We start from the raw sequence: 56106 nt of genomic DNA, 5'->3' as shown, positions 1-56106 counted from the left end.
CGGCAAGATCGGCATTCTGCTGCAGCAGCGCGGCCCGGCGGCAGCCCTTGCCGAAGTCGATGTAATAGCCATGCACATACAGCGCCGGCCCCCGCCCGCCGGCCGTCTGCTGCAACCTGTCGAGGATTTCAGCCGGCGCAGCCTCCTGCACCTCCACGACCTGCAACAGCTCTTCACGCAGGAAATTCGGCGCCACATCGGCCAGGGGCGCGAGCACCCCGAGGTCAAGCTCCTCGACGCGACAGCGGCCCGCTTTCAGATCGCTGCGCGCCCCGCCGTAGTATTCCGCAGGGTCGTCCGAGCCGGTCCGGTTGCGCAAGGTCACAAAGGGAAATTCCACGGTCTTGACCTCCGTCTGCGCCGAGGACGGCACGGGGGCCGCGCAGATCACGGCAGAGACGCCGAGGAGCGCGACGGCGAGCCGCATCACGACGGTTCCGGGACTGCGCATCCTCTTCCTCTCCACACTCGGCCATCCACAAGGCACGGAACCACACCGCCCTTCAAACGAGTGCAGCACGGACAGCGGTTTCCACGCAACCGACAAGAAAGTGAAAGCCCCGCGGCGTTCGCGACTTGGCCAACCCGCTGCCGCCATGACAGGCTTTGCCGGCGTATCGCGCAGCCTCATTGACCGGAGGAGACATGGAATTTCGGCGCCTTGCCAGACTGATCGGACCCGTGTCCGTCCCCTGCCTGTTGCTGGGCCTTCTGTTCTTCGCGGCCTCGCTGACGCCCTCGCTCATCCCCCGCGGGCCGTCGGTGCAGGGCATCCTCGGCGGGCTGGTGATGGCGATCGGCTACCTGATCGGCCAGATCGTGGCGCTGCTCTGGCGGGCCGCCGACCTGCCGCGCCTCTCTGGACGGCCAGCGCACGTGCTGACAGGCGTGGTCGCCGTGCCGCTGGTCGCGGTGTTTCTCTGGGTTCTCGCCTCAAGCCTGACATGGCAGAACGACATCCGCGCCAAGATGGGCATGGCAGAGGCCGATGCGCTGGGGCTGGCCACGATCCTGCTGCTCGCCTTTGCGACCTTTGCCATCGCCTATGCGCTGGGGCGCCTCGTGGCGGCGCTGTTCCGGTTGATCCGGGCGCGGTTCTACCGGATCATGCCGCCGCGCCGCGCCAATGTGCTGGGGGTCGTCGCGGTCGCGCTGATCCTGTTCGTGACGACGCGCGACGGGATCGTCGACCGGGTGGTGACGGGGCTCGACGAAAGCTACGAGGCGGCGCAGGAGCTGTTCGAGAACGCCCCGCCCCCGCCCGAGGATCCGCGCATGACCGGCAGCGCGGCCTCGCTGATCGACTGGGCCTCGATGGGCAAGCCGGGGCGCGACTTCGTCACCTCCGGCCCGACGGCGCAGGACATCGCGGCCTTCACCGGGCGCCCGGCGCGAGACCCCATTCGCGTCTATGTCGGGCGCGCAAACGGCCCGACCCCCGAGGCGCGGGCCGAGCTGGCGCTGGCCGAGCTGATCCGGCAGGGCGCGTTCGAGCGCGAGGTGCTGATCCTGGCCAGCCCCACGGGCACCGGGTGGATGGATCCCGGCTCTCACGACCCGGTCGAGTACATGCATGGCGGCGATATCGCCACGGTGGCCGCCCAGTATTCCTACCTGCAATCGCCGCTGGCCCTGATCCTAGAGACCTCGACCGGGCTGGAGCAGGCGACCGCGCTGCAGGACGTGGTACATGGCTACTGGAAGACGCTGCCCGCCGATGCGCGCCCGCGCCTTTATGTCCACGGGCTGAGCCTTGGCGCCTGGTCCTCGATGTATGCCACGAACCTGTTCCGATTGCTCGACGATCCGATCGACGGCGCCTTCTGGGCCGGGCCGCCCTTCCCCTCGGCCTTCTGGAACTACGTGCAGGAGCATCGCAACCCCGGCTCTCCCTGGGTCTTGCCCGAGGTCGGGGACGGGTCGCTGATCCGCTATGCCTCGCACACGGCCGATGCCTCCGAAGGCGCACCCTGGGGCGAGATGCGCATCGTCTTCCTCCAATACGCAAGCGACCCGGTGGTGTTCTACGACCCCCGCTCGCTCTGGCGCGCGCCGCCTTGGATGCAGGACCCGCCGGCTGCGGACATGACCGAGCATTTCGTCTTCGTGCCCGTCGTCACCCAGTTCCAGCTGGCGCTCGACATGGCGCTGTCCTTCGGCGCGCCGCCGGGCTTCGGGCACGCCTATTATGCGCGGGACTATATCGGGCCCTGGGTCGAGGTCACGGCCCCCCGGGACTGGTCGCCCGCGGACACGGCGCGGCTGAAAGCGCATTGCGACACCGGGTTCCAGCAGGGCTGTTCCAACGCGCCGCGCTGATCCTGTGGCTCCCCTGCCCGACCATGCGAAGGTCCTGACCGGGCGGGGCGACAGGCAGACCGGTGGGGGCGGACCGCGCCTACTGCCATACCTCCTCGCCCGGCGGCGAGACGATGAGGTGGCGGGCGTTGCGGGTGCGGACCGTGCTCTCGATATGGAAGTCGAGAAGCGTGCCCAGCAAGGCCTGTTTCACGCCTGCCTGCTCGGGATCGTCCCAGAGGTTCACCCGCTCGCCGGGATCGGCCACGAGGTCGAAGAGCTGGCCTTCCTCGGAGCCGCGGAAATGCACCAGCTTGTGGGTCGCCGAGCGCACCATGGTCAGGTAGCTGGCCCCGGTCATGTTCACGTCCCCCGCCTGCTCGCAGAACACGTGGTCGCGGCCGGCGAAGGGCGCGCCCTCCAGCGCGGGGTTGAGCGAGATCGCCTCGAAGCTGGGATCGGGCGCCACGCCCGCCCATTCCAGGATGGTGGGCCCGAGGTCGAACAGCTGGACCATCTCGGAAACCGTGCGCCCCCCGGCAAAGCGACCCGGCGCCGAGACGATCATCGGCACGCGCGTGACCTCTTCGTAAGGCGCCCATTTCTGGCTCAGCCCGTGATCGCCCAGGTTGTCGCCATGGTCCGAGGTGAAGATGACGATGGTGTTCTCCATGTTCCCGCGCGCCTCGAGCGCGTCGAGAATCCGGCCCACCTGCGTGTCGATCATCTCCATGTTGGCGTAGTAATAGGCCCGCATCCGCCTGAGCTCTTCCGGCGTCGGGTCCAGCTTCCATGCCACGCTGTCATGATCGACCTCGACATCATGTTCCCGCTTGGCGATCCACGGCCCGGCCAGCGCGGCCAGTTCCTCGTCCGAGACATCGGGCACCGGCACATCGCGGGCCATGTATTTCTCGGCCATCTCCGGCGTCGGATCATAGGGCGGGTGCGGCCCGGGAAAGCCGATCGTCAGAAAGAGCGGCTTCTCGACCGGCTTGGTCTCAAGCCACCATTTCGCCGTCTCGCCGATGAAATTGTCCGATTGCAGGGCGGCCGGCAGATCCCAAGTAAAGGCGCCCAGCCGGTCCTTGTAATCCGGGCGCGCGCGATAGGTCTCGCGTTGCTGCTTCTTCAGCCCGTGCGAGGCCAGCGCCTTGTCCCATTCATCGAAGAACCAGCGCCCTTCAAGGTAGCGGTCCTTGTTCTCGACCACATAACGCTCATGGAAGCCCGCCTTCGCGTCATAGGGGATGGTGTGCATCTTGCCGATATTGACGCAGTGATAACCAGCCCTGGCCAGATCGCTGACCCAAGTGCGGCTCCAGGGTTGGCCGTTGGCCAGCACCCCGTTGGTGTGCGGGTAGTAGCCGGTAAACAGCGAGGCGCGGCAGGGCACGCAGGAGGGCGCGGTGACGTGGCACTGCTCGAAGCTGACACCGGTCTTCACCAGACGGTCGATATTGGGCGTGTCCATGTGCGACGCCCCCAGCGCGGCAATCGTGTCATAGCGCTGCTGGTCGGTGATGATGAAGACGATATCGGGCTTCTGTGCGGTCATGACGGGCCTTCAAAGCTTGAGTGTGTAGAAACGGTCCGCCAGCACGTCGAGATGGCTCTGCATCGCGGTGCGGGCAATATCGGGGGCGCCGCGTTCGATCGCACGCAGGATCGCGCGGTGATCCTCGGCCGAGCGGCGGCGGTTGTCGGGATGCCGGGTCTGATCGTACCAGAATGTCCACATCTCGCTTTCGCGCATCCGCCAGAGCGTGCCCACGAACCCCGCGAGCACGTCGTTGCCGGCCGCCTGGGCGATCAGGTCGTGGAAGCGGGCATCCGCGGCATCGAAAGCGGCCACGTTGTCGATATTGGCGGCAAGCTCGTCATTGGTGCGCGCCATCAGGGCGATCTGCTCGGGCGTCGCGTGGGCGGCGGCCAGTGACGCGGTCTCGCCCTCGATCAGCCGGCGCGCGGCCAGCACCGCCGAGGGGGGCGCGGCATCGGGTTCATAGAGCGGCGCCGGCCCGCGCGAGGCCTCGTCGCGCACGAAGACGCCCGAGCCGACGCGGATGTCGATCATCTGCATGATCTCCAGCGCCAGCAGCGCCTCGCGCACCGTGGTCCGGCTGACATCCAGAAGCTGCGCCAGCTCGCGCTCGGGTGGCAGGCGTTCACCGGCGGCATAGACGCCCCGCTCGATCTCGGCGGCGAGGCGGCGGGCGATCTCGAGATAGCGCCGGCTGCCCGTGGGCAGGTTGAGAAAGTTCATGAGGGATCCTCCGCCTTGTCCGCCCGCGCCCGGGCGCCCAGGCGCACGGCGATGGCGGGCCAGGCCACGGTTGCCACGGCGAGCACAAGGAAGACCAGCGCATAGGGCCGACCGAAGATCTCCAGCAGGTTGCCGTCAGACATCATCAGCGCGGCGCGCAGCTGCTCTTCGGCGATCGGCGACAGCACGAAGCCGATGACGAAGGGGCCCAGCGGCACGCGGCAATATTCCAGCCCCAGGCCGACCACCCCGAAGGCGATCATCACCCAGACATCGGTGAAGCTGGAATTGATCGCGTAAGAGCCGGTGACGCAGAAGACGAGGATCACCGCCATCAGCCCCGAGCGCGGCAGCTGGACGATCCGCGCGATGTAGCGCACCGCGCCCCACATCAGCATCAGCATCAGCACGTTGGCCACCAGGTAGGCGGCGATGATGCCATAGGCGATCTCGGGGGCGTTCTGGAACAGCAGCGGTCCGGGCTGCAGGTTGTGGATGGTCAGCGCGCCGATCAGGATCGCCTCGGTGACCGAGCCGGGAATGCCCATGGTGATCAGCGGGATCAGCGCGCCGCCGATCGAGGCATTGTTGGCGCTCTCGGCGGCGACCACGCCCGGCTCGTGCCCGGTGCCGAATTTCTCGGGCTCGGATGAGAGCTGCTTTTCGGTCGAGTAGCTGACCAGCGCCGCGATATTGGCGCCGATCCCGGGCAGCAGCCCGATCCACGTGCCGATGACCGAGCCGCGCAGCAGCTTGGGCGCGTAGCGCATGTCGCGCGCGTAGATGGGCAGCTTGCTTGTCGGCATGTCCAGCCGCGCCTCCTGCCGGGGCGTGGCCGCATCGCGCAGGATCTGGCTGATGGCAAAGGCGCCGATCAGCACCGGCAGCAGTCCGAACCCCGCCAGCAGGGCGCTGGAGCCGAAGGTGAGCCGCGCCTGCCCGATCGAGCTGTCGATCCCCGGCAGGGCAAAGGCCATCCCCAGCGCCGCGGCCAGCAACCCCTTGATCATCGAACCCTGACTGAGCACCGCCAGCATCACCAGCGCCATCAGGACCAGCGTGAAATATTCCCACGGGCCGAATTGCAGGGCAAAGCGCGCAAGGGTCGGCGACATGCCGGCCAGGAACCCCCACGAGATGATGCCGCCGACGACCGAGGCCATGATGCCAAGCGCCAGCGCCCGCTCGGCCAGGCCCTGCCGGGCCATCGGGTAGCCATCGAAGGTGGTCACGATCGAGGCCGGCGTGCCCGGCATGCGCAGCAGGATCGCCGTGATCAGCCCGCCCGAGATCCCGCCCACATATTCGCCGATGAGCAGGGTCACCGCGCTGACCGGGTCCATGTGGAAGGTCAGCGGCAGGGTCAGCGCGATCAGCATCGAGGCGGTCAGCCCCGGGATCGCGCCCACCACGATGCCAAGCGCCGTGCCGATGAACAGGAACAGCAGGTTCTGCCACTCGAAAAGAAGGGAAAAGGCGTCCAGCATCGCTCAGCCGATCGAGATGTAGAGAAAACGTTCGAGGATCAGCGAGATCGCCAGCGACAGCACCAGCCCGAGCCCGGCAAAGACCAGCGCGTTGATCCATGTGCGCGCCCCGATGGCCAGCCCGGTCAGCGTGACGAAGACGGTGGTCGCCGGCACGAAGGGCACCCGCCCGAAATCGAGCGCGGCGACATAGAGCACGAGGCTGGCGAAGACCAGCGCGCTTCGGCGCGGATCGGCACCCGAGGCCGCCTCGTCGCGCCGGTGGCCGGCCCGGATCCGGAGCGCCGCGCGGATCAGCAGGAGCACGGCAAAGAAGATCAGCAGCGCACCCAGGATGCGCGGCAGCGCCGCAGAGCCCAGCGGCTCGAACCGCGGCGGCGGCAGGTCGGCCGCCCCGATGAAGAGCAGCGCCGCCCCGCCGGCCACCAGCGCGGCCAGGACGATATCTGCGATGTTCTGCCGGATGACGTCGCGCATGGCGGCTGCCCCCCTCGTGGATGGTCGGACCGGCGGGCCGCAAAGACCCGCCGACACGGGGATCAGTTGATCGTCGCGGCCACGGCCTGCAGGGCCTCGAGTTGCTTCTGCGCATCGGCCATCGCCTCGTCCCCCGGCGTCCAGTAGGGCTGAAGCGTGTTGTTGCGGAAATACTCGACGATGTCGGGATCACCGATCGCCGCTTCCAGCGCCGCGCCAAGGGCGGCCACGGTCTCATCCGGCGTCGAGGCCGGCGCCAGCCACCAGTTCGGATTGGCCCAGCTGACGTCGTAGCCCAGCTCCATCGCGGTGGGCACGTCGGGCAGGTCGGGCAGGCGGTCGCGCCCGAAATAGACCAGCGCCTTCAGCCCTTCGCCCTGGGCGATGTATTCCGAGGCCGCGAAGAGCGCGATATCGGCATTGCCGCCCAGGACCAGCCGCAGCCGGTCGGCGCCCGAGTTGGCGGTGACGTAGCGGGTCTCGAAACCGGCCTCGTTGGCCAGCATCGACCCGACGAAATGCGGGATCGTGCCGATCCCCACGGCCTCGACCAGCCCGCGCGGGTTCTGTTTGAGATGGGCGATCAGGTCATCGAGCGTGTCGAACTCGCTGTCCTCGCGCACCACCCAAACCGGGCTGCCACCGCCGGTATAGCCGATGGACTTGAAGTCCTCGAGGTCGAAATCCCCCAGCTCCATCGCCATGGCGATCAGGGCCTGGTGGTGCCAATGCATGATCGTATGGCCGTCCTCGTCCCCGCGGCGCATCCGGTTGACGGCATTGGCCCCCGCCCCGCCATCCGCATTGACCACGGCCATGGGCTGGTTCAGCAGACCCTCGCTCTGGATCTTCTCGCCGATCAGACGGGCCACCGTATCGGTCCGACCGCCGGGCTTGAACGGCACGATCACCTCGATGGGCTTTTCCGGGAAGTCCTGCGCCGCGGCTTTCTGCACCCCGATTGGTCCAACCGGCATGGCCAGCACCAAGGCGCCAAGCGCGCCAATGGCCGCAATTTTTCTGGAAATCTGCAACATTCTGGATCCTCCCTGGGTGTGTGCGTTCAATCGCGCATTATTGGACCAACCAATAGGCACGAAGGGCGAAATTGTCCAGACCAATCTGAAGACCGGCATCCCAGTGCCTGCTTGGTCCATGACGGATCCACCTCCGCGCTTGCCCGGCTCGATGTGATGCAATATGTGTAGCTCAGCCACGACGCCGGGAGCCCGAGACATGCCAGCTGCCCTCAACATCCGCGATATCGGCGAGGATCGGAAATCCGCGATCGAGGCCGAGGCGCGTCTGCGCGGCGTGTCGGCGGCCGAGTTCGTGCGGACCTGCATCGACGAAGGGCTTGCCCGTGCGCAGGCCGAGCGTGAGCGCGCCGAATGGATCAACGCCGCCCGGGCCGGGCTCGATGCCGAGGCGCGGCACCTGCAGGAGAACGGCCCGACCCTCGCCCGTTTCCGCCGCCCCGGCGCCGCGGGGTGAGCCAGGGCGCCATCCACCGGACCCGGGACGGGATGGACCTTGTCTGCCGCGTACAGACCGATCTCGGAATCGAGACACCCTACATCCTCTGCGCCCCCGTCCTGCCGCAGGCCGCGTGGGGCCCGCAGGTGCCGAGGCTGCACCTGCCCGTTACGGTGGACGGCACGCCCCATGTCATCCTGATGTCGCAGCTGGTCGCCCTGCCGGGCAGTGGACTCGGCCCCGTGGTGGGCTCGGCCGAGACGTTGCGCGACCGCATCGTGGCCGCGGTGGACCTGCTCGTGACCGGGTTCTGAAACACCGGCCTCGCCCGTTCCTCGATTCGCCCAAACGGCACGCCCCCTCCCCTGCAATGTCGTTACGAGGCAGCGTAACGCCCTGACACGGCACACGTCGGAAAACCCGTACCGACCCCTGTGGATATCTCGGCCCGAGTTTTCTTCATCCATTTCAGACACCTGAACGGCCAAAGGGCACCGTGGCCCCATCGGGCTGGTGACGCCGGGCCGTCCCTGCCACAACATCTGTTGTGGAAAATTCTTGTAAGCAGAACGCTTTATCGTTTATTCGTAACGCAAAGAATGCCGGAACCCCTGAGGCAGCGTTACGACCATCGGCGCAGATGGAACGCGGGGACCGGTGCAAGATAACGCAAGAACGAAGCAGGCACCATGAACAAGGCGTTACATGACACGCTGACCCGGAACGCGGATGATCTGACATTTGCGCTGACCGAGATGTCCAAATCCTTCTTCGCGCCCGAGGACACGAAGACCCTGCGCGATTTCAGCTCTACCGAGGTGACCGAGTTGCTGGGCGTCTCGGAAAGCTACCTGCGCAAGGCGCGGCACGAAGGGCGCATTCCCGACACGCCGCCCGGGCCCGGCAACCGCCGGCGCTATACCGCGGCCCAGATCTGGGATCTGCGGCAGCGTCTGGCCAAGGGTTCCAAGAACCCGCATCACATGCTGCCGGGGCGCAAGCCGGGCGACAAGCTGCAGGTCTGGTCCACGGTCAACTTCAAGGGCGGCAGCGCGAAAACCACCACCACGATCACGCTGGCGCAACGGCTGGCGCTGCGCGGCTACCGGGTGCTGTGCATCGATGCCGACCCGCAGGCCTCGCTGACCACCTTCTTCGGCTACCAGCCCGAGATCGACTTCTTCGAGGGCGGCACGCTCTATGATGCGATCCGCTACCGCAACGCCGAGACCGGCGAGGGCCCGCGGCGCCTGTCAGAGGTCGTGCGCAAGAGCTATTTCCACAATCTCGACATCGTGCCGGGCGGCATCATGCTCTCGGAGTTCGAGCACGAGACGCCGACAGCGCTCAGCCGGGTCGAACAGCCCGTGTTCTTCCAGCGCATCGCCAGCGCGATCGACGATGTCGAGGCAGATTACGATATCGTCCTGATCGACTGCCCGCCGCAGCTTGGCTATGTCACGCTTTCGGCGGTCTGCGCCTCGACCTCACTGCTGATGACGGTGATCCCGGACCGGATCGACATCGCCAGCGCGGCCCAGTTCCTGCGCATGGCCGCCGGGCTGGTCGAGGTGCTGTCGGACAGCGGCGGCATCACGGATTACGACAATTTCCTGTTCCTGCTGACCCGGTTCGACACGGCGATCAGCGCCCAGCAGGACCTGGCCGAGTATCTGCGCGAGTTGTTCAAGGAGCAGGTGCTGGAAACGCCCTTCCTGAAATCCTCGGCAATCTCGGATGCCGGGCTGGGCCAGCGCACCGTCTTCGAGGCCGAGATCACGCCCGGCACGCGCCGCACCTACGAACGGGCGATCCAGTCCGCGATCGGGGTCTGCAACGATGTCGAACGCCGCATCCAGGCCGCATGGGGGAGGACGCCATGAGACGCGACAAGCTCGCCGGAAGTCTCCGGGCGCTGGAGGAACGCCGCGCCGCGCAGGACGCGCATCCGCCCGAGCCCCCTGCCCCGGCCAGCGCGGCCCCCGCGGTCTCGGCCGTGGCCGAAAGCATCCGAAAACTCGGCGCCTCGGCCCCGCGCGAGATCCTGCCGGACGAAATCATGGACTCACGCTTCGCCGACCGGCTGAACGTTCGGGAAGGGCTGGCCGACCTGATCGCCTCGATCCGGCGGTCGGGCCAGCAATTGCCGGTCCTGCTGCGCAAGGCCCCCGCGGACGCACCCGTGGGCAAGCAGTTCGAGGTGATCTACGGCCGCCGCAGGATCGCCGCCTGCCGCGAACTCGGCATTGCCGTGCGTGCCCATGTGGCCGATTTCGACGACCGGCAAGCGCTGGTCGCGCAAGGGCTGGAGAATGCCGCCCGTCTCGAGAACAGCTTCATCGAGCGGGCCCGTTTCGCGGCGCAACTGGAGGCGGCCGGCTATGACACGGGCGACATCTGCGAGACGCTGAATGTCGACACCTCGGCGCTCAGCCGGATGCGCGCGGTGATCCGCGACGTGCCCGAGGACGTGATCCAGACGATCGGGCCGGCGCACAAGTCGGGGCGCCGGCCGTGGCTGAAGCTGGGCGGGCTGCTCTCGAGCCCGCATGCGCCGCACCCCTCCGAGGTGGGCGCGATGGTCGACCTCGACCAGGACAGCGACACCCGCCTGGCCCGCCTCGTGGAGGTGCTGGACGGCACACGCCCGCGGGCCAAGCCGCCAAAGACACCGGCCCGCACCCAACGCGAGATCGGCAGCAAACGCGTGGCGCTGGCCGTCGATGAGAGGCGCCTGACCGTGCAGGTCCGTGATCGCCGCGCGCGTGGGTTTCTGCCGTGGCTCGATGAGCGGATCGAGGCACTTTACGAGGAATGGGCAGGCAACGCGGGCAAGCCCGATGAGTGACCCCCGCAAGTTATTGAAATTATTGAATTTGCCCGCTGGGCAAATGGTAGGATCAGAGCAACAAGAACCATAAAGCCCTGATTTTGCAGCACTTGTCCGGTGGGCAAGACGACGGAACCGAGGAACAGTAGAAGGAGGCAGCACCAGGCAAAAAGAAACCCTCCGAAACCGGTGGTCCCGAAGGGTCTCCAAGTCGTGTAGCAACTTCTGGATACCCCAAAAGAGAATCAGGAACAACACCGAACTTCGGTGAACGGGTATCTTGTGCCGGTCTGAAACGGACATGGAACACACCAGAACTGCGGCACTGCGTGTCGCGGCACAGTCGAGCTGTGCCGAAGAGCGCCCCGGGGAGGCCCCCTGCCCCACCGAACGCATCGCCTTTGCGCCGATCGATCGCTGGGCCTTCCTCGACCTCGTGGTCGAGCTGCGGCGGATCCTGAAGCTGACCACCAACGACATCGCCGTGTTGCGCGCGCTGCTGTCGTTCCTGCCCGTGCGGTCAGCTTCGGGTCGCGAGGGGCCGGTCACGCCCGACACGCTGACAATCATCTTTGCCTCGAACGCGGCCATTGCGAAACGTGCCGGCGGGATGGATGACAGGGTGCTGCGCCACGCCTTCCGCCGGCTTGTTTCGGCCGGGCTGATCGCACGGCGAGACAGTGCCACGGGCAAGCGGTTTCCGGTTCGGCAGGGCGGGCGCATCGTCTCGGCCTACGGGCTCGACCTCGCACCCGGGCTGGCCATGGCCCCTGCCCTGCAGCGTCGCGCCGAGACAGAACGCGACGCCGCAGATCGTGTGCGCGCCGCCCGCGCCGAGCTTTTCGCCCGTCGCCGCCAGCTTCTCGACCGGGCCCAGTCTCTCTGCGCGACCGCTAAGGACTGGCTTGACACCCTGTCCAAGGTTCTGCGTCGCAAGCTGAGCCCCGAGGATCTTGATGGTCTACGCGCGGAACTGTCGAGGATCGAGGAAGACGTCGCGCCCAGTGCTGACGCGCACGCGGGCAGCCTGACCTCGGACAAGATTGTGGATGAACCATGCGACTCGCCCGGCAGAGACGGTCAGATTTACCGGCACAGTGAGTCGAAAAAAATTGATAAGAAAAAGAAAGGACCGACCCTCAACGTCGCTTGGCAGGCCTGGTCCGAGATCCAGAGCATGTTTCCAATCCCACCGCAGACCATGGCTGATCTGCGGGACATCGTCTGCACTCTCGCAGAAATGCTGAGAATACGACCGGAAGCACTTGGTGAGGCCGCCGCGCATCTTGGATGGGTCGGTGTGGGAGATGTCCTGAACGCGATCACCGAACGCGTTACCGAGATCCGGAACCCGACAGCCTACCTCCTGTCGATCGTTCGGGATTGGAGTGAGTCCGGGACAGCGACTGAGCCCCGGATCTCGTGAGATGCGTGGTGCACCGCGGGCAAAGGCAGACCCTCTTCCGACCAAGCACCGAGGCCGAAAGGCCCTTCACGACGGTGCGTCCTCGCCCGTCCCAAGAACCCCTGTCTCGATCAACCTGTCGATCTCGGCCTCGCTCAGCCCCGCTGTGCGCAGAACCGCCTTGCTGTCCGCGCCAAGTTCCGGCGTCGGATGACGGACCTGCAAGGGCGTCTCGGACAGCTTGATGGGAAAGCCCGTCATCGCCACCGTCCCCCGACCTTCGTGCGGGACCTGCAAGACCATCTGCTGCGCGGCGACCTGCGGGTCGGCCAGAGCCTCGGTCATCGATTGCACGCGGCCCGACGGCACGCCCGCTTGGTTCAGACGCGCGATCCAGTTATCCTGAGTATCACTCGCCAACGCCTCGTTGATCAGATGGTTCAGGACCTCGCGATGCCTCAGCCGCATTTCGTTGGTCTCGAACCGCGGGTCCGACAGAAGATGATCCAGCCCGAGTTCGCCCAGGAAACGCCGCACGATGATCTCGGTCGAGGGGGCCACCGCGATGTCGCCATCGGCGGCGCGGAACAAGCCGTAGGGCGACGCGATCGGATGGTCATTGCCCGTGGGCACGGGATCGCGCCTGGTGGCCAGCGCGTTGGACGACAGGTAGGCCATCATGGACAGCATCGACATCATCATCGAGCTTTCAACCCGCTGCGCCCCGCAACCTGCGTCGCGTCCCCGCAAGGCCGCGACAGCGCCGAGCGCGGCGTAGAGCCCCGCCACGAGATCGGTGATCGGCGGCGCGGTGCGCAGCGGACCGGTCGCCGGGGTGCCATTCGTCGCCATGAAACCGGACATGGCCTGGGCGATGAAGTCGAAGGCCGGGCGGTCGACATAGGGGCCAGTGCTGCCATAGCCGTTGACGCTGACCACGATCAGGTCGGGATTGATCTCGCGCAGGCGCGCCTCGGTCAGGCCCATCTTGTCGAGCACGCCGGGGCGGAAGTTTTCGGTCAGGATATCGGCATCGGCCAGCAGGCGTTCCAGCACCGCGACGCCCTCGGGGTTGCGCAGGTTCAGCTCCACCGATTTCTTGTTGCGATTGAAGACGGCGAAATACCAGGACAGGCCGTTGACCTTGTGGCCTTGCTGGCGCACCGGATCGCCGCCGGGCGACTCGATCTTGATGACATCGGCGCCGAGATCACCCAGCAGCATGGAACAGAACGGCCCCGACAGGATCCGCGTCAGGTCGACGACCCGGATACCGGAGAGGGGCAAGGGGGGAGAGGATTGGTCCGTCATCCGGCTGCCGTCAGCGTCTGGTCGGGGTCATGGCGCTTCAACCGCGGGCCGGCCTTGATGACCTGGCCGGGCAGGGCGTGGCCGATCGTGTCCTGTGTCAGAAGAGCCGCGTCGATCAGACGGTCGAGTTCGATCCCCGTGGAATAGCCGCTCTCCTGCAGCAGGTAGACAAGATCCTCGGTGCAGATATTGCCCGTGGCACCGGCGGCGAAGGGGCATCCGCCAAGACCACCCACCGCGGCGTCGAAATGGGTCACGCCTTCGGCCAGCCCTGTCATGACGCAGGCCAGCCCGACACCGCGCGTGTTGTGGAAATGCAGGTGGATGTCGAGCCCGGGCGCCGCCTCGCGGATGGCGCGGATCGCGGCGCGCACGGTCAGGGGCGTGGCCATGCCCGTGGTGTCGCCCAGCGAGACGCTTTCGGCGCCCAGCTCCTGGTAGCGGCGGGCGATCCGGGCGACCTGTTCCGGCGGCACGATGCCTTCGAAAGGACAGCCAAAGGCAGTGGCGATGCCTCCCTCGACCGCGATCCCGGCGGTGTGCAGCCGGTCGATCACGGCCTCGAACTCGGCAAGGGACTGGTCGACGGGGCGGTTCACGTTCTTGCGGTTATGGGTTTCCGAGGCCGAGACCACGGTATGCACCGCGTCCAGTGCACATTGCGCCGCCCGCTCGGCGCCGCGCAGGTTCGGCACCAGGGCCGTGATCCAGGCGCCTTCCGGCCGGTCGATCCCGGCCAGCACCTCTTCGGCATCGGCCAGCTGCGGCACGGCCCGCGGGCTGACGAAGGAGGTGACCTGCATATGCGTCACGCCACTGGCGAAGAGCGCGTTGGCGATCTCGATCTTCTTCGCCGTCGGGATAAAGGTCTTCTCGTTCTGGAAGCCGTCGCGAGGGCCGACCTCGCAAACGGTGATCCGGGTGCCCTCGGGCACGGGCAGGGGGCTGGACATGGGTACGGGTCCTTTCCAAATGTCGTGTGCCGGCAATCGGGGCCTGTCCCGTGACGGCTGTGCCTGCTAGATGGCAAGCTGCGGCGCCCGTCTGCAAGGGCAGAGGCGGGGCAGGGGGGACGTGCCTGAGCTGTCCATCATGTGTCGGATGGGCAGGGATAGATGGTGGCGGACCGCTTGCCCGCGGACAAGTCATTGAATTTAAATTATTTTTTATCAGGCTATTTCGAAACCAGGCGACTTCGATCGCCAAAACACAACCAAAGGTTGAATATTGGATATCTGAAATATCCTTTGCCGCCCCAACCCTTGCAAAGCAGGCGCATTTGTCTTCTCCTCGCAGCGCACTTCAGGGAGGAGTACACATGAAAATTCTTGCACCCACTTCGGCCGTCTTCGGCATGGCCATGGCGCTCGGCCTGTCGGCCGGCGCCCCGGCCTCGGCCGCAGAATGCATCGCGCCGTCCAACCCCGGCGGCGGTTGGGATTTCACCTGCCGCACCATCGGGCGCATCCTGACCGAGCTCGACCTCGTGGACGGCAATGTCCAGGTCACCAACATGCCCGGCGGTGTCGGCGCGGTGACCTATGCCATGGTCGTGAACGAGCGCCCTGACGATCCCGAGCTGATCGTGGCGACCTCGACCGTGGGCATCACCCAGATCGCGCAGGGCCGCTACCCGGCGCCCGTGGACGCGGTGCGCTACCTTGCCATGCTCGGTGCCGATGTGGGCGTGATCGCAGTGGATGATGACAGCCCGATCCAGTCGCTGGACGAGCTGACCGAGATCATGGCCAACGATCCCGGCTCCATCGTCACGGCCGGGTCCTCCGGCGCGGGCGGCTGGGACCATATCCGCCTGTTGATGGTCGCGCGCGAAGGCGGGCTCAACACGCTGGGCGACCTGCGCTGGGTGCAGTTCGACGGCGGCACCGACGCGGTGACGCAGATGATGGGCGGCCAGATCGACGTGGTCTCGACCGACATGGGCGAGATCGCGGGCTTTGTCGACTCGGGCGACATCCGCATCCTCGCCGCGCTGTCGGATGAGCCGATCCCGGCCTTCCCCGACATCCCCACGGCGCAGTCGCAGGGCATCGACGTGACCGGCTACAACTGGCGCGGCCTCTATACCGGGGGTGAGGTCTCGGACGCGGAATATGACCAGTGGGTCTCGGATCTCGAGACGCTCTACAACTCGGAGAACTGGCAGACCGCGGCGGTCGAATTCGGGCTGGTGCCGATCTGGCGCGGTGGCGCGGATTTCGAGGCCTATGTCCGCGAACAGGAAAAGGTCATGGCCGATATCTCGCGCGACATCGGCGTGATTGAATGACGGTCAGGCTGGCCGGCGTCGCGATCTTCATGATCGCGGCGCTCTACACCTGGTACGGGCGCGACTACACGGCGAGCTTCGGCGACGTGCTGGGCCCCTCGGTCTTCCCGATGATCGTGGGCATCCCCGCGATGATCCTCGCCGCCTCGCTCGTGGTGTTCCCCTCGGGGCAGGTCAGCTGGCCGCCACGCGATCACATGCTGCGGCAGGTGGCGGCGCTGGCGATCCTTGCCGGGTATGCCTGGCTGCTGCTGCCGCTGGGCTTCCCGCTGGCGACCTTCGGCCTGATCGCGGGGCTGGGCATCGTGCTGGGCGGTGCGCCGCTCAAGGCGGTGGCCCTGGGCGCCGTGCTGGCACCCGGGCTGTGGGCGCTGTTCGACCAGGTTCTGGGGCTGCCGCTGGCGGTGCTGGGGCGCTGGTTCGGATAGAACCGCCTTCGCCGGGACCCATGCCGCGCCGGACGGCGCGAGCCACGACACGCGACACGAATTGACACGCAGGACATCGCGCCACCATGGAAACATTCTCGCTGCTCGCCCAGGGCTTTGCCGTCGCGCTGACGCCGCTGAACATCGCGCTTCTGTTGCTGGGCTGCTTTTCCGGCACGCTGATCGGCGCCCTGCCGGGGTTGGGCCCGGTGAACGGCGTGGCGATCCTCATCCCGCTGACCTTTGCCTTCGGCTTTGACGCGACCTCGTCCCTGATCCTGCTGTCGGCGGTCTATTTCGGCTGCATGTATGGCGGGCGCATCTCGTCCATCCTGCTGAACATCCCCGGAGACGAGCCGGCGGTCATGACGACGCTGGACGGCTATCCCATGGCGCAGCAGGGCAGGGCGGCCGACGCGCTTGCCATCTCGGGCGTGGCGAGTTTCTTCGGAGCGACCGTGGCGGTGATCGGCCTGACGCTTTTTGCGCCGATGCTGGCGCGCATGGCGATCTATTTCGGGCCGGCGGACTACTTCGCCCTCTACATCCTCGCCTTCGTGACCATCGGCGGCATCGCGGGGGTGGACCCGCGCAAGACGCTGCTCTCGGCGCTGATCGGGCTGATGATCGCCACCGCGGGGCTGGACCCGATCTCGGGCATCCCGCGCTATACGTTCGACAACTACCATCTCTATGACGGGGTCGACGCGATCGTGGCGCTGGTCGGGTTGTTCGCGATCTCGGAAATCCTGATGCTGCTGGAGAAGGCCGCCCGGGACCGCGCCGCACCGATCGGGCTGGACAGCTGGCTGCCCGATTTCCGGCAGATCTGGAAGACGCGATGGGCGGTGCTGCGCGGTTCGGTCGTGGGCTTCGTGGCGGGCGTGCTGCCCGGGGCAGGGGCCTCGCTGGGCTCGGTCATGTCCTATTCCATGGAGAAGCAGGCCAGCGACAAGCATGGGACTTTCGGCAAGGGCGACCCGCGCGGCGTGGCCGCCCCCGAGGCCGGCAACAACGCCGCTTCGGGCGGGGCGCTGATCCCGATGCTGTCGCTTGGCGTGCCGGGTTCGGGCACGACGGCGGTGATGCTGGCCATGCTGATCTCGCTCAACGTGCAGCCCGGCCCGCTTCTGTTTGAGCGGCAGCCGGACCTGGTCTGGGGGCTGGTGGCTTCGCTCTATCTCGGCAACGTGGCACTCTTGATCCTGAACCTGCCGATGATCGGCCTGTTCAGCCGGTTGATGATGGTGCCGACATGGGCGCTGATGCCCATCGTGGCAGCGGTCAGCTTCGTGGGCGTGTTCTCGATCTCGAACTCGGTCTTCGACCTCGAGCTGATGATCATCTTCGGGGTGCTGGGCTACCTGCTGCGCAAGCTGGATGTCAGCCTCGTGCCGCTGGTGCTGGGCCTGCTGCTGGGCGGCGACATGGAGCGCAACCTGCGCCGCGCCATGTCGATCTCGGATGGCGACTGGGGCGTGCTGATGGCCAGCCCGATCTCGGTAACACTCTACGTCCTGACCACCGCGTTCCTCGGCCTCTCCGTCTGGCTTGCCCTGCGGGACCGCAAGCGCCAACAGGCGCGCGTGACCGAGGGCTGAGGACAGTCGCGGGGCAGGGGGCCTCCGCGTGTTGTCCAGAGGCACGCCCGGCGGTCAGGCCGCCGGGCTCAGACCGCCACCCGGTGATGGCGTGCGATCTCTTCGAGCTTCAGGCGCTCGGGTCCCTCTCCGACCGGCCAGATGGGACTGCCCAGCGTTTCGGTCTCGATGCGTTCGGGACGCTCGCGATGCGGGTCGGGCACCGGCACGGCCGACAGGAGGCGCCGGGTATAGCGATGCCGCGGATCCTTCAGCACCGCGTCGCGCGCGCCCTCCTCGACGACCTGTCCAAGGCGCATGACCATGATCCGGTCGGCGACCTGTTCGACCACGGCCATGTCGTGACTGATGAACAGGAAGGCCAGCCCGTCCTCGTCCTGGATCTCCTGCAGCAGATCCAGAACCTGCGCCTGCACCGAGACATCCAGCGCCGACACGCTTTCATCGGCCACGATCAGCTTGGGTGACAGCGACAGGGCGCGGGCGATGTTGACGCGCTGGCGCTGCCCGCCCGAGAACTCGTGCGGATAACGCGCCATCATGTCGGGCGACAGTCCGACCCGGCGGAACAGGTGCTCGACGCGGTCCTTCAGCTCGGAGCCCGAGGCAAGGCCGTGGATCAGCAGCGGCTCGGCGACCTGGTCGCCCACCGTCATGCGGGAATCGAGCGAGGCGCCGGGATCTTGGAATACCATCTGGATGTCGCGGCGGACGGGCTTCATCGAGGCCGGGCCCATGCCGCGCGTCTGTCGGCCCATCACGCGGACCGACCCGTCCCACGGTACGAGACCCAGAAGCGCCTTGCCGATGGTCGACTTGCCGCAGCCCGACTCGCCCACGAGAGCCAGCGTCTCGCCAGCGTCGATGCGGAAGGACACGCCCTCGACCGCGTGAACGCGCGCCTTCACGCGATTGAGCACGCCGCCGCGCACGTCGAAACGCACGCTCAGGTCCTCGACTTCAAGCACGGGCACGCCCCCGGGTTTTTCCGGTCGGGGCGGCGCGGTGCCAAGGCGCGGGACTGCGGCGAGCAGCTCCTTGGCATAGTCGCTGCGCGGGGTTGCGAAGATCTCGTGCACCGGCGCGCTTTCGACCTCCTGCCCGTGGCGGAGGATCACGACGCGATCGGCCATCTCGGCCACCACGCCCATGTCATGCGTGATCATCAGGACCGCCGTGCCGTGATCACGTTGCAGCTTGCGGATCAGGTCGAGGATCTCGGCCTGCACGGTCACGTCGAGCGCGGTGGTCGGTTCGTCCGCGATCAGCACCTCGGGGTCGCAGGCCAGCGCGATCGCAATCATCACGCGCTGGCGCATGCCGCCCGAGAGCTCATGCGGGTACTGTTTCAGCCGTCGTTCCGGCTCGGTCAGCTGGACGTCCTGCAGCAGCTGCAGCGCGCGGGCGGGGGCCTCGGCGCGGGTGCAGGCCTCGTGTTCCAGCAAGGTCTCGGTCAGTTGCTGCTGCACCGTCATCAGCGGGTTCAGCGAGGTCATCGGTTCCTGGAAGATCATCGCCACCCGCGCGGTGCGGATCTTGCGATAGGCCGCATCGGACAGGCCGACCAGTTCGGTCTCGCCCAGGCGCACCGATCCGCCGGTGATCCGGCACATGGGTTTGGGCAGCAGCCCCATGATGGCCAGCGCCGTCATCGACTTGCCGGAGCCGCTCTCGCCGGCAAGGCACAGCGTCTCGCCTGCGCGCAGGTCGAAACCCAGCCCGTCCAGCACAGTCTTGGCCCCCGAGGGGGTGGCGACCTGAACACTCAGGTCGCGCACCGTCAGCACCGTCCCGGTCATTCGAAGACCACGTTGGGAAAGTAGAAGCTGACCACCCAGTTCGGCATGTCGACGATCTCGGAGATCCGCAGGTCGCCGCAGACCGAGCAGAGCAGATAGGCGTCCTCGGCGGACAGTCCCTTGGTCCGTCCCAGGAAGTCGATCATGCCCGAGACCGCGTCGCGCGCGCCCTGCATCATGTCCGACCCGATCCCCGTGGTCACTTCGTAGCCCTTGGCGTCGAGATGCCGCGTGACCGGTCCCGGTGTCGAGAAGCGCGGGAAGGCCAGCGTCTCGCCCTTCACGAGATCGAGCGTCACCTCGACATCCATCGGGCTTTCGATCGCGGTTCCGCAGACCTCGCCGTCGCCCTGCGCGGCATGCGTGTCGCCGATCGAGAACAGCGCGCCTTCGACCTCGACCGGCAGGTAGAGCGTCGTGCCCGCCGCCAGGTCGCGGATGTCGAGGTTGCCCCCCATGCGCCGCGGCGGAACCACCGAATGCAGCCCGGCCTCGGCCGGGGCCAGCCCGATCGTCCCGGCAAAGGGCTTCAGCGGCACCTTGCCGAGATCCGAGAAGAGGGCAGGGGCCAGCGTGTCGGGGTCATAGTCCCAGATCTTCAGGTAGGGATCCTTGAACTGGTCGGCCAGAAGGCCGAAGCCCGGGATGTTCGCCGTCCAGCCGAAGCCGGAGGGGTGGAACGCCTCGATCTGGATCTTGAGCACGTCACCGGGTTGCGCCCCGTCGACATAGACCGGCCCGGTCACGGGGTTGATCTTGCCGAAATCCAGATTGGGGACATCCGCGGTGGTGCTGTCACGATTGAACTGCCCGCCGGAGCTGTCGAGGCATTGGAAATACAGGCGCGATCCGGGAGCCACCGTCTGGACGGGTGGGAGCGAATTGTCCCACCCGTGATGGTGCGCACCGTGGATCGTGTAGTCACAGTGCTTGCACATGTTATTCGGCGTCCTTCGAGTAGATGTAGTCGTAGTTCACCGGGATGTGGACCGGGTCCACGAACAGGCTGTCATCGCCCGCGATGCTGTCCGAGGTCAGCGTGAAGCGCTGCTCGTTGAAGACCGGAACCCAGGGCGCGTCTTCCATCACGTCGAGATAGATCGACTTCCACGCCTCGATGCGCGCTTCCTCGTTCTCGGCGCCCGTCATGGCGTCGGCCTCGGCAGCGCGGGCGTCCAGCTCCTCGTTGCAGTACCATGCCCAGTTCCAGCCACCCTGCACGGCGCCGGCACATCCCAGGATCGGCCCGTAGAAGTTGGACGGATCGGGGAAGTCCGCGATCCAGGCCATGCCGCCCGACCAGATCATCGGGGCCTGATCGGCCTCGCCGCCGGCCGCGATCACGTTGGCCTGCGCGAGGCTGCGGATCTCGGCATCGATCCCGATCTCGCTCAGATCCTGCTGGATGGCCTGCGCGATGCGCGGGTTGGGATCCACGTTCATGACGTAGAGCTCGGTGCTGAACCCGTCGGCAAAGCCTGCCTCGGCCAGCATCTCCTTCGCGGCGGCCGGATCGAAGGCATAGCCCTCGTAATCCTCGGCATAGCCCGGCATGGTCGGCGGCAGCGGCTGGTTGGCGGGCACGGCGCGGCCGTTGATGATCCGCACGATGCGATCCTTGTTGATCGCCATGTTGACGGCCTTGCGCACGTCCACATTGTCGAACGGGGCCATCTGTGTGTTCAGCGTGATGTAGCCCGTGTGCAGCTGGCCGCCCTCGATCACGTTGTCGGCCTGCGCTGGGTCGTTCATCACCTGCAGGAACTGCGCCGGCGGGATGCCATCACCCGGCACGTCGGCCTGGCCCTGCTGAAGGCGCAGCAGCGCCACGGTCGGCTCCAGCCCGATCTCGAAGGTGACCTGGTCCAGCTTGGGCAGGTTCTCGCGGTGGTACTCCTCGAAGCGTTCGAAGACCACGCGCTGGCCCGGCGACCATTCCGCCAGCTTGAAGGCGCCCGAGCCCACGGGTTCGCGGCCGAAATCCTCGCCCGAGGCCTCGACGGCCTCTTTGGGAACGATCGAGGCGAAGTTCAGCGCCAGCACATGCCCAAAGGTCGCGTCGGGGCGCGAGAGCGTGATCTCGACGGTCTTGTCGTCGATGACCTTCACGCCCGACAGGCCGTCGCCCTCGCCGGCATTCCAGCTGTCGAACCCGTCGATCATGCCGAAGAAGCCGGCCCCCGGCGAGCGGGTCTCGGGGTTGGTCACGCGCTCGAGCGAGTACTTGACGTCATCGGCCACGATCTCGCGGCCGTTGTGGAACTTGATGCCGTCCTTCAGGGTGACGGTGTAGACCATGCCGTCCTCGGAAATCTGCACGTCCGAGGCCAGCTCGTTGCGCAGGGTCGTCGTGCCCGGCTCGTAGCCCATGAGCCCGTCGAAGAGCGACTTGATCATCGACCAGTTCTGCCAGTCATAGCCGATGGCCGGGTCGAGCGTTGCGACATCATCCTTGTAGGTGACGATCATAGTGCCGCCCATGGGCGCGTCTTCATCGACCTGCGCGCTTGCCATCTGGGCAGCAAGAGCCAGTCCGGCGACACCGGTCAGGAGTAGTTTCTTCATGGTTTTCGGTCCTCTGTTGAACTTCACTTGGTCTTTATTCGGGGATCGATCATCGGCGCGACGAGGTCGGCCAGAAGATTGCCCAGCACGATCGCGGTCGCCGAGACCATGGTGACGCCCATGATCACGGGGATGTCGACGCGCTGGATTGCCTGCCAGGCCAGCTGGCCGATCCCGGGCCAGCCGTAGACGCTTTCCACCACCACGATGCCGGACATGAACAGCCCGATATCGATGCCGATCATGGCGATGATCGGCAGCACGGCGTTGGGAATGACGTGGCGCAGGATGATGCGGCCCTTGGCGAGCCCCTTGGCCTGCGCGGTGCGCACGAAGTCCTGCCCCAGAACGTCGATCATGCTTGAGCGCATCATGCGGCTGTACCAGCCGGCGCCGAGGAACCCCAGCGTGATGGCCGGCAGCACCACATGCGCGAAGGTGCCGTAGCCGCCGATCGGGAACCAGCCCAGCTTGACCGCGAAGATGTACAGCAACAGGATGCCGATCACGAATTGCGGGGCCGAGATCGAGACGAAGCTGAAGATCATCAGCCCGTGATCGGCCGGCCGGTTGCGGCGCAGGGCGGCGATGATGCCGATCGTGAGACCGAAGATCAGCTCGGTCACGATGGCGGCCACCATCAGCAGCAGCGATGCGGGCAGGCGCGCGGCGATCAGCTCGGACACCTCGGCGCGCTGCAGGTAGCTGCGCCCCATGTCGCCCTGGAACAGCGCCGTCAGGTAGCGCCAGTACTGGACGAAGAACGGGTCGTTCAGCCCCAGCTGGTCGCGGATGTTCTGCACCGTCTCGGCGGTCGCCGAACGCCCCGCGATCTGCCGCGCCGGATCGGCGGGCACGAGGTAGAGCAGGATGAAGGTCACCAGCGTGATCCCGAGCAGGATCAGCGCGCTCTCGAAAAGGCGGCGGACAAGGTAGGCCTGCATCAGTGCCGTCCTTTCAGCGTCGGGTCGAGGATGTCGCGCAACGCGTCGCCCACGAGGTTGAAGGCCAGCGCCAGCAGCACGATCGCGACGCCGGGAAAGAACACCAGCCACGGGGCGGTCGTGAAATAGGTCTGGTTCTCGAAGATGATGTTGCCCCAGCTGGGCATCGGGGGCTGAACCCCCACGCCGAGGAAGCTCAGCGTGGCCTCGAGCAGCACGGTGGTCGAGATGCCCAGCGTGCCGAAGACGAGGATCGACGACAGCAGATGTGGCAGCAGGTGCGACCCGAGGATCCGCAAGTGTCCCGCCCCCAGCGCGCGCTGCACCTGTATGAAGTCGCGCTCGGCCAGGCTGCGGGTCTCGGTATAGATCACGCGGGCCATCTGGACCCAGTTCACCATGGCGATGACCAGCGCCACGATCAGCAGCGAGGGCTGGAAGATCGCGGCCAGCACGATCGCCAGCAGCAGGGCGGGAAAGGCCATCATGAGATCGGTGAAGCGCATCAGGATCGCGCCGATCCAGCCGCCGAAATAGCCCGCCGTGATGCCGACCCCAGCGCCCAGAAGGATCGCGATCCCGTTGGCCAGGACACCGATGATCAGCGACGTGCGCGTGCCCAGGATCAGCCGGCTGGCCAGGTCACGGCCCAGCAGATCCGTGCCCAGCGGAAACTCTCCGCCCGGGGGCAGTGGCGCACCGACCAGCGACAAACCGTCGAAACTCTGCTCGAACGGGTCATGCGGCATGATCCACGGCGCGAAGACGGCCGCGAAGACCATGAGCAGGATCACGGCCATGCCGAAGGCCGAGCGCGGCCGCTTCATCAGCACCAGGACCACCTGGCCGGCGCGCGTCGTTCGGCGCTGGCCCTGTGCCGTGCTGGTGTCGGTGACGCTCATGCCCGGGCCCTCGTCTGTCCGAGATCGGCCAGAAGCCGGGTGGCCGCGTCCTCGAGCGGCAACTGCTCGACCATGGCGAAGGCGCGCAGACGCTTGAGCGCCGCGGCCTCGTCGATATCCTCGCTGCGCATGATGGCGATGACGGCCCGGATCACCTCCAGCCGCAGCCCGTTGCGCCGATCCGCCTCGGCGGCGGCGCGGCGGCGCTCGGCGCGCTCGGCAAAGCGGGCCGAAGCGATCACCAGCGCCGAGAACAGGTTCGCCGTGGCCCCGACCGGCAGGAAGGCATCGACCTGCTGGCGCAGTGCCCATTGCAGCCGCCCCGGCGTTTCCGACCCGATCAGGCCGGTGACGGGCATCGGCGCCTCTCCCGAGGGCCACGGCATCTGGCCGTCTTCCCCCCGGTCAATGTCGATCACGAGCAGATCGGCGGCGGCATCCTCGGGCTCCAGCGCCGGCCAGCGGCCTTCGGCACGGATGCCATAGCTCGACAGGCGCATCGCGACGCGGTCGCGCAGCTCGGCACTGGGGTGAAGGATACGGGCCTGCTGTCCGGCGAAGCTGTATGTCATTGCACGATCCTCAGGTCGGACGGCCGGGCCGCGCGCAACGCGACGGGCGGAAGATTGATCAGGTAGGGGTCGGCCGGAATCGGCGCCGCGGCTGATGCGACGATCTCGAACCGGCCCGACCGCAGCGCGGCGATATGCGGTGTCAGCGCGGCATGGCGTGTCACCGGGTCGATGCTGACGGGCCCCAGCACCGTGTTGTGCGGCGCCGCGCAGGCGGCTTCGAACACGGCATGCGGATGGGTCGTCCCGGCGCGGCGCACGGATTCGGCCATGAGGCGCACGCTGGCATAGGTCGTCGCCAGGAAGGCCGAGCAGCGCCCGTTCGGCGCGACCTGCGCGGCCCGCTCGACGAAAGACTGCGGCCCCAGCGCCTCGAAGAAGCTGCCCGCCGAGATCAGCCCCTCGCCGCCATCCCCCAGCGCATCGAGATCCGCCTCGGTCTGGTTGCAGGAGAGGATCTGCGGACGCGCCTCGGTGGGCAACCCGTTGGAGAAGGCCACGTTCGACGGCCCGATGAGCGAGTTCATCACGATATCGGGGCGCACCTCGGCGATCTCCGCGATGGCGCGCTCGCAATCGGTATCGCCCAGCGGCAGGAAGCGCTCACCGACGATTTCGACCCCGGCGGCCGACAGGCGTTCGCGGGCGAGGCGCAGCGTCTCCCAGCCCCAGACATAGTTCGAGCCAAGCAGATAGGCCCGTTTGACGCCCTGGCGCAGGATGCGGTCGAGCAGGGGGATCATGTGGTGGTTCGGCGCCGCGCCCATGTAGACGACGTGATCGTTGCTTTCGAACCCCTCGTAGGGGCAGGGATACCAGAGCAGCCCCCCATGCCGTTCCAGCACCGGGATCATGTCCTTGCGGCTCCACGAGGTGATTGCCCCGACGACATGGGTGACACCCGCGCGCAGGATCTCGGCCGTCATGGACTCGTAGGCCTGGGGGCATCCTTCGGGATCGCGGTGCATGGGCGTGATCCGCGCCAGCCCCTCGCGGGCGAGGTCCTCGATCGCCAGGTCGGCCCCGGCGCGCGCCGCCTGACCCAGCGCGGCGTAGGGCCCTGAGGTCGAAAAGACGAGACCGAGTTTCATGTCCAGCATCACTGTACCCTGCAAACAAAAAGCCCCGCGGACCGGAATTCGGACCTGCGGGGCACCATTGCCATTGGCGGATCGAACCGCCGTTTCGACTCAGAAAATCCCAAGCCGCGCTTTATGTCAAAACCAAACTGGGTCGAAACCGGGCTGTCCCGGCGGGCTGCTCAAGAAATGGGCAGATCGTCCCGGCAGAACCTGAGTGCAACGGACATGGCCCCAAAGAGGCGACTCACGGCAGGTCAGCTCTGGCGCGTGTCGCTGGAAAGGCGTTTCGGCAGGCTCTCGCTCCACTGGCGCAGCTCGTCCAGGAAACCCAGCGCGGTGCGCCCGAAATCGGTGATCTCGTAGACCACGGTGATCGGCGCGGTGTCGCGCACTTCGCGGCGCACAAGGCCCTGGTCTTCGAGCTGGCGCAGGCGCTCGGTGATCATCTTCTTCGAGGCGCCGCCGATCATCCGAGCCAGATCATTGAACCGGACCGGGCCGTCCTTGACGTGCCACAGGATGGAGCCGGTCCATTTCCCCCCGATGATCCGCATCCCGCGCTCGATGGCGCAGGGTTCCGTGCAGGCATCCGTTGCGGTCCTGCGGCCCATGTCATCCACGTCGATCCGTGCGTCCATCCTACGCCTCCGTATTGCCTTAAGTCAGGTTACCAAAAGTATACTGGTTGTTTTTGCTTCCCGCCGCATTCATTTCATCGCCGACCCCGCCGAAGTCAAGCGGGCGCAGCAGCAACGGAAGGAACGACATGAGCAAGATCCACATCCTGAACGGCGCGCAGCCCTACGAATTTGCCCCCGGCAAACTCAACGAAACGCTGGCCGAACGCGCCAGGGCAACCTTCGAGGCGCAGGGGCACGAGGTTCGCCTGACCACGGTCGCTGCCGGCTACGACGTGCAGGCCGAGGTGGAGACGCACCTCTGGGCGGACGTGATCCTGTTGCAGTTCCCGGTGAACTGGATGGGCGTTCCGTGGTCCTTCAAGAAATACATGGACGAGGTCTACACGGTCGGCATGGGCGGCCAGCTCAGCGATGGCGACGGCCGCAGCGCTGCCGCGCCGAAGGCCAATTACGGCATGGGCGGCAAGCTGACGGGCAAGCGTTACATGATCTCGGCCACGCTGAACGCCCCGGCCGAGGCCTTCGACGACCCTTCGGAGCCTTTCTTCCAAGGCATGTCGCTGGATGATCTCCTGCGCCCGGTCCACCTGAACGCCCGGTTCTTCGGCATGACGCCCCTGCCGAGCTTCGGCGCCTTCGACGTCATGAAGAACCCCGACGTGGAAGCCGACCTTGCCCGGTTCGACGCCCATCTTGCCACGCATTTCGGAGAGCGCGCCGATGACGCGGCCTGACATCGTCCTCTATACCGCCAATACCATGAATGGCTGGAAGCCCCTGATCTTCCTGCATGAAGCCCAGATCGAGTATGAGCTGGTGCCCATCGATTTCGGCAAGAAGGAGCAGAAGGCCCCGGAGTATCTGAAGCTGAACCCCAATGGGCGCATCCCGACCATCGTGGATCGCGGCGCCGATGATTTCGCGGTGTTCGAGAGCGGCGCGATCCTGTGGTACCTGGCCGAGAAATACGATCGGTTCCTCAGCCACGACCCCAAGGAGCGTTCCGAGACGCTGCAATGGCTGATGTTCCAGATGGGCGGGATCGGCCCGATGATGGGGCAGGCGATGTTCTTTCAGCGCATCGCCAAGCCGAATGGCGACGAGGTGCCCTATGCCATCGACCGCTACGTGACTGAAAGCCGCCGCCTGCTCGAAGTGCTCGACACGCGGCTGGCGGGGCGCGACTGGCTGGTCGGAGAGGCCATGTCCATCGCCGATATCGCGACCTACCCTTGGGCGCGCAGCCATTTCTGGGCCACGGTGAGCGTCGACGGGCTGCCGCACCTGCAGGCGTGGTTCGACCGGCTGGACGCCATGCCGCGGGTGCAGGACGCCCTGCAGCTGCCCGAGCCGCGACCGTCGGCTTTCGGCAAAGGCGACACCGAGGCGGCAGCCGCGGAGAACGCAGCCCGGTTCCGCTGAGGATTCGGCGTATTGGTCCAGCGGATGGTCACAACGCGCGCACGGCCAGTCCGACTGGCCGCGCCTATGGGGCTCGCCTGAGAAGGCGCAGCGCGCCTTGTCTCCGGGGCAGGGGCCTGCGCCATCCTGACGAAAGCGTCCCGCACGGAAGTGCGGCACTGACCGTTGGTCATCGACCGGCCGCGAACGCTCTCGACCGGTGTCAGTCCCCGCCGCCCCCGACTGCGGGGCGGCAGCGCAGCGACAGGATCTCGAAGGGCTTCAGCGTCAGGGAGACGCCGTTGTCTTCGATCTCCACTGGTGCAAGCTCGTTCTCAAGCAGATCGCAGATCGTCACCGCCTGCATTGCCCGCCCGAAGGCCAGGCGCACCGGGCCGCGCCGACGGTCGGCCTCATAGAGCCGCAGGATGAACCCCTCGCCGTCTTCGGCCGGTTTCAGCGTCTCCAGCACCACGTTGTCCGCATCGCAGGACACCAGCGGCGCGGCGGTCGTCCGGCCGGGCAGCGCGATGACCGGATCGTTCAGGCGCCGCGCCTCGGCCCGGACCAGCGCCGGATCGGCGGTATGGGGTAGCAGCGCATAGGTAAAGCGGTGATGGCCCTGGTCGGCGCCCGGATCGGGGCTGGTGGAGGATTTCACCAGCGTCAGGCGGATCACGTTCTCGCGGATGTCATAGCCATATTTGCAGTCATTGAGCAGCGCGACGCCGAAGCCGCCCTCGCTGAGGTCGGCCCATTTCTGCGCCGGCACCTCGAAACGGGCATAATCCCAGGTGGTGTTGCGATGTGTCGGACGCTCGATCTCGCCCCACTGGATCTCGTAAGTCGCGCGCGACTGGTGCACATCCACCGGGAAGGCGACCTTGAGCAGCGTGTGCTGTTCGGCCCAGTCGATCTCGGTGACGAAATCGACGCGCGGGCTGTCGGCGGTCAGGCGGATCTCCTGCGTGATGCGGCTGTTGCGGTAGAGCCGGGTGACGCGCAGCGCGGCGCGGAGCGGGCCGCTCTCAATGATCTCGACCTCTGCGGCAGCGTCGATCCGCTCGCTGCGGTCCTCGTGGAAGACGTCGATGTCCCACGCGTCCCAGGAGATCGGCCGGTCCTCGAAGGCCCAGAGCTGGTTGCCGGTCTCGCCCGGGCCCAGCGCCTCGCGGCCCGTGGCGAGGTGGCACAGGCCGGTCAGAGTGCCGGTTTGGTCAACCGTCAGCCGCACGTGGTCGTTTTCGAGGGTAAAGGAATCACCGTTCCGGGTGATCGACACGGGTATGCGCGGCGCGGTCTCGGCCAAGGGGGCCATGCCATAGGCGGGCAAGGGGGGCGTGGCGATCAGGCTGCCGCCCTCGACGGTTTGACCCTCTGTCCCGTCGGGAAGGAAAGCGACCGGGGATGACGCAACGGGCGCCGGGTTGAACAGGCTGGTGCCGTCACCCTGCGCGAGCCGGGCAAAGGCCATCTGACACAGGGCTTTCGCCTCGGCCTGCACCTGCTCGTAGTCGCGGCGTGCGTCCTCGAAGACAACGGGGATCGAGGTGCCGGTCAGGATGTCATGGAACTGGTTCAGACAGATCAGCCGCCAGGCCGCCGTCAGCCGCGCGCGCACCTCCTGCGGTGCGCCTTCCGGCCAGGCCATTACGATGGCGGCCTCGGTGTCGTGCATTGCCCGTTCGGCCAGCCGGTTGGCGCGCTTGATCCAGGCCTGCGAGGTCAGCGTGCCGCGATGGCCTTCGAGGTAGAGCTCATCGTTCCAGACCGGCAGGCGCGCGGATTGATCCCTGATCGCGTCAAGCGCCGGGCCGATGCGGCCCATCTGCACCTTGGGCGCGCCCGGCATCGCCGCGTAAGCGCGGGCCTTGAGGATCAGCTCCTCGGTCGGGCCGCCGCCACCATCGCCATAGCCATAGGCGATCAGGAAGTCGCTCACATCCGGGCCGGAGGTGGCGTTGGTCACCGTGCCGATCACCTCCGCCGCGCTGAGGTCGGATTTGTAGTTGGTCGGGAAGGGCAGGTGCTGCACCTCGCGCGGGGTGGTCAGGAATTGCGCCAGCACGCGGCTGCCATCCAGCCCCTGCCACCACATCGCCGACGAAGGCATGCGGTTGTACTGGTTCCAGTTCAGCTTGTTGGTGACGAAATATTCCAGCCCCGACAGCTTCATCAGCTGCGGCAGCGACCACGGAAAGCCGAACGTGTCGGGCAGCCAGAGCACCGGGGTCTCGACATCGCCGAAGGTGTCGCGGAAATAGCTGCGGCCCAGCAGGATCTGCCGCACCAGCGCCTCGCCGCCGGGGATGTTGCAGTCGCTCTCGACCCACATCCCGCCCATGACCTCCCACCGGCCCTCGGCGACGCGTTGCTTGATCCGCTCGAAGATCTCGGGGAAGTCGCGGGCGGTGTAGTCGTAGAGCTGCGGCTGGGAATGCGAGAAATGGAACTCGGCATCCTGCTCCATCAGGCGCAGCACGTTGGAAGAGGTGCGCGCGTTCTTCTGGCGGATCTGGTCGACGGGCCAGAGATAGGCGATGTCCATATGCGCATGGCCCACGGCGTGCAGGGTCTCGGCATCGGGCGGACCAATCTCGGCCAGCGCGGATTTCAGGGCCTCATGCGCACCGGGCACCGAGGCGCGGAAGGCGTCACCCAGCGGATCGCGGGTGTCGAGCGTGACGAAGGCCGCGTCGAGCGCCTGCAACGTGCGATCGCGCAGCCGGTCGGAGGGATCAAGCGTCGTGGCCACGTCCAGCGCAACCTCGGCCAGAACCACGAAATCGCGCAAGCCTCGATCGACATCGACCACGTGGCAGGGGCGGATTTGCAGGCGGGCGGGGTTCCTGGGATCCGGCGGCCAGCCGGTCAGCCCGGTCCAGCCGTGCAGCATCAGCGCATGTTCCGCGCCATCGGCCAGCGCCCGGTCCAGCGGGATCAGCTGGTGATGCCGGTCGGCCGAGGCCAGCGCCTGCCCGTCGATATGCAGCAGCGCCTCGGGGTGAGTGAAGATGTCGCCCGCGACCCCGAGCGGCAGGTAGAGCGCCGGGTTGGCATAGTTCTGCGGCACGTCGAACCGGCTGCGCAACACGAAATGCGTGTCCTGCCCGGCCCAGTAGCTGTCCCAGGCGACCGTGCCGCGCGGCGTGCCGCTGCCGGGTTTCGCCATGGCGTCGGTCAGTTCCTCGAAGTCGAACTCGGGCAATGGATGGCGCGCGCGATGGATCAGCGGACGGATCAGGGCGATCCGCTTGGCGATCTTCTCGGAGGTGAAGCGCAGGTCGTGGTTCATGCGTGCACGCTCAGGTCGAAACCGGTGATGTCGCCGCGGAAGACCGATTGCGCGGCGGCCTCGCCCGTCGCCAGCGCGTCCAGCCCGGCGGCGGCATCCTTGGCCGAGCCCCAGTCGCGGTCGAGATCCGGCCAGGGGATCGAGTCGATCAGCAGCCGGGTATAGGGGTGTTGCGGGCTGCCGATCACCTCTTTCGGCGGGCCGGCCTCGACCACGCGCCCGTGGTAGAGCACCATGACGTAGTCGCTGACATGGTAGGCGGTGGCGAGGTCGTGTGTGATGTAGAGGATCGAGATCCCGTGCTTGTCCTTCAGGTCGTGGATGTTCTTCAGGATCGCGGCGCGCAGTGAGGCATCCACCATGGACACCGGCTCATCCGCGATCAGCAGCTTGGGCGACAGCATCAGCGCGCGGGCCACGATCAGACGCTGGCGCTGGCCGCCCGACAGCTGGTGCGGGTAGCGACGCAGGACCAGCGAGGGATCGAGCCCCACGGCCACGCAGGCCTCTTCCATCGCCTGCCGCGTGTGGCTCTCGGATTTTGCCAGCCCGAAGCGCTTGAACGGGAATTTCAGCGCATGATCGACCCGGTAGAACGGGTTGAAACAGGCATAGGGATCCTGGAACACCGCCTGCACGTCCTTTCGGAAGGTCAGCGCATCGGCCTTGTTCAGCCGGTTGATGTCCTTGCCCCGGAAGGTCACGGTGCCCTCGGTCGGCGCGTTGAAGCCCAGCATCAGGCTGCCCATGGTCGACTTGCCCGAGCCCGACTGCCCCACGACCGAGATGATCTTGGGCACCTCGCCATCCAGCGAAAAGGACAGCGGGTGCAGGGCGGTGACATTGCCGTAGCGCTTGGTTACCTTGTCGAATTCCAGAAGCGGCCCGGCCTCGCCGCGCAGGATCTCCGGCGTGCTTTCGATGAAGCTCTCGCCGCCGACCAGCGGCACCGAGGAAATCAGCTGCTTGGTGTACTCATGCTGAGGGTTCTCGATGATCTGGCGCACGGTGCCGTATTCGACCAGCTTGCCCAGCTTCATCACCGCGAGGTCATCCACCGATTGCGCCATCAGCCCCATGTCGTGACCGATCAGGATCAGCCCGGCGCCGATCGTCTCCTGCACCTCGCGCAGGGTCTGCATGACCTGCCGCTGGGTGATGACGTCGAGCGCCGAGGTCGGCTCGTCCGCGATCAGCAGGTCGGGCTTGAGGCAGACGCCGATGGCAATGCAGACCCGCTGCTTCATGCCGCCCGAAAGCTCATGCGGGTAGAGCCGGCCGACGCTGGCGGGCAGGCCCACGCTTTCCAGCACGGTGCGCGAGCGGCGCTGCAGTTCCGCCCGTTCGACATGGCCTTCATGGGCGACGATGCCGTCCCAGATCTGGTTCTCGATCCGCATCACCGGGTTGAGCGAGTTCATCGCGCCCTGCGGGATATAGGCGATCTTCTTCAGCCGGACGCGGCGCATCTCGTCGTCGGAAAGCTCAAGCACGTTGGTGTCACCCAGCGAATGCAGGTGGATCTCGCCCTCCGAGACATAGCCGGGCGCGGCCAGCATCCGCATGGCGGCCAGCGCCGTTGTGGTCTTGCCCGAGCCGCTTTCACCGATGAAGCCGACGCGGCGGCCCTGCGGCACGGAAAGCGAGAAGTTGCTGACCGCGTGCACCACGCCCTTGGAGGTGGGGAAATCGATCGAGATGTTCTTGATGTCGAGAATGGTCATGACCGGTCTCCTCACAACTTGCGCAGGCGCGGGTTGGACACTTCGTCGAGGCCGAGGTTGATCAGTAGAAGGCCGATGAACATCACCGCCAAGAGGATCGTGGGCAGGCCCCACCACCACCACAGGTTCTGGATCAGCGCGCCGGAATTGATCGCCTCGTAGATGATGCGGCCCAGTGTCGGGATGCGCTGCGGGCCGAGGCCCAGCACTTCCAGCCCCACCGCGGTGACGATCGAGGTGGTGACGTTGGCGATGAACGACCCGAAGAGATAGGGCACCAGGTTCGGCATCATCTCGCGGAACATGATGTGCATGGTCGAGGCACCCGACAGGCGGGCCATCTGGACATAGCCGCTCTCGCGCATGGACAGCACCTGGGCCCGGATCAGGCGGGTGGGCGACTGCCACATGAAGGCGGCGATCAGGATGGCCATCAGGGTCAGGCTGACATCGCCGAAGGCGGCCTGGAACACCACGAGGATCAGCAGCGGCGGGATGGTGATCATCACGTCCGACAGGATGCGGATCGTGTCGTCGGTCCGCCCGCCGAGGAAGCCCGCCGAGAAGCCGAGGAAGATGCCGATGCTCATCCCGATGATGGAGGCGAGGAGCCCGACAAACAGCGAGTTCGGCGCGCCGATCACGATCAGGGCCAGCAGGTCGCGGCCCGCGCCATCCGTGCCCAGCGGGAAATCGGTCTGCCCCGGCTGGCCGCGCAGGTTCTCGAAGCCCAGCGGCGGCAGTTTCAGCGGCGCGGATCCGGTGAACACGAGGTCCATGTTCCAGAAGATCCGGCCGAGGATGCCCATGGCGACGATGCCGAGGATCAGGGCGGCGCCCCAGGTGAGTTTCGGGTTGCGCCAGGGATTGTCGAACCGCTTCATGCGGCGGATCTGGCGGGCGGAGAGGTCGGGCTTGGCGGCGCCAGCGGCGTTCTGCGTGGTCATGGCTTATCTCCCGTGCCGGATCCGTGGGTCGATCAGCGGATAGATCAGGTCGACAAGGAAGACCGAGAACGCGGTCATCAGGATGATGACGAAGCTCACGCCCTGGATGACGGGGAAGTCCTGGTCGAGGATGGCGTCGTAGAGCAGCTTGCCCATGCCGTTATAGGCAAAGATGCGCTCTACCAGCACCTGGCCGGCGATCAGCATGCCGATCTTCAGCGCAAAGGCGGTGATCTGTGGCAGGATCGCGTTGCGGATCATGTACTTGTAAAGGATGTAGCGCGGACGCAGGCCCTTGGCCTTGGCCAACGTGGTGTAGTCCTCGCCCTGCACGCCGATCATCAGCCCGCGCATCCCCAGCGCCCAGAAGCCGAAGGTCACCACGACGATCGAGAGCGCCGGCAGAAAGCCGTGATAGAGCACGGATTGCACGAAATCCCATGTCCAGCCGGGTTCGACCGTCAGGCCATAGGCCCCGGTCAGCGGGAAGAGCCGCAGCTTGGCCGAGAAGATCCACATCAGCAGCAGCGCCGAGAGGATCGGCGGGATCGAGGTCAGCACCATGGCCGCGGGGATCGCCACCTTCACCAGCTTGGGTGAGTGGTCCCAGACCATCAGCGCGCCCAGCAGGTTGCCGATGAAGAAGGTGATGGTGATCGAGATCAGCATCAGCCCCAGCGTCCAGGGCAGGGCGTTTGCGATCAGCGCCGAGACGGGCGTGGGGAAGTTGGCGGTGGACAGGCCGAAATCGAACTGCACGATGCCCCAGAGATACTTGGCATATTGCACGAACCACGGCTGGTCGATGCCCAGCTGGGCGCGCAGCTGGGCGAGGATGTCCTCGGAATTGCCGACCGTGCCGGCCCCGGCGGCCATGCGCCCCAGCGCGATCTCGGCGGGGTCCACGGGGGACAGGCGGGGAATGATCCAGATCAGGGTGGCGGCAATGAAGATCGTGAGAAACAGCGTCACGATCCGGTTGCCGAGATAGCTTGAAGGAATGCGTCCCATGGCCGCTCCTTTCGGTCAGAAGGCGGGGGTCAAGATGCCCCGTCTTCGGGGGCATGGGACCCGGACCGACGATTGGCCGGTCCGGGTCGGTGCGGGGGCGGTCAGGCCCGAGCGGGGAGGATCACTCGGCCTTTTCCAGATTGTGGATGATCTGGTGCGTATGCCCCCACCAGAAGGCGGGATGGTTGTAGGCGTTCTCGGCCGTGGGCCAGCCGGTCCAGTAGGTGGTGTTCATCGGCAAAAGCTTGGCCGATTGCACCAGCGGGATGAAGGGCACGCCCTCGGCCAGATGTCCGTAGGCCTCGGCCACCATGCCGGGCAGGGCCGGATCGTCGCCGGCCATGTCGCCCATGCGGTCGACGATCGCGGTATAGGCCTCGGCCTCCGGGCCATCCCAGCGAGCGGTGTTGTTGAAGCCCGGGCTGCGTTCGCCCACCGGCACCACGGACGCGGTGGTGTAGCGCGACATCGAGGTCCAGGGTTCGTTGACCGAGCCGCAGGCCAGCCAGCTGTAGGACATCTCGTAGCTGCCGAAGGGAAGCACTTCGCCCCAGAAGACGCCGTTCTCCACGGGCACCGCCTTGGCCTTGATGCCGGCACGGGTCAGCTGCTCGACGATCACGTCGATGGTGCGGGTATACTCGGTCGAGGCCGAGTTGACGTGGATGTCGACCGACAGCTCCTCGCCATCCTTCTCGTAGAAGCCGTCCGAGCCCATGGTATAGCCCTGGCCCTCGATCAGCGCCTTGGCCGCCTCCACGTCGGGTTGCGCCGGCACGCCGTGGCCGGCCTCGATCACCGCGTCGATATAGGGCTGCATCGCGCCGTATTCGGTGAACATGGTCCGCGACGCGGTGGTCGCACCTTCGGCCGCGACATTCACGATCTGGTTGCGGTTGATGATCGCCGCCACGGCCTGCCGCATCTCGGCGCTGTCCCATGGCGCGACGGTAGTGTTGATCTCAAGCTGCCGGGCGCAGGGATCGGGCCAGGCATAGGGGTAATCCGCGAACCAGCCGATCACGTTGGGGTTCTGGAACCGGATCGCCTCGAAGGTGCCGATCGACACGTTCTGCGCCGCATCCAGCTGGTTGGTGGCCATCAGCTGGGCGCGGCTTTCCTCGCCGCCCGTTTCCAGCCAGATCAGGCGCTGCGGTTCGGGCAGGTCCCGGAACCCGGTCTTGGCGCCCCACCAATCGTCGTTGCGGTCCCAGATCATCCGGTTGGTCGCGCCCGAGGCATAGGTATAGGGCCCGGTGCCGATCGGCGGATAGAAGGCGAAGGTGGCGGGGTTGTCGACCTCGCTCCAGACATGCTCAGGCATGGGCAGGAACGAGCCGAAGATGCGCACGCCGAAATTCTCGGTCGGGAAGCGCGGGTTGGGCTCTGACAGGGTGAACTTGACGGTCAGGTCGTCGATCTTCTCGACGCTGGCCACCTGTGTGCGGACCACCGCCGCCTCGCGCGCGGACAGCTCTTCGTTGCCCTTCACCATGTTGACGGTGAAGACGACGTCATCGGCATTGAAGGCTTCGCCATCGGACCATTCCACCCCCTCGCGCAGGGTCATGGTCCATTCGCTGAAATCGTCGTTAGGTGTGATGGCGGTGGCCAGCCACGGGTCGAGCTCGCCGGTGGTATAGTTCAGGATGAAGAGCGGCTCCCACATCGCCTGATGCGCGCCGTGCTCGCGCTTGGTGCCGGCGGTGAACCAGTTGAAGTTCTCGGGATCCTTGATCGTCCGGTCGAGGTCGAAGATCACCGTGTCTTCGCGTGCGACATCCTGGGCAAAGGCCGGGCCCATGGCTGTCAGCAGCATGGTCGAGGCCAGCAGTGTCCGTCTGGTCAGTGTCATTATTTCCTCCCTGTTCACGGCCGCTTGCGCGGCCCTCCTTTTCGGGCCTCCCAGCCCGTATCCACGACCGGCAGGCCGGCCCTTGCAACGCCCCTAGCGGGCGTAATCCATCACCAGCACGCGGGTGGTGTCCGGCAGGCTGTCGCGCGTCACCTCGGCCTCGCAGCCGAAAGCGAAATCGACCTCCTTCTCCTCGTCGAAATACGACAGGAAGGAATTGATCCACAGAAGGCTGCGCGGCTTGTAGCAGAGCGTGCGGAAATGCATCGGGATGACCAGTTTCGGACGGGTCACGTCGATCAGCCGCTTCACCTCGTCCAGCCGCGTGGTGAATTGCCCCCCGGCCAGTGTCAACAGGATGTCGGTGCCTTCGAAGAACGCGGTCTGGCGGTCGTTCAGGTCGTTGCCGACATCGCCCATATGGGCGATCTGCATGCCGTCCCCCTCGAACCGGTACATGGCGTTGGCGCCGGGCTCGTGCAGCGGGTGGTCCTCGACCTCCATCGCCTCGATGGCATGAACCTCGACACCGCCGACCTCGGCCCGGCCCCCGGCGCGCACCGCGTCGAGCGTGTTGTAGGTGACCGGGGTGCCGGGGATCAGGTCCGACCGGCAATGCGCGCTGTCATCGTCCGAAGAGGTGAGCACGAGGTCTGCCTCGTCCTTCATCGGGGCAAAGCCCAGCTCCTCGGGCGTGTAGGGGTCGGTCACGATGCGGAACCCGTCGGCCCGGGTCAGCATGAAGGCCGCCTGTCCGTACCACTTGATCTTCATCCGGTCACCTCAGTTGTTGCCCACGACATGCGGGCTGCTGGTCTTGGTGATGTCGTTGTTCTCGGGGCGCGGATGATGTGTCCAGTGGCGCGAGGGATCGCTGCCGCGGCAGATGATCGACTCCACGCCCTTGGCCCAGTCCGCATCCACCATCCGGGACTCGGGCGGGCAGTAGCGCAGGGTCAGCGCGCAGCGGCGGCGGTCCGAGACATTGGCCAGGCTGCCATGCGCCAGCATGTCGGCATGCATCGACATCTGCCCGGCCTTCAGCGCGTTGGTGAAGGGCTGGCCCATCTCCTCGGTGACGGCGATGCCCTTGTGGAACACCGAATCCGGGCCCATCGCGGTCTCCTCGATCTTGCCCTGCGTGTGGCTGCGCGGCAGGAAGCGCATGGCCGAGTTGCCCGCATCCGCATCGTCGATCGCCAGCCAGACGGTCACGGTGCGCGCCGGGGACAGCGACCAGAAGCTGGCATCCTGGTGCCAAGGCACCTGCTTGGGATCGTGGGGCTTCTTTGACAGGATCGCGCTGGCCCAGCAGATGATGTCCGGCCCGATGATGTCTTGCACCCGGTCGAGGATGCGGGCGTCGGTGGCAATGTCCCACAGGCCCGACAGCCGCGCCTGGTAGCAGTTGATGCCATAGGCGCCGTTCTCGCCAAGCGCGTCCATCAGACCGTCGACATAGGCGCGGATCTCGGCGATCTCGGCGGCGTCGAAAATGTCAAACGGCTGGACAAAGCCTTCGCGGTTGTAGTGGTCGATCTGCTCCGCGCTCAGGACGCGCGCCTTGGCGGCATCGGCGGGTTTGAACGACAAATCAAGTGGTTGCGTAAGCATGTAATGATTCCTCCGCCACATACATTACGCCTGCCGGCTGCGGTTACCGATGGCATGGCTTGACAAAAAATTGCGCTATTTTGACTTTGTATTGCGATGCCGTTGCGGTCGCATCCCGGAACGGGCCAGTGCCGGGGGCAGAGTTTGCGACACAGCGAGGCAAGAATGGATCAATACCGGACAACATGGGGGCTGGTCGGGCCGGACACGGTCTGGCCGACGATCGGAAGCTTCATCGGTGATGCCGCGTCAGAGGGCTATGCCGGCGTGGAATTTCCGCTGGCCCATCTGGCGTTCGAGGACCCGGACGAGGCGCGTGCCATCGCGCAGGTGCGCGATGGCTTGGCAGAGAACGGTTTGAACGTGATCCCCCTGATCGCCACGCGGCCTGCCGACTACGGCAGCGCGGCCGATCACCTGTCCGAGTTCCGGCGCCAGGCCGGGGTGGCGGCGCAGCTTGGCGCCTCGAAGGCGGTGGTGCATGCGGGCGCGGACAGCTTCGATCATGAGACCGCCGTCGGATACCTGCGGGACGCAGGCCGCGTGGCCGAGGATCACGGCATCCTCGCCTGCATGGAAACCCACCGGGCGCGGCTGCTGAACGACCCGTGGCGCACGGCGCGCTTGCTGGACGCCGTGCCGGACATGCTGTTGACCTATGATGTCAGCCATTGGCACGTGATCGTCGACCGCGAGCCACTGGACCTGATGGACCTCTTCGAAGAGGCCGCCCGGCGCAGCTGTCACGTGCATGCGCGGATCGGGCATGAAAAGGGTCCGCAGGTTCCGCATCCCGCCGATCCGATCTGGGAGGGCCATGTCGCGCATTACCGCCGCTGGTGGACCATCGCGCGCGACGCGATGATGGCGCGGGGCGCGGGTTTCACCGTGACCTCGGAATTCGGACCGCCGCCCTACCTGCAGACGCGACCCTTCAGCGGGGAACGGGACGCGGATCTGGTGGAGGTGAACCGCTGGATGCGGGACCGGCTGGAGGAGTGGTTCGGCTAAGCGCCGGCGCGGCGTCACGCTGTCTGCCACGCCGCGCGCGTCTCTCGCACGGTGACCTGAGCCTTGGCGTCCGGCAGATCGTGGGCGGTCAAGGGCGGCGTGCGCGGGGTGATCCAGCCTTGCGCCCGTTTGACTTTCCGCCGTGCCAGTGCCCAGAAATTATGCTATCTTGGTCCCATGCCCACCCGCACCTTCAAGATCGAATCCTATATCGGCGCGCAGGATGCCTTTCATTTCGCGCGCAAGAGCCTCGAGCGGCGGTGGCCCGCCTTTCTGCACGATCACAACTATTACGAGATGGTCCTCGTCGAGCAGGGCAGCACGTTGCACCGCATCAATGACCGCGTCGAAACCCTGCCGCGCGGGTCGCTGGTGTTCATCCGGCCCGGTGACACGCATGGCTTCCAGGCGACGGGCGACGTGGACTGCCGCATCATCAATGTCATGTTCCGCTGCGAGACCGCGGACCATCTGGTCAGCCGCTATGGAGACGAGCTGGGACGGCGCTTCTTCTGGGCCGAGGGCGCGCAGCCCGACACCTTTCTTCTGTCCGGGCCCCGATTGGAGCGGGCGATCAACTCCTCGGCCGAGATGCAGACCGCGCGGCGCTCGCTGGCCCGGATCGAGCAGTTCCTGCTCTACTTCATGACGCGGGTGATCGACTATTCGATCCTGCTGCCCGAGGGCACGCCGCGCTGGCTGGTCTCGGCCTGCCAGGCCGCGCGCACGCCGGAAGTTTTCCGCAAGGGCTCGGCCGGGTTCGTCGAGGCGGCAGGCCGGGGGCATGAGCATGTCTGCCGCATGACGCGCAAGCATCTCGGCATGTCGCCCACCGCCTATGTCAACCGGGTGCGCATGGAGCACGCGGCCATGCATCTCGGCTCCTCCGACATGGCGGTCCAGGACATCGCGCTGGATTGCGGGATCGAGAACCTGAGCCATTTCTACAAGCTGTTCCGCGACCTCTACGGCAACACGCCCAGCCAGTACCGCAAGTATCACCGGGTCGATCCGGTGCAGCCCGGCTGATGCCGCCGCCGGTCTTTCACATCGCCGACTACCTGCAGGACAGCGAGATGTTCCATTTCGCCCGCAAGGTCCTGCCGCAGGGGACGGATACGCCGCTGCACAGCCATGACTTCTACGAGCTGCTGCTGATCGAGACCGGGGCGACGACGCATGTGATCAACGCGCAGGAGGTGGCGCTGGCCGAGGGCGACGTGGTCTTCATCCGGCCGGACGACACCCACGGGTTTCGCACGGCTGAGGGCACGCTCTGCCGGATCATCAACATCATGTTCCGGGCGGATACGGCGGATGTGTTGCTCGAGCGCTACCGCGACGACCTCTACGAGCGGTTCTTCTGGGCGTCCGGCGCGCTGCCCACCTGCATCCACCTTGTCGGCGCCCAGCACGAGCGCGCCGTCAACACCTCGCGCAGCCTGCAGACCACCTTGCAGACGCGGCTGCGGCTGGAGCATTTCCTGCTGACGATGATGACCTTCGTGCTGGATGACGTGGCGCGGATCGACCCGAAGGCGCCGGACTGGCTGGTCGATGCCTGCTACGCGGTCCAGGCGCCAGAGCTCTTTCGCCAGGGTGGTGCCGGCTTCGTCGCCGCCGCGAAACGCGGGCAGGAACATGTCAGCCGGCAGGCGCGCAAGTACCTGGGCATGACGCCGACGCAATATGTCAACCGTATCCGGGTGCAGCACGCCGCCATGCTGCTGCGGGATGGCTCTCTGACCCTGCCGGATATCGCCGAGGCCTGCGGGATCGAAAACCTCAGCTATTTCCACCGGCTCTTTCGCCAGCAATATGGCTGCACCCCGGATGCCTATCGCAGGCGCCATCAGAAGAACCCGCTGCAACGGGGATGAACGGCGTGGCGGGATCCTCGGGGACAGGGGGCGCAAGCCGCCCGGGTTCGAACCGGTCCCGCGAATCTACGCGGGGTGGGTCTGGAGCAGGATGCGGCGCAAAGCCGAACTCCAAACCCACCCCGCGGTCAGGGCAGTCTCAGGCCGTCACAACCGGCTGTCAGCCCACGGCGAGCAGGATGCGATCGCCCTCGCGCTTGACCTCGAAGGTCTTCAGATTGACGCAGGCCGGGGCGCTTTTGACTTCCCCGGTGCGGTAGTCGAAGCGCGCGTTGTGCATCGGGCATTCGATCACGTAATCCATCACCAGCCCATCGGCGAGCGAGACCTTCTCATGCGTGCAATGGCCGTCCGTGGCGTGAAACGTGTCGTCGGGGCTGCGGTAGATGGCATAGGTGTTGCCGTCATGGCTGACCTCGATCAGGTCTTCGATTTCCACGTCATCCACGGCGCAGACGTCGATCCAGGTCTTGGTGTCAGTGGTCATGATATGTCTCCTTGGCTCATTCGGCGGCCACGGCCGCGGCGGGCAGCGCCGGACGCAGGTGGTAGGACGGGTCTTTCAGCTGGCGCAGAAGGGTCGGCACGATGTCGCGATAGGCATCGACCAGCCCGTGTTTCGGCTCGGGGCACTGGTCCTTGATCAGGGCGTGCAGCTCCGGCAGCCGGTAATAGGGCACCATCGGAAAGATGTGGTGTTCGACGTGGTAATTCATGTTGGCATAGAGGAAGCGCAGAACTGGGTTCATGTAGATCGTACGGCTGTTGAGCCGGTGGTCATGCACGTCCTCATCCAGCCCTGCGTGCTGTGTGAAATGCAGCAGCGCGTAGAGCGGCGCGCCGATCACCCGCGGCCCGATGGTCAGCAGCAGCGGCAGCAGCGATCCGGTCACGAAACAGGCCGCGACGATCAGCGCGATCAGCCCGAGATAGATGCGCGCGGCGCGGATCACCTTGGGCTGTTCGCCCTCCGGGATGAAATGACGCCCCTGGCCCAGGTCGCCGGCGGCGCGGCGCAGGAAGTCGCGCGCCGTCAGCACCACGGTCTTCAGGTTGAAGAGGTTGATCAGCAGCGAGACGATCTCGGGCGGGCGCGGCGACTGGATCTCGGGATCCTTGCCGACGATGATCGTGTGCGTGTGATGCCGGGCATGACGCCAGCGGTAGTAGTGGCCCTCGGACAGGGTGATGAACGAGCTGAAGTGGAAGAACATCTCGTTGATCCAGCGGGTGCGGAACGGCGTGCCATGGCCCAGCTCGTGCTGGCGCGCGGTGGCGCTCTGATGCACGGCGGAATAGACCAGCAGCCAGACGATGCCCCAGGCGCTGCCCCAGGTCGCGACGGTCACGGCACCCAGGGCGATGATCAGCCCGATCCAGAGCCCGTAATTCGCCAGCGCCGGCCTGTCCGAACGCTTCATCAACCCCTTCAGGGTTTTGCGGTCCAGCGCGGGAGTGTACCAGCCGGGCTGCCCGCCATCGGCAACCGCATCTCCGCCCGTCAGGGTGTAGTCTTTCCAGTGGGTCGTACTCATTGATCTCTCCATCGAAATCCGTCGCCGCCCTCGGTCTTCAAGACTCGGCAGGCGGCGTGGGCGTCAAAATGGTGCAGATCAGGTCGCCGAAACAGCGACGGCTTTGATCAAGTCATGTACGGAATTGACTTTCCGGCAGGCGCCGGAAGCACGCGCACCCGCCAAGACCGGCGTATCGCCGACAAGCTCGGACGGACGTGGCTCCGGGCGTTTGACCTGCCGGGATGCCCGACACGCCTCCACTTCGAGCGAAGGCACGCATCGAATTACATACTTGTAAAATTGTGGGAGTGGCGACCCTGGCAGGATTCGAACCTGCAACCTGTCCCTTAGGAGGGGACTGCTCTATCCAGTTGAGCCACAGGGCCGTACAACACTGCTCGAATGAACGGCTCGTCTCCACTGGTAGTCGTCCCGACCCCGAGAGATCAAGGCCGTATTGCGTGTTGAACTCGTCTTCGGCGCTTGGAGCGGCCGACTGTCCGTGCAATGTGGCACGGAACTCCTGCATGCCGATTGTTCGCGAGGCCCGTGCAGCCGGCACGCTTCGGAGAGGCACGGCGGCCATCATGCGCCGCCGCGACCGTTCTCGATTGCTTCTTACCTGGGTGCACCACCGCACTCAGGCCCGCGCAACTCTGCGCCAGTCGGTCGGGGATAGGCCGAATGCCTGGCGGAAGGCGCGGGCGAAGGCGGCTTGGTCGGTCCATCCGCAGCGGCCCGCGATCTCGGCGACGCCCATCTCTCCGGCATCGAGGAACCGGCGGGCGGCTTCGAGGCGCAGGTGGCGGTAGGCCGCGCTCGGGGTCATCTGCATGTGGGTGCGGAATTCCTGTGTCAGGACACGCTGCGACAGGCCGGCGCGGCGCGCGACCTCGGGAATGGGCAGCGGCGTCTCGATATGCTGGCGCATGATCGCCGAGGCGCGGTCGATGCGGCCGCGCCGGCCGGCGGCGAGGGCAGGGGCGCCGCCCGCGGGCCATTCGCCGTGCAGGAAGAGCGCGCCGACATGCATGGCGAGAGCCGCGCCGAAATGGCGCCGGACGAGGCCCGAGACCAGCTCGAACGCCGCGGTCGCCCCACCGCAGGTGATCCGGTCGCCATCCAGCACGATCCGGGCGGGGCGGGCATCGAGAGCGGGAAAGGTCTCGGCAAAGCCGGGGAACTCGTCCCAGTGGATCGTGGCCGGGCGCCCGTCCAGCAGACCGGCCGAGGCCATGAGCCATGATCCCGTATCCAGCCCCACCAGGGTCCGGTAGCGCCGCGCGGCGGCGCGCAGCGCCCGGCGCAGGGCAGGGGTGTCGTGATCGCGGAAGCCGTAGCTTGGCAGGATGAACAGGTAATCGCCCCCGCCTTCATGGCCGAAGGCGGCCGAGGGCTGGACGGGCAGCCCGGAGGAGGAGTGCACCGGCCCGCCACCCAGCGTCGTGAAGTGCCACCGGAACCGCTCGGCCGCATCCAGCGTGTTGGCCGCGCGCAGCGGCTCGACCGCGTTGGCAAGGCAATGGTTCGAGAAGCTCTCGAACAGCAGCACGCCGATCCGGCATGTCGGTTTCGTCGAATCCTGCATGAAGGCCAGCTATTGCTGCACAGTGTGGCGCGTCAAGCCCGCGCATGCTTGGCGCGGATACTGAGACAGGGGAACGCGCGATGGATTTCGGACTGACGGAAGAACAGGAGATGATCGTCTCGACGGTGCGCAGTTTCGTCGAGAAGGAGATCCATCCCCACGAGACCCTGGTCGAGCGCACGGGCGAGGTCCCGGCCGAGCTTGCGGCCGAGATCAAGCGCAAGACGCTGGAGCTGGGCTTCTACGCCTGCAACTTTCCCGAAGAGGTCGGCGGCGCCGGGTTGAGCCACATGGACTTCACCCTTGTCGAGCGCGAACTCGGACGCGGCTCCATGGCGCTGACGCATTTCTTCGGCCGGCCGCAGAACATCCTGATGGCCTGCGAGGGCGCGCAGCGCGAGCGCTACCTGCTGCCCGCCGTCCGGGGCGAGCGGATGGACGCGCTGGCGATGACCGAACCGGATGCCGGGTCGGATGTGCGGGGCATGAAATGCCAGGCGGTGCGGGATGGCGGCGACTGGGTGATCAACGGCACCAAGCATTTCATCTCGGGCGCCGAGCACGCGGATTTCTTCATCGTCTTCGTCGCGACAGGCGTGGATGACACCCCCAAGGGCCCGAAGAAGCGGATCACCTGTTTCCTCGTGGATCGCGGCCACCCCGGGTTCGAGGTGCGCGACGGCTACAACTCGGTCAGTCACCGCGGCTACCGCAACCTCATCCTGTCCTTCGACGACTGCCGCCTGCCCGACGCGGCCGTGCTGGGCGAGGTGGATGGCGGTTTCGCGGTGATGAATGAATGGCTCTACGCCACGCGCCTCACCGTCGCGGCGATGAGCGTGGGCAGGGCGCGGCGCTGTTTCGACTACGCGCTGAGCTATGCCGCCGAGCGCAAGCAGTTCGGTCAGCCGATCGCAAAATTCCAGGGCGTGAGCTTCCAGGTGGCCGACATGATCACCGAGATCGACGCGGCGGATTTCCTGACCCTGGCCGGCGCCTGGCGCCTCGACCGCGGCCTGCCAGCCAACCGCGAGATCGCCTCGGCCAAGGTTTACGCCACCGAGATGCTGGCCAAGGTGACTGACACGACGCTGCAGATCTATGGCGGCATGGGGCTGATGGACGATTTCCCGATCGAGCGGTTCTGGCGCGACGCGCGGGTCGAACGGATCTGGGACGGCACCAGCGAGGTGCAGCGCCACATCATCAGCCGGGAACTGTTCCGCCCGCTCGGGGCCTGAGCCATGCGCGATCTGTCCCGACTGCTCAGGCCGCGCTCGGTCGCCGTCGTGGGGGGCGGCACCTGGTGCGCGAACGTGATCCGCGAATGCCGGCGCATCGGCTTTGCGGGGGATCTCTGGCCGGTGCATCCGCGGCGCGACAGCGTGGCGGAGGTGCCTGCCTTCGCCTCGGTCGAGGATCTGCCGGGGGTGCCGGATGCCGCCTTCGTGGGCGTGAACCGCAACGCCACGGTCGAGGTCGTGCGCGCGCTTTCGGCGGCGGGGGCGGGAGGCGCGGTCTGCTTTGCTTCGGGTTTTTCCGAGGCCGCGGCCGAGATCGAGGGCGCCGCCGGTCTGCAGGACCAGCTGGTCGACGCGGCGGGCGCGATGCCGATCCTCGGGCCGAACTGCTACGGGCTGCTGAACCTGCTGGACGGCGCGGCGCTCTGGCCGGACCATCACGGCGGGACGCGGACCGCTCGTGGCGTCGCCATCGTGACGCAATCGTCCAATATCGCGATCAACCTGACGATGCAGCGCCGCGCGCTGCCCCTGGCCTACATGGTCACGGCCGGCAACCAGGCGCAGATGGACCTGGCCGGGATCGGTGCCGCGCTGCTGGAGGATGACCGGGTCACCGCGCTGGGGCTGCACGTGGAGGGGATCGACGATCCCGCCGGGCTCGAGGCGCTGGCCCGGGCGGCCCATGCGGCGGGCAAACCGATCGTCGCGCTCAAGGTCGGCCGGTCGGACGGCGCGCAGGCGGCGACCCTGTCGCATACCGCCTCGCTGGCCGGCAGTGCGGCGGGGGCGGATGCGCTGTTCGACCGGCTGGGGATCGCGCGGGTCGACGGGCTGTCGGAGCTGATCGAGACGCTCAAGATCCTGCATTTCACCGGCCCGCTGCCCGCGACCCGGATCGCGTCCATGTCCTGCTCGGGCGGAGAGGCCAGCCTCGTGGCCGACACGGCGCAGGCCCACGGGCTGAGCTTTCCCAAGCTGTGCGCGGCGCAGAAGGCCGCGCTGCGTGCCGCGCTCGGCCCCAGTGTGGCGCTGGCCAACCCGCTGGATTACAACACCTATATCTGGGGCGACCGGGACGCGATGGCCCGGACCTTCGCGGCGATGCTGACGCCCGGGATCGCCATGGGGGCAGTGGTGCTGGACTTCCCGCGCAGCGACCGCTGCGCCGCTACCGAGTGGGACGTGGTGATCGACGCGGCCGCCGAGGCCCGCGCCCGTACCGGCAAGCCGCTTGCGCTGCTCTCCAGCCTGACGGACACGATGGAGGAAGCGACCGCGCTTTCCATCGCGGAACGCGGTCTGGTGCCGCTCTGCGGGCTGGACGAGGGGCTGGCCGCCATCGCCGCGGCCGCCCGGTGCGGCGCCCCCGTGACCGAGGCGCCGGTGCTGCCGCCGCGCGTGCCAGCACGCCCCGTGACGCTGACCGAGGCCGAGGGCAAAGACCTGCTGGCGGGGCAGGGGCTGCGCGTGCCGCATGCCCGCCGCGTCACCGGCGCCGAACAGGCGGTCGCCGCGGCGCGGGAGATCGGCTTTCCGGTCGTGCTGAAGGGCGAGGGCATCGCCCACAAGACCGAGGCGGGCGCGGTCCGGCTCGACCTGCGGGAGGCCGATGCGGTGCGCGCGGCGGCCTGCGCCATGCCGACCGATGCTTCTCTCGTCGAAGAAATGGTCACGGGGGCCGTTGCCGAGTTGCTGGTGGGCGTCGTGCTCGACCCGGCGCATGGCTACGTGCTGACGCTGGCGGCCGGCGGGACCCTGACCGAATTGCTACGCGACCGTGTCTCGCTGCTTGTGCCGGCCAGCCGCGAGGCTGTGGAGGCGGCGCTGGCGGGCCTGCGCATCGCGCCGGTGCTCGATGGTTGGCGCGGCGCGGCGCCGGCGGCCCGGGAACCGGTGCTGGACGCGGTGATGGCCGTGCAATCCTTTGTCACCGCCAATCACGGCGCGCTGGCCGAGATCGAGATCAACCCGCTGCTCTGCGGCCCGCGACACGCCGTGGCCGCCGACATACTCATCCGCATGGGAGAGACGACATGACCGAGAACCCGATACGCACCGAGCGGCGGGGCCACGTGCTCGAGGTGACGCTCGACCGGCCCAAGGCCAACGCGATCGACCTGCAGACCAGCCGCATCATGGGCGAGGTGTTTACCGGGTTCCGCGACGATCCCGAGCTGCGCGTGGCGATCATCACCGGGGCGGGGCAGAAATTCTTCTGCCCCGGCTGGGATCTCAAGGCGGCGGCCGGCGGCGACGCGGTGGATGGCGATTACGGCAAGGGCGGCTTTGGCGGGCTGCAGGAGATGCGCGCGCTCAACAAGCCGGTGATCGCGGCGGTGAACGGCATCGCCTGCGGCGGCGGGCTGGAGCTGATGCTGTCGGCCGATATCATCCTGGCCGCCGATCACGCGCAATTCGCGCTGCCCGAGATCCGCTCCGGCACCGTGGCCGATGCGGCCTCGGTCAAGCTGCCCAAGCGGATCCCCTATCACATCGCGATGGAGATGCTGTTCACCGGCCGCTGGATCGACGCCGAGGAGGCGGCCCGCTGGGGCATGGTCAACCGCCTGCTGCCCGCCGACAGGCTGCTGGACGAGGCGCGCGCGCTGGCCGATCATCTGGCCTCGGGGCCGCCGCTCGTCTTTGCCGCGATCAAGGAGATCGTGCGCGAGGCCGAGGACATGAAGTTCCAGGACGCGATGAACCGCATCACGCGCAGCCAGTTCGAGACGGTCGAGACGCTCTACCGCTCCGAGGACCAGAAGGAAGGCGCCCGCGCCTTTGCCGAGAAACGTGACCCGGTCTGGAAGGGCCGGTAGCAGGAGGAACACGACATGCCGCTGACCATGAACCGAGAGGTCTTCATCACCTGCGCCGTGACCGGCTCGGGGGGCACGCAGGACCGCAGCCCGCACGTGCCGCGCAGCCCCGCAGCCATCGCGGCCAGCGCGATCGAGGCCGCTCGCGCCGGGGCCGCCATCGTGCATTGCCACGTGCGCGACCCCAAGACCGGCGCGCCCTCGCGCGATCCGGCCCTGTTCCGCGAGGTGACCGAGCGCATCCGCGACGCCGAGACGGATGTCGTGCTGAACCTCACTGCCGGGATGGGCGGCGACATCACCTTCGGGGGTGTCGAGGCGCCGCTGCCGGTGGATGCGGCCGGCACCGACATGGCCGGCGCGACCGAGCGGATGGCCCATATCGCCGACTGCCTGCCCGAGATCTGCACGCTGGACTGCGGCACGATGAACTTTGCCGAGGCCGATTACGTCATGACCAACACGCCCGGCATGCTGCGCGCCATGGGCGGCATGATGACAAAGCTGGGCGTGAAGCCCGAGATCGAGGCCTTCGATACCGGCCATCTCTGGTTCGCCAAGGAACTGGCGAAGGAGGGCGTTCTGGACAGCCCGGCGCTGGTGCAGCTCTGCATGGGCGTGCCGTGGGGCGCGCCCAACGATCTCAACACCTATCTCGCGATGGTCAACGCGATCCCGCAGGACTGGACCTGGTCCGCCTTCAGCCTGGGGCGCGACCAGATGGCCTATGTCGCGGCGGCGGTGCTAGCGGGCGGCCATGTGCGCGTGGGGCTCGAGGACAACCTGATGCTGGAAAAGGGCGTGCTGGCCACCAATGCGCAACTGGTCGAGAAGGCCGTGGGCATCGTCGAGCGGATGGGGGCCCGCGTGGTCGGCCCCGACGCGGTGCGCGAAAAGCTGGGCCTGACGAAGAGGGCACCGAAATGACGCACAAGGCGGCAATCATCGGCGGCGGGGTGATCGGCGGCGGCTGGGCGGCGCGGTTCCTGCTCAACGGCTGGGACGTGGCGGTCTTCGACCCTCATCCCGAGGCACGGCGCAAGATCGACGAGGTGCTGGCCGGGGCGCGCCGCGCGCTGCCGGCGCTCTACGACCGCGCGCTGCCGCCCGAGGGCGCGCTGAGCTTCCACGATACCTTGGCCGATGCGGTGGCCGGGGCCGATTGGGTGCAGGAAAGCGTGCCCGAGCGGCTCGACCTCAAGCACCGCGTGCTGGCCGAGATCGACGCCGCGGCGCCAGACCACGCGGTCATCGGGTCCTCGACCTCGGGGTTCAAGCCGTCCGACCTGGCGGCGCAGGGGGCGCGGGTGATCGTCGCGCACCCGTTCAATCCGGTCTACCTGCTGCCGCTGGTGGAGCTTGCGGGCGAGGCCGAGTCCTGCGCCCGGGCCGACACCCTGCTGCGCGGGATCGGCATGCGGCCCCTGACGCTGCGGCGAGAGATCGACGCGCATATCGCCGATCGCCTGCTCGAGGCGGTCTGGCGCGAATGTCTCTGGCTGCTGACCGACGGTATCGCCACGACAGAAGAGATCGACGACGCGATCCGCATGGGGTTCGGCCTGAGATGGGCGCAGATGGGGATCTTCGAGACCTACCGCATCGCCGGGGGCGAGGCGGGGATGCGGCATTTCATGGAGCAGTTCGGCCCCGCGCTGGAATGGCCCTGGACCAAGTTGATGGACGTGCCGGAGTTCACGCCCGAACTGGTCGACCTGATCGCCGGCCAGTCCGATGCGCAGTCCGGCCACATGTCGATCCGCGAGCTGGAGCGCCTGCGCGACGACAACCTCGTGGGCATCCTGCGGGCGCTGCGCAAGACCGGCGCTGGCGCGGGTGGCGTCATCGCCGAGCATGAGCGCAGCCTCGGCCAGGCCGAGGGTATTCCGCAGGCCGCGCTGGTCGAGACGGTGCGGCGGGCCGTGCCCCAGACCTGGGCCGACTATAACGGCCACATGAACGAGGCGCATTATCTCGAGATCGGGGCGCAGGCCACCGACCGCTTCATGGAGATGATCGGTGCGGGACCCGACTACATCGCGGCGGGCAAGTCCTATTTCACTGTCGAGAACCACCTGTGCTACCACGACGAGGTCAAGGTGGGCGAGACGCTGGTCGTCACCACGCAGGTCGTGGCGGGGGCGGGAAAGAAGATGCATCTCTTCCATCGGATCTGCCGCGGCGAGGTGGTGGCCGCGACGATGGAGACGCTGCTTCTGCATGTCGACCTGACGACCCGCCGGGCCTGCCCGCCCGAGGCCGGGGTCGAGCGCACGCTGACGCAATATGCCGAGGCCCATGCCGGGCTGGATGCGCCGGTGGAGCTGGCGCGCCATGTCGGCGCGAAACGCTGAACGGGCATGAGGCCTGGTGCCCGTCATCGACACCATCGCCGGGCGTGCAAGTGGCGCCGCCACCTGCACGCCCGGCCAGACTTGCCCTTTGACGCACATGAGACCGCGGGTTGCGTTGTCGCCACGCGGCAGGGCAGGGGGATCGCGTCCTCACCGAACCTTCACCCGGCCGGGCGGGCCTCCACCACGGTGCGCAGCCATGTCTCGGACAGGGTGATCCCCTCTTCCGGGCTGAAGGTCTCGGGCTCCAGGCACCATTCCAGCCACAGCCCGTCAAGCAGGCCGGACAGCCCGATCGCCGCCATGCGCGGGCTGAGCGTGGCCACGCCGGTCTCTTGCTGGAACTCGGCGATCAGCTCCTCGAGCACCTTGCGATAGGCGCCGTAGCGCTCCTTGTGGACGGCGGAGATTTCGGGCGCCTGCGCCTGCAGGGTCCAGAAGGCCAGCCAGGCCCGGAACAGCGACCGGTCCAGCACCACGGGCGAGAAGGAGGCCCGGATGAAGGCTGACAGCCGGTCGCGGGCGCTGCCGCCGGTGTCAGCGACGCGGGCCTCGATCTCGTGCAGCAAGGTGTCGGCGATGTGGCGGTAGGCGGCGGCGACCAGCGCCTCCTTGCTGCCGAAATGGTGGTTGACCAGCCCGACCGACACGTCGGCCTCCTCGGCGATGGCACGGATCGAGGTCTTCTCGACACCCAGCCTCACGATGCAGCGCAGCGTTGCCTGCAACAGCACCTCGCGCCGCTGGTCGGCCGTCTTGCGCGCGTAGCGCGGGGTCTTGCGGGACGGATCGGTCCGAATGTCTTCGCTCATCTGCCAGAGCCTTACACGGCGCGTGACGGCATGACCACAAGAGCGGATGCACGGTGTTGAACAGTTGTTCAACAAGAGCTATGCGAAGACAGCTCAAGAACGGGGATGGATGATGCAGTACTCACCGCTTGTCGAACGGATCGCCGGGGAGGGCGCAGAGGCCTGGGCGATCCATGCCGAGGCGCTCGCCGCGCAGGCGCGGGGCGAGGACATCATCGTCCTCAGCGTCGGTGATCCCGATCTCGACACGCCCGCTCCTGTCACCGAACGCGCCGTGGCCGCGCTGCGGTCGGGTGACACGCATTACACCGCCGTGCAGGGCACGCCCGAGTTGCGCGCGACCATCGCGCAGCATACGACGGCCCGCACCGGCCAGCCTTTCGGACCCGAGAACGTCTGCGTCACCGCGGGCGCGCAGAACGGGCTGTTCTTCGCCGCGCTCCTGCTGCTGCGACCGGGCGACGAGGTGTTGATCCCCGATCCCTGCTATGTCACCTACGAGGCGACGGTGCGGGCGGCGGGGGCCGTGCCCGTGCCGGTGCCGCCCCGCGCGGGGGGCGGCTTTCGCCCCGATCCGGCGGCGATGGCCGCGCGCATCACGCCGCGCACGCGCGCCATGATGCTGACCTCGCCCAACAATCCCACCGGCACCGTCACGAACCTTGAAGAGGCCGAGGCCATCGCCGCGCTGGCGCGCGATCACGACCTCTGGGTCATCAGCGACGAGGTCTATGCCGAGCTGACCTACGGCACGCCGCATGTGGCGATGGCCGGGCTGCCCGGCATGGTCGAGCGCACGATCACGGTGTCGAGCCTGTCCAAGAGCCATGCCATGACCGGCTGGCGCTGCGGCTGGATCGTCGGGCCCGAGGCCGCGATTGCGCATGCGGCGAACCTGTCGCTCTGCATGCTCTACGGGCTGCCCGGCTTCGTCCAGCAAGCCGCGGTGGTGGCCTTGGAGCAGTCAGCGGCGATTGCCGCCGAGGCGCGCGGCCTCTACGCTGCACGGCGTGACGCGCTGCTGGCCAGCCTGTCCGGGGCGCCCGGCGTGTCGGCCCTGTCGCCGGAGGCGGGCATGTTCCTGATGCTGGACATTCGCGGGACCGGGCTGTCGGCACGGGAGTTCGCCTGGGCCCTGCTGCGCGAGACCGGGGTCTCCGTGCTCGACGCGACCGCCTTCGGGGCAAGCGCTGCCGGACATGTGCGCCTGTCCTTCACCCTGAACGAGACGGTGCTGGCCGAGGCGGGCCGGCGCATCACCGCCTTCTGCCAATCCCGCGCCCTGCACGCGGCCGACTGAGGAGCAGACCATGACAGAACAGACGCATCGCCGGGTTGGCCCTTGGATCCACGCCCTTCTCGAAGCCCACGGCATCGACACGGTGTTCGGCATCCCGGGCGTGCACACGATCCCGCTCTACGAGGGGCTGGCCGAAAGCGGGCTGCGGCATGTCACGCCGCGCCACGAGCAGGGGGCCGGGTTCATGGCCGACGGCTATGCCCGCCAGACCGGACGGCCCGGCGTGTGCTTCGTCATCACCGGGCCGGGCGTGACCAATATCGCGACGCCCATGGCGCAGGCCTACTCGGATTCGATCCCGATGCTGGTCATCTCCTCGGTCAATCACCGCCGGCACATGGGGCTGGGGCAGGGGCATCTGCACGAGCTTGCCGACCAGCGCGCGGTGATGGCGCAGGTCTCGGCCTTCAGCCACACGCTGCACAGCCTTGCCGATCTGCCCGGGGTGCTGGCCCGGGCCTTTGCTGTCTTTGACAGCGCCCGCCCCCGCCCCGTCCATATCGAGATCCCGCTCGATCTCTGGGAGGAGGTAGCGCCGGACGATCTGCCCGCCTCCATTGCCACCGAAGCCGCGACGGTCCCCGCCCCGGCGCAGATGGCGGTGGCGCGCGACGCGCTGGCCGCGGCCCAACGTCCGGTCCTCCTGTGTGGCGGCGGCGCCCGCCGGGCCGCGGCGGACCTGCGCGCGCTGGCCGAGCGTCTGGACGCGCCGGTCATCATGACCACGAATGCCCGCGGCATCCTGCCGGGGGATCACCCGCTGGCGGTGTCGTACAGCCCCTCGCTCGGGGCCGTGCGGGCGCTGATGGAGCAAAGCGATGCCGCGCTGGCCATCGGCACCGAGATCGGGCCCACCGATTACGACATGTACGAGACCGGCATGCCCGCACTGCCCCGGCCGCTGATCCGGGTCGAGATCGACCCGGTGCAGATGGTGACCAATGCCAGCCCCGACATCGCCCTTGCCGGGGACGCACGGGTCGTCGTGGGCGAACTGCTTTCCGGGGTGACGCCCCGCGCGGCAACGGGTGGCGCGGCCCGGGCCGGGATGGCGCGCGCAGCGGCGCTGGAAGGGCTGGACGCGCGGATGCGCGCCGGGCTGCAGGTGCTCGACCTGTTGCGCGATATCGCCCCGGACGTGCCGATCGTCGGGGACTCGACCCATCCGGTCTATGCCGGCAACCTCGGCTATGCCGCGGCGGCGCCGGGGTTGTGGTTCAACTCGGCCACCGGGTTCGGCACGCTGGGCTACGCGCTTCCGGCCTCCATCGGCGCGGCGCTGGGACGGGGCGGGCCGACCCTCTGCCTCGTGGGCGATGGCGGGCTGCATTTCACGCTGGGCGAACTGGCCACGCTGGTCGGCAGCGGCGCGCCGGTCGTCATCCTTGTCTGGAACAATGCCTGCTACGGCGAGATCCGCGATGCGATGGTCGCCGCCGACGTGACGCCGGAGGGGGTCAGCCTCGCCACGCCGGATTTCCAGGCGCTGGCCGGCGCCTACGGCATCCCGGCTTGGCAGGCCCGCACCGGAGAGGAGCTGCGCGGAGCAGTGGGGCAGGCGCTGGCCTCGGGCCGATGCGCGCTGGTCGAGATCGACGAAGCCGCGATGCTGGCGGGGTTCGGCGCCGGCTGACGGCCGCTTCCGCGACCGGCGATCAGGACGGCGCGCCGATCGTCACATGCCCGTCAAGCGATCGGCGTATGGGGACGTGAACGCTTCAGGAGCTTGTCATGTTCTCGCTGTCCGGATCCCGGATCCTTGTCGTCGGTATCGCCAACGCGCACTCGATCGCGTGGGGCTGTGCGAAAGCCTTCCACGCGATGGGGGCCGAGCTTGCCGTCACCTATCTGAATGACCGGGCAGAGCCCCATGTGCGCCCGCTGGCCGAACAGCTGGGCGCGAAGATCATCGCGCCGCTCGACGTCACGCGGCCCGGCCAGATGGAGGCCCTGTTCCACACGCTGGACGATCGCTGGGGGCGGCTCGACACGGTGCTGCATTCCATCGCCTTCGCGCCGCGCGACGATCTGCACGGGCGGGTCGTCGATTGCTCGGCCGAGGGGTTCGCCCGCGCGATGGACATCTCGGTCCATTCCTTCCTGCGCATGATCCGGGCGGCCGAGCCGCTGATGACCGAGGGCGGCACCTGCCTGTCAGTGTCCTTCTTCGGCTCGTCCCGTGTCGTGCAGCACTACAACCTGATGGGCCCTGTCAAGGCGGCGCTGGAAAGCAGCGTGCGCTATGCCGCGGCCGAGCTGGGCGAGGCGGGGATCCGGGTGCATGCGCTCTCGCCAGGGCCGCTGGCCACGCGCGCGGCCTCCGGCATCGACCATTTCGACGAGCTGCTGACCCGGGCCGCCGAACGTGCGCCCACGCACCAGCTGGCGACGATCGAGGATGTGGGTGCAATGGCGGCCTTCCTTGCCTCGCCGGCCGCCCGCAACCTGACCGGCGGCATCCACGACATCGATGGCGGCTTCTCGATCACTGCCTGAAGGGACCCCCATGGCAAACCTCTACGATTTCACCGATCCCCGGCGGCAACCCGTCATCCCGCACATGGAAAGCGACGCGCTGGCCCGGCTGGGCGAGGCCTTGACCGAGGGGATGGCCGAGCTGGAGGCCGGCGCGGCCACCGGCCGGATCCAGGCCCGCGCCGCCGGCCGCCACGGTCAGCGGATGCTGGACAGCCATTCGACCCGCGCGCAGGCCACGCTTGCCGCGACGGGGGCTTTGGCCGAGCAGTTGCGCGATGCGCAAGGCGCCGGCCGGCTGGCCGGAGACTGGGCGGACTATCTGCGCGATGCGGGCGAGCGTACGATCCTCGCGCTCGACATTCTGCGCAAGCGTGGTGACCAGTTCCTTGCGCATGAGGCGGCAGGCTGTCCCCCGGTGCTGATCTACGACTACGAACTGGTGATGGACGGTGCCGATCTGCCCTTTTCCTCGAACTACGTGCTGCTGCGCATCGTGCCCCCTGAGGGGGTCGAGGTGCATGACTGGAAGCGCCCCTACATCATCATCGATCCGCGGGCGGGCCACGGGCCGGGCATCGGCGGCTTCAAGCCTGACAGCCAGGTCGGCGTGGCGCTGCGTGACGGCCACCCGGTCTATTTCGTGGCCTTCCGGCGCGTACCGGCGCCGGGCCAGCGCCTGTCCCATGTCACCCGCTCCGAGGCCGCCTTCGTGCGCGAGGTCATGCGCCGCCACCCCGACGCGGCCAAGCCCGTGGTGACCGGCAATTGCCAGGGCGGTTGGGCGACGCTGCTGCTGGCGGCGACGAATCCCGACCTGACCGGGCCGGTAGTCATCAACGGTGCACCTGTTTCCACCTGGTCGGGCACGGTGGGCGACACCCC

Annotated in this window: 51 protein-coding genes and 1 tRNA gene (2 of these 52 cut by a window edge); 24 read left to right on the top strand and 28 right to left on the bottom strand. The window is 67.2% G+C overall.

The window, feature by feature from the left end:
- Window positions 1–451, bottom strand: partial view of an alpha/beta hydrolase gene (locus tag AVJ23_RS10205; RefSeq protein ID WP_099045492.1) — the 5' end (the start) only. Its footprint begins 599 nt before the window's first position; 451 of the gene's 1050 nt are visible here — the first part of the coding sequence; it begins with the start codon at window positions 449–451; the stop codon falls past the left edge of the window.
- Between the two features lie 230 nt (window positions 452–681).
- Here AVJ23_RS10205 and AVJ23_RS10200 point away from each other — a divergent pair, with 230 nt between their 5' ends.
- Window positions 682–2319 carry an alpha/beta hydrolase gene (locus tag AVJ23_RS10200; protein WP_240484597.1) on the top strand — a complete coding sequence of 546 codons (1638 nt, stop codon included), beginning with the start codon at window positions 682–684 and terminating at the stop codon, window positions 2317–2319.
- Between the two features lie 79 nt (window positions 2320–2398).
- On the opposite strand, the gene AVJ23_RS10195 is transcribed toward AVJ23_RS10200, so the two are convergent.
- The 5 genes from AVJ23_RS10195 to AVJ23_RS10175 form a co-directional block, all read right to left on the bottom strand.
- Window positions 2399–3856 carry a sulfatase family protein gene (locus AVJ23_RS10195; protein ID WP_058862086.1) on the bottom strand — a complete coding sequence of 486 codons (1458 nt, stop codon included), beginning with the start codon at window positions 3854–3856 and terminating at the stop codon, window positions 2399–2401.
- A gap of 9 nt (window positions 3857–3865) precedes the next feature.
- On the bottom strand, window positions 3866–4564 hold the full coding sequence (locus AVJ23_RS10190) for a FadR/GntR family transcriptional regulator (RefSeq protein ID WP_058862085.1): 699 nt from the start codon (window positions 4562–4564) through the stop codon (window positions 3866–3868).
- On the bottom strand, window positions 4561–6051 hold the full coding sequence (locus AVJ23_RS10185; protein ID WP_058862084.1) for a tripartite tricarboxylate transporter permease: 1491 nt from the start codon (window positions 6049–6051) through the stop codon (window positions 4561–4563). The genes AVJ23_RS10190 and AVJ23_RS10185 overlap by 4 nt, the downstream gene beginning before the upstream one ends.
- Window positions 6052–6054: 3 nt before the next feature.
- Window positions 6055–6528: a tripartite tricarboxylate transporter TctB family protein gene (locus AVJ23_RS10180; protein ID WP_058862083.1), complete on the bottom strand. Its 474-nt coding sequence runs from the start codon at window positions 6526–6528 to the stop codon at window positions 6055–6057.
- 62 nt (window positions 6529–6590) lie between these two features.
- Window positions 6591–7505, bottom strand: coding sequence for a Bug family tripartite tricarboxylate transporter substrate binding protein (locus tag AVJ23_RS10175; RefSeq protein WP_157772656.1), 915 nt, complete (start codon window positions 7503–7505; stop codon window positions 6591–6593).
- Here AVJ23_RS10175 and AVJ23_RS22820 point away from each other — a divergent pair.
- The 6 genes from AVJ23_RS22820 (at window position 7504) to AVJ23_RS10150 (ending at window position 12260) form a co-directional block, all read left to right on the top strand.
- On the top strand, window positions 7504–7722 hold the full coding sequence (locus AVJ23_RS22820) for a hypothetical protein (RefSeq protein ID WP_157772655.1): 219 nt from the start codon (window positions 7504–7506) through the stop codon (window positions 7720–7722). The two genes, AVJ23_RS10175 and AVJ23_RS22820, sit on opposite strands and share 2 nt — an antisense overlap.
- Window positions 7723–7764: 42 nt before the next feature.
- A complete protein-coding gene (locus AVJ23_RS10170; protein WP_058862081.1) occupies window positions 7765–8022 on the top strand; it encodes a hypothetical protein in 258 nt (85 codons plus the stop codon).
- Complete coding sequence (locus AVJ23_RS10165; protein WP_058862080.1) at window positions 8019–8318, top strand: CcdB family protein; 300 nt, start codon at window positions 8019–8021, stop codon at window positions 8316–8318. The genes AVJ23_RS10170 and AVJ23_RS10165 overlap by 4 nt, the downstream gene beginning before the upstream one ends.
- Before the next feature lie 375 nt (window positions 8319–8693).
- Window positions 8694–9887, top strand: coding sequence for a plasmid partitioning protein RepA (gene repA / locus AVJ23_RS10160; protein ID WP_058862079.1), 1194 nt, complete (start codon window positions 8694–8696; stop codon window positions 9885–9887).
- Window positions 9884–10852 (top strand): plasmid partitioning protein RepB, encoded by a 969-nt coding sequence (gene repB, locus AVJ23_RS10155; protein WP_058862078.1) that lies wholly within the window; start codon window positions 9884–9886, stop codon window positions 10850–10852. Before repA ends, repB begins: the two co-directional genes overlap by 4 nt.
- A gap of 283 nt (window positions 10853–11135) precedes the next feature.
- A complete protein-coding gene (locus AVJ23_RS10150; RefSeq protein ID WP_058862077.1) occupies window positions 11136–12260 on the top strand; it encodes a helix-turn-helix domain-containing protein in 1125 nt (374 codons plus the stop codon).
- Between the two features lie 66 nt (window positions 12261–12326).
- Here AVJ23_RS10150 and AVJ23_RS10145 read toward each other — a convergent pair whose 3' ends face one another.
- Together AVJ23_RS10145 and AVJ23_RS10140 are read right to left on the bottom strand one after the other, a co-directional pair.
- Window positions 12327–13526 (bottom strand): CaiB/BaiF CoA transferase family protein, encoded by a 1200-nt coding sequence (locus AVJ23_RS10145; protein WP_240484595.1) that lies wholly within the window; start codon window positions 13524–13526, stop codon window positions 12327–12329.
- Window positions 13527–13546: 20 nt separating this feature from the next.
- The gene (locus tag AVJ23_RS10140) at window positions 13547–14503 is read right to left on the bottom strand and encodes a hydroxymethylglutaryl-CoA lyase (RefSeq protein WP_058862075.1); all 957 of its coding nucleotides are present in this window, start codon (window positions 14501–14503) and stop codon (window positions 13547–13549) included.
- Between the two features lie 365 nt (window positions 14504–14868).
- Here AVJ23_RS10140 and AVJ23_RS10135 point away from each other — a divergent pair, with 365 nt between their 5' ends.
- The 3 genes from AVJ23_RS10135 to AVJ23_RS10125 all read left to right on the top strand — a co-directional run bounded on the left by AVJ23_RS10135 (window position 14869) and on the right by AVJ23_RS10125 (window position 17869).
- Window positions 14869–15840: a Bug family tripartite tricarboxylate transporter substrate binding protein gene (locus tag AVJ23_RS10135; RefSeq protein WP_058862074.1), complete on the top strand. Its 972-nt coding sequence runs from the start codon at window positions 14869–14871 to the stop codon at window positions 15838–15840.
- On the top strand, window positions 15837–16268 hold the full coding sequence (locus AVJ23_RS10130) for a tripartite tricarboxylate transporter TctB family protein (protein ID WP_084794448.1): 432 nt from the start codon (window positions 15837–15839) through the stop codon (window positions 16266–16268). Before AVJ23_RS10135 ends, AVJ23_RS10130 begins: the two co-directional genes overlap by 4 nt.
- Window positions 16269–16354: 86 nt before the next feature.
- Complete coding sequence (locus AVJ23_RS10125) at window positions 16355–17869, top strand: tripartite tricarboxylate transporter permease (RefSeq protein WP_058862073.1); 1515 nt, start codon at window positions 16355–16357, stop codon at window positions 17867–17869.
- A 68-nt stretch (window positions 17870–17937) separates the two neighbouring features.
- Here AVJ23_RS10125 and AVJ23_RS10120 read toward each other — a convergent pair whose 3' ends face one another.
- The 8 genes from AVJ23_RS10120 to AVJ23_RS10085 all read right to left on the bottom strand — a co-directional run bounded on the left by AVJ23_RS10120 (window position 17938) and on the right by AVJ23_RS10085 (window position 26371).
- Window positions 17938–19668 carry an ABC transporter ATP-binding protein gene (locus AVJ23_RS10120; protein WP_058862072.1) on the bottom strand — a complete coding sequence of 577 codons (1731 nt, stop codon included), beginning with the start codon at window positions 19666–19668 and terminating at the stop codon, window positions 17938–17940.
- A complete protein-coding gene (locus tag AVJ23_RS10115; RefSeq protein ID WP_058862071.1) occupies window positions 19665–20606 on the bottom strand; it encodes an acetamidase/formamidase family protein in 942 nt (313 codons plus the stop codon). Before AVJ23_RS10115 ends, AVJ23_RS10120 begins: the two co-directional genes overlap by 4 nt.
- A 1-nt stretch (window position 20607) precedes the next feature.
- Window positions 20608–22233 (bottom strand): ABC transporter substrate-binding protein, encoded by a 1626-nt coding sequence (locus AVJ23_RS10110; protein WP_058862070.1) that lies wholly within the window; start codon window positions 22231–22233, stop codon window positions 20608–20610.
- Window positions 22234–22256: 23 nt separating this feature from the next.
- Window positions 22257–23177, bottom strand: a complete 921-nt coding sequence (locus AVJ23_RS10105; protein ID WP_058862069.1) for an ABC transporter permease — start codon at window positions 23175–23177, stop codon at window positions 22257–22259.
- Window positions 23177–24079: an ABC transporter permease gene (locus AVJ23_RS10100; RefSeq protein WP_084794446.1), complete on the bottom strand. Its 903-nt coding sequence runs from the start codon at window positions 24077–24079 to the stop codon at window positions 23177–23179. The genes AVJ23_RS10105 and AVJ23_RS10100 overlap by 1 nt, the downstream gene beginning before the upstream one ends.
- Window positions 24076–24651 carry an ANTAR domain-containing protein gene (locus AVJ23_RS10095; RefSeq protein WP_058862068.1) on the bottom strand — a complete coding sequence of 192 codons (576 nt, stop codon included), beginning with the start codon at window positions 24649–24651 and terminating at the stop codon, window positions 24076–24078. Before AVJ23_RS10095 ends, AVJ23_RS10100 begins: the two co-directional genes overlap by 4 nt.
- Complete coding sequence (locus AVJ23_RS10090; RefSeq protein ID WP_058862067.1) at window positions 24648–25751, bottom strand: transporter substrate-binding protein; 1104 nt, start codon at window positions 25749–25751, stop codon at window positions 24648–24650. Before AVJ23_RS10090 ends, AVJ23_RS10095 begins: the two co-directional genes overlap by 4 nt.
- Window positions 25752–25987: 236 nt before the next feature.
- Window positions 25988–26371, bottom strand: a complete 384-nt coding sequence (locus tag AVJ23_RS10085) for a winged helix-turn-helix transcriptional regulator (protein WP_058862066.1) — start codon at window positions 26369–26371, stop codon at window positions 25988–25990.
- A gap of 128 nt (window positions 26372–26499) precedes the next feature.
- Here AVJ23_RS10085 and AVJ23_RS10080 point away from each other — a divergent pair, with 128 nt between their 5' ends.
- Window positions 26500–27108 (top strand): NAD(P)H-dependent oxidoreductase, encoded by a 609-nt coding sequence (locus tag AVJ23_RS10080; protein ID WP_058862065.1) that lies wholly within the window; start codon window positions 26500–26502, stop codon window positions 27106–27108.
- On the top strand, window positions 27095–27796 hold the full coding sequence (locus AVJ23_RS10075; protein ID WP_058862064.1) for a glutathione S-transferase family protein: 702 nt from the start codon (window positions 27095–27097) through the stop codon (window positions 27794–27796). Before AVJ23_RS10080 ends, AVJ23_RS10075 begins: the two co-directional genes overlap by 14 nt.
- Before the next feature lie 202 nt (window positions 27797–27998).
- On the opposite strand, the gene AVJ23_RS10070 is transcribed toward AVJ23_RS10075, so the two are convergent.
- From AVJ23_RS10070 to AVJ23_RS10040, 7 genes are all read right to left on the bottom strand, one after another.
- The gene (locus tag AVJ23_RS10070; protein WP_058862063.1) at window positions 27999–31070 is read right to left on the bottom strand and encodes an alpha-mannosidase; all 3072 of its coding nucleotides are present in this window, start codon (window positions 31068–31070) and stop codon (window positions 27999–28001) included.
- Complete coding sequence (locus AVJ23_RS10065; protein ID WP_058862062.1) at window positions 31067–32794, bottom strand: ABC transporter ATP-binding protein; 1728 nt, start codon at window positions 32792–32794, stop codon at window positions 31067–31069. The genes AVJ23_RS10070 and AVJ23_RS10065 overlap by 4 nt, the downstream gene beginning before the upstream one ends.
- A gap of 11 nt (window positions 32795–32805) precedes the next feature.
- Window positions 32806–33741, bottom strand: coding sequence for an ABC transporter permease (locus AVJ23_RS10060; RefSeq protein WP_058862061.1), 936 nt, complete (start codon window positions 33739–33741; stop codon window positions 32806–32808).
- A gap of 3 nt (window positions 33742–33744) precedes the next feature.
- Complete coding sequence (locus AVJ23_RS10055; RefSeq protein WP_058862060.1) at window positions 33745–34752, bottom strand: ABC transporter permease; 1008 nt, start codon at window positions 34750–34752, stop codon at window positions 33745–33747.
- A 121-nt stretch (window positions 34753–34873) separates the two neighbouring features.
- Entirely contained in the window at window positions 34874–36607 is a 1734-nt protein-coding gene (locus AVJ23_RS10050) for an ABC transporter substrate-binding protein (RefSeq protein ID WP_058862059.1), read from the bottom strand.
- Between the two features lie 93 nt (window positions 36608–36700).
- Window positions 36701–37381, bottom strand: a complete 681-nt coding sequence (locus AVJ23_RS10045) for an MBL fold metallo-hydrolase (RefSeq protein ID WP_058862058.1) — start codon at window positions 37379–37381, stop codon at window positions 36701–36703.
- Window positions 37382–37390: 9 nt separating this feature from the next.
- Complete coding sequence (locus tag AVJ23_RS10040) at window positions 37391–38221, bottom strand: phytanoyl-CoA dioxygenase family protein (RefSeq protein WP_058862057.1); 831 nt, start codon at window positions 38219–38221, stop codon at window positions 37391–37393.
- Window positions 38222–38386: 165 nt separating this feature from the next.
- Between AVJ23_RS10040 and AVJ23_RS10035 the strand changes: the two genes are divergently transcribed.
- The 3 genes from AVJ23_RS10035 to AVJ23_RS10025 all read left to right on the top strand — a co-directional run bounded on the left by AVJ23_RS10035 (window position 38387) and on the right by AVJ23_RS10025 (window position 41112).
- The gene (locus AVJ23_RS10035; protein WP_058862056.1) at window positions 38387–39232 is read left to right on the top strand and encodes a sugar phosphate isomerase/epimerase family protein; all 846 of its coding nucleotides are present in this window, start codon (window positions 38387–38389) and stop codon (window positions 39230–39232) included.
- Window positions 39233–39409: 177 nt separating this feature from the next.
- Entirely contained in the window at window positions 39410–40261 is an 852-nt protein-coding gene (locus AVJ23_RS10030; RefSeq protein WP_058862055.1) for a helix-turn-helix transcriptional regulator, read from the top strand.
- The gene (locus AVJ23_RS10025) at window positions 40261–41112 is read left to right on the top strand and encodes an AraC family transcriptional regulator (protein WP_058862054.1); all 852 of its coding nucleotides are present in this window, start codon (window positions 40261–40263) and stop codon (window positions 41110–41112) included. Before AVJ23_RS10030 ends, AVJ23_RS10025 begins: the two co-directional genes overlap by 1 nt.
- A gap of 160 nt (window positions 41113–41272) precedes the next feature.
- Here AVJ23_RS10025 and AVJ23_RS10020 read toward each other — a convergent pair whose 3' ends face one another.
- The 4 genes from AVJ23_RS10020 to AVJ23_RS10005 form a co-directional block, all read right to left on the bottom strand.
- A complete protein-coding gene (locus AVJ23_RS10020; protein WP_058862053.1) occupies window positions 41273–41599 on the bottom strand; it encodes a Rieske 2Fe-2S domain-containing protein in 327 nt (108 codons plus the stop codon).
- A gap of 16 nt (window positions 41600–41615) precedes the next feature.
- Window positions 41616–42647: a fatty acid desaturase gene (locus AVJ23_RS10015; RefSeq protein ID WP_058862052.1), complete on the bottom strand. Its 1032-nt coding sequence runs from the start codon at window positions 42645–42647 to the stop codon at window positions 41616–41618.
- A 291-nt stretch (window positions 42648–42938) separates the two neighbouring features.
- A tRNA-Arg gene (locus tag AVJ23_RS10010) sits at window positions 42939–43015 on the bottom strand.
- 254 nt (window positions 43016–43269) lie between these two features.
- Window positions 43270–44217 carry a GlxA family transcriptional regulator gene (locus AVJ23_RS10005; RefSeq protein WP_084794440.1) on the bottom strand — a complete coding sequence of 316 codons (948 nt, stop codon included), beginning with the start codon at window positions 44215–44217 and terminating at the stop codon, window positions 43270–43272.
- Window positions 44218–44297: 80 nt separating this feature from the next.
- Here AVJ23_RS10005 and AVJ23_RS10000 point away from each other — a divergent pair, with 80 nt between their 5' ends.
- The 5 genes from AVJ23_RS10000 to AVJ23_RS09980 are packed head-to-tail and all read left to right on the top strand — an operon-like array spanning window position 44298 to window position 50634.
- Window positions 44298–45458: an acyl-CoA dehydrogenase family protein gene (locus tag AVJ23_RS10000; protein ID WP_058862050.1), complete on the top strand. Its 1161-nt coding sequence runs from the start codon at window positions 44298–44300 to the stop codon at window positions 45456–45458.
- A gap of 3 nt (window positions 45459–45461) precedes the next feature.
- Entirely contained in the window at window positions 45462–47498 is a 2037-nt protein-coding gene (locus AVJ23_RS09995; RefSeq protein WP_058862049.1) for an acetate--CoA ligase family protein, read from the top strand.
- Window positions 47495–48280 (top strand): carnitinyl-CoA dehydratase, encoded by a 786-nt coding sequence (locus AVJ23_RS09990; RefSeq protein ID WP_058862048.1) that lies wholly within the window; start codon window positions 47495–47497, stop codon window positions 48278–48280. The genes AVJ23_RS09995 and AVJ23_RS09990 overlap by 4 nt, the downstream gene beginning before the upstream one ends.
- A 15-nt stretch (window positions 48281–48295) precedes the next feature.
- Complete coding sequence (bcoG, locus tag AVJ23_RS09985) at window positions 48296–49207, top strand: 3-dehydrocarnitine:acetyl-CoA trimethylamine transferase BcoG (RefSeq protein ID WP_058862047.1); 912 nt, start codon at window positions 48296–48298, stop codon at window positions 49205–49207.
- Window positions 49204–50634 (top strand): carnitine 3-dehydrogenase, encoded by a 1431-nt coding sequence (locus AVJ23_RS09980; RefSeq protein WP_058862046.1) that lies wholly within the window; start codon window positions 49204–49206, stop codon window positions 50632–50634. Before bcoG ends, AVJ23_RS09980 begins: the two co-directional genes overlap by 4 nt.
- Window positions 50635–50795: 161 nt before the next feature.
- On the opposite strand, the gene betI is transcribed toward AVJ23_RS09980, so the two are convergent.
- The gene (gene betI / locus AVJ23_RS09975) at window positions 50796–51446 is read right to left on the bottom strand and encodes a transcriptional regulator BetI (RefSeq protein ID WP_058862045.1); all 651 of its coding nucleotides are present in this window, start codon (window positions 51444–51446) and stop codon (window positions 50796–50798) included.
- A 112-nt stretch (window positions 51447–51558) separates the two neighbouring features.
- Here betI and AVJ23_RS09970 point away from each other — a divergent pair, with 112 nt between their 5' ends.
- From AVJ23_RS09970 to AVJ23_RS09955, 4 genes are all read left to right on the top strand, one after another.
- Complete coding sequence (locus AVJ23_RS09970) at window positions 51559–52746, top strand: pyridoxal phosphate-dependent aminotransferase (protein WP_058862253.1); 1188 nt, start codon at window positions 51559–51561, stop codon at window positions 52744–52746.
- 10 nt (window positions 52747–52756) lie between these two features.
- Window positions 52757–54379 carry a 5-guanidino-2-oxopentanoate decarboxylase gene (locus AVJ23_RS09965; protein ID WP_058862044.1) on the top strand — a complete coding sequence of 541 codons (1623 nt, stop codon included), beginning with the start codon at window positions 52757–52759 and terminating at the stop codon, window positions 54377–54379.
- A 98-nt stretch (window positions 54380–54477) separates the two neighbouring features.
- Window positions 54478–55242 (top strand): enoyl-ACP reductase FabI, encoded by a 765-nt coding sequence (gene fabI / locus AVJ23_RS09960; protein WP_058862043.1) that lies wholly within the window; start codon window positions 54478–54480, stop codon window positions 55240–55242.
- Between the two features lie 10 nt (window positions 55243–55252).
- Window positions 55253–56106 carry the start of a DUF3141 domain-containing protein gene (locus tag AVJ23_RS09955; RefSeq protein WP_084794439.1) on the top strand. Its footprint extends 1597 nt past the window's final position, so the window shows 854 of its 2451 coding nt (coding positions 1–854); the start codon lies at window positions 55253–55255; the stop codon falls past the right edge of the window.

The organism is Pseudoponticoccus marisrubri, assembly GCF_001482405.1.
In the GTDB taxonomy this organism is placed as follows: Bacteria; Pseudomonadota; Alphaproteobacteria; order Rhodobacterales; family Rhodobacteraceae; genus Pseudoponticoccus; species Pseudoponticoccus marisrubri.
This window is presented reverse-complemented; position numbering and strand designations above follow the sequence as displayed.

Excerpts from the sequence above, each read along its gene's own strand:
- AVJ23_RS10150 (WP_058862077.1), top strand. The coding sequence starts at position 11,136 with ATGGAACACACCAGAACTGCGGCACTGCGTGTCGCGGCACAGTCGAGC.
- AVJ23_RS09995 (WP_058862049.1), top strand. The coding sequence starts at position 45,462 with ATGCGCGATCTGTCCCGACTGCTCAGGCCGCGCTCGGTCGCCGTCGTG.
- AVJ23_RS10090 (WP_058862067.1), bottom strand. The coding sequence starts at position 25,751 with ATGCTGGACATGAAACTCGGTCTCGTCTTTTCGACCTCAGGGCCCTAC.
- AVJ23_RS10030 (WP_058862055.1), top strand. The coding sequence starts at position 39,410 with ATGCCCACCCGCACCTTCAAGATCGAATCCTATATCGGCGCGCAGGAT.
- AVJ23_RS10190 (WP_058862085.1), bottom strand. The coding sequence starts at position 4,564 with ATGAACTTTCTCAACCTGCCCACGGGCAGCCGGCGCTATCTCGAGATC.
- AVJ23_RS10080 (WP_058862065.1), top strand. The coding sequence starts at position 26,500 with ATGAGCAAGATCCACATCCTGAACGGCGCGCAGCCCTACGAATTTGCC.
- AVJ23_RS10180 (WP_058862083.1), bottom strand. The coding sequence starts at position 6,528 with ATGCGCGACGTCATCCGGCAGAACATCGCAGATATCGTCCTGGCCGCG.
- AVJ23_RS10015 (WP_058862052.1), bottom strand. The coding sequence starts at position 42,647 with ATGAGTACGACCCACTGGAAAGACTACACCCTGACGGGCGGAGATGCG.
- AVJ23_RS10035 (WP_058862056.1), top strand. The coding sequence starts at position 38,387 with ATGGATCAATACCGGACAACATGGGGGCTGGTCGGGCCGGACACGGTC.
- AVJ23_RS10000 (WP_058862050.1), top strand. The coding sequence starts at position 44,298 with ATGGATTTCGGACTGACGGAAGAACAGGAGATGATCGTCTCGACGGTG.
- AVJ23_RS10050 (WP_058862059.1), bottom strand. The coding sequence starts at position 36,607 with ATGACACTGACCAGACGGACACTGCTGGCCTCGACCATGCTGCTGACA.
- fabI (WP_058862043.1), top strand. The coding sequence starts at position 54,478 with ATGTTCTCGCTGTCCGGATCCCGGATCCTTGTCGTCGGTATCGCCAAC.
- AVJ23_RS10025 (WP_058862054.1), top strand. The coding sequence starts at position 40,261 with ATGCCGCCGCCGGTCTTTCACATCGCCGACTACCTGCAGGACAGCGAG.
- AVJ23_RS10120 (WP_058862072.1), bottom strand. The coding sequence starts at position 19,668 with ATGACCGGGACGGTGCTGACGGTGCGCGACCTGAGTGTTCAGGTCGCC.
- AVJ23_RS10095 (WP_058862068.1), bottom strand. The coding sequence starts at position 24,651 with ATGACATACAGCTTCGCCGGACAGCAGGCCCGTATCCTTCACCCCAGT.
- repB (WP_058862078.1), top strand. The coding sequence starts at position 9,884 with ATGAGACGCGACAAGCTCGCCGGAAGTCTCCGGGCGCTGGAGGAACGC.
- AVJ23_RS09990 (WP_058862048.1), top strand. The coding sequence starts at position 47,495 with ATGACCGAGAACCCGATACGCACCGAGCGGCGGGGCCACGTGCTCGAG.
- bcoG (WP_058862047.1), top strand. The coding sequence starts at position 48,296 with ATGCCGCTGACCATGAACCGAGAGGTCTTCATCACCTGCGCCGTGACC.
- AVJ23_RS10070 (WP_058862063.1), bottom strand. The coding sequence starts at position 31,070 with ATGAACCACGACCTGCGCTTCACCTCCGAGAAGATCGCCAAGCGGATC.
- AVJ23_RS10060 (WP_058862061.1), bottom strand. The coding sequence starts at position 33,741 with ATGACCACGCAGAACGCCGCTGGCGCCGCCAAGCCCGACCTCTCCGCC.
- AVJ23_RS10020 (WP_058862053.1), bottom strand. The coding sequence starts at position 41,599 with ATGACCACTGACACCAAGACCTGGATCGACGTCTGCGCCGTGGATGAC.
- AVJ23_RS09980 (WP_058862046.1), top strand. The coding sequence starts at position 49,204 with ATGACGCACAAGGCGGCAATCATCGGCGGCGGGGTGATCGGCGGCGGC.
- AVJ23_RS10075 (WP_058862064.1), top strand. The coding sequence starts at position 27,095 with ATGACGCGGCCTGACATCGTCCTCTATACCGCCAATACCATGAATGGC.
- repA (WP_058862079.1), top strand. The coding sequence starts at position 8,694 with ATGAACAAGGCGTTACATGACACGCTGACCCGGAACGCGGATGATCTG.
- AVJ23_RS10040 (WP_058862057.1), bottom strand. The coding sequence starts at position 38,221 with ATGCTTACGCAACCACTTGATTTGTCGTTCAAACCCGCCGATGCCGCC.
- AVJ23_RS10045 (WP_058862058.1), bottom strand. The coding sequence starts at position 37,381 with ATGAAGATCAAGTGGTACGGACAGGCGGCCTTCATGCTGACCCGGGCC.
- AVJ23_RS10085 (WP_058862066.1), bottom strand. The coding sequence starts at position 26,371 with ATGGACGCACGGATCGACGTGGATGACATGGGCCGCAGGACCGCAACG.
- AVJ23_RS09970 (WP_058862253.1), top strand. The coding sequence starts at position 51,559 with ATGCAGTACTCACCGCTTGTCGAACGGATCGCCGGGGAGGGCGCAGAG.
- AVJ23_RS10100 (WP_084794446.1), bottom strand. The coding sequence starts at position 24,079 with ATGAGCGTCACCGACACCAGCACGGCACAGGGCCAGCGCCGAACGACG.
- AVJ23_RS10005 (WP_084794440.1), bottom strand. The coding sequence starts at position 44,217 with ATGCAGGATTCGACGAAACCGACATGCCGGATCGGCGTGCTGCTGTTC.
- AVJ23_RS10170 (WP_058862081.1), top strand. The coding sequence starts at position 7,765 with ATGCCAGCTGCCCTCAACATCCGCGATATCGGCGAGGATCGGAAATCC.
- AVJ23_RS10130 (WP_084794448.1), top strand. The coding sequence starts at position 15,837 with ATGACGGTCAGGCTGGCCGGCGTCGCGATCTTCATGATCGCGGCGCTC.
- AVJ23_RS10105 (WP_058862069.1), bottom strand. The coding sequence starts at position 23,177 with ATGCAGGCCTACCTTGTCCGCCGCCTTTTCGAGAGCGCGCTGATCCTG.
- AVJ23_RS10065 (WP_058862062.1), bottom strand. The coding sequence starts at position 32,794 with ATGACCATTCTCGACATCAAGAACATCTCGATCGATTTCCCCACCTCC.
- AVJ23_RS10055 (WP_058862060.1), bottom strand. The coding sequence starts at position 34,752 with ATGGGACGCATTCCTTCAAGCTATCTCGGCAACCGGATCGTGACGCTG.
- AVJ23_RS09965 (WP_058862044.1), top strand. The coding sequence starts at position 52,757 with ATGACAGAACAGACGCATCGCCGGGTTGGCCCTTGGATCCACGCCCTT.
- AVJ23_RS10125 (WP_058862073.1), top strand. The coding sequence starts at position 16,355 with ATGGAAACATTCTCGCTGCTCGCCCAGGGCTTTGCCGTCGCGCTGACG.
- AVJ23_RS10185 (WP_058862084.1), bottom strand. The coding sequence starts at position 6,051 with ATGCTGGACGCCTTTTCCCTTCTTTTCGAGTGGCAGAACCTGCTGTTC.
- AVJ23_RS22820 (WP_157772655.1), top strand. The coding sequence starts at position 7,504 with ATGGCCAGCACCAAGGCGCCAAGCGCGCCAATGGCCGCAATTTTTCTG.
- AVJ23_RS10140 (WP_058862075.1), bottom strand. The coding sequence starts at position 14,503 with ATGTCCAGCCCCCTGCCCGTGCCCGAGGGCACCCGGATCACCGTTTGC.
- AVJ23_RS10115 (WP_058862071.1), bottom strand. The coding sequence starts at position 20,606 with ATGTGCAAGCACTGTGACTACACGATCCACGGTGCGCACCATCACGGG.
- AVJ23_RS10135 (WP_058862074.1), top strand. The coding sequence starts at position 14,869 with ATGAAAATTCTTGCACCCACTTCGGCCGTCTTCGGCATGGCCATGGCG.
- AVJ23_RS10175 (WP_157772656.1), bottom strand. The coding sequence starts at position 7,505 with ATGCCGGTTGGACCAATCGGGGTGCAGAAAGCCGCGGCGCAGGACTTC.
- AVJ23_RS10110 (WP_058862070.1), bottom strand. The coding sequence starts at position 22,233 with ATGAAGAAACTACTCCTGACCGGTGTCGCCGGACTGGCTCTTGCTGCC.
- betI (WP_058862045.1), bottom strand. The coding sequence starts at position 51,446 with ATGAGCGAAGACATTCGGACCGATCCGTCCCGCAAGACCCCGCGCTAC.
- AVJ23_RS10195 (WP_058862086.1), bottom strand. The coding sequence starts at position 3,856 with ATGACCGCACAGAAGCCCGATATCGTCTTCATCATCACCGACCAGCAG.